Raw genomic sequence first — 55118 nt, 5'->3', positions numbered from 1 at the left:
GCGAAGTTCTTCGACGACGTGACGGCGATGGGCGTGGACAACATCATGCTGTCCCCCGGCTATTCCTATGAGCGCGCGCCGGACCAGAAGCACTTCCTGAACCGCCAGGCGACCAAGGAGCTGTTCCGCGACGTGCTGTCGCGCAACACCGGTTCCAAGGGCGGCAAGCCCAAGTGGCGCATGGGCAACAGCCCGCTGTTCCTGGACTTCCTGGCCGGCAACCAGTCCTATCACTGCACGCCCTGGGGCAACCCCACGCGCAACATCTTCGGCTGGCAGCGCCCCTGCTATCTGCTGGGCGAGGGCTACGCCAAGTCCTTCCAGGAGCTGATGGACACCACCGAGTGGGACAAGTACGGCGTCGGCAACTATGAGAAGTGCGCCGATTGCATGGTGCATTCGGGCTTCGAGGCCACCGCCGCGATCGATGCCATCAAGCATCCGATCAAGGCCCTGACCGCGCAGTTCCGCGGCCCGCGCACCTCGGGCCCCATGGCGCCCGAGATCGACCTGACCAAGCAGCGCCCGTCCGAATACGTGTTCAGCAACCATGTCCAGAAGGTCATGGAGGACATCGCGCATGAGCCCGCGCGCGGTGCCAAGCATGGCGGCAGCGGCAAGGTCGCGGCCGAATAAGACCGGCCTGTCATCATCCGGGGCGTGAGATGCACGCCCCGGCTATGCTAGACCCGCCGCATGCCGCCGCTCACGCTTCTCGACTGGATCGCCTTCACGGTCTTCGTGCTGTGCTGGCTGGTCTATGCCTATGTCGTGGACCGTATCCCGAGCATCCGCGCCAACAGCGTGATCGCGGCGATGGACGAGCACCGCCGCCGCTGGATGGTGGCCTCCCTGGGCCGGGACAACCGCATCGCGGATATCGCGACCATCGGCAACCTGATGTCCTCCACCTCCTTCCTCGCCTCCACCTCCATCTTCATCCTGGGCGGGTTGATGGCGCTGCTGGCGGCGCCCGATGTGGGGCGGCGGGTGGTGGCGACGCTGCCCTGGGCCGAGGCGCCGAACGAGGCGATGTGGGAGGTGAAGATCGGCCTGCTGATCGTCATCTTCATCAACGCCTTCTTCGAACTGACCTGGGCGTTCCGGCAGTTCAACTACACCAGCACGCTGGTGGTGGGCCTGCCGGTGGATACCAGCGCCGTCGCGCGCGCCGAGGCCGCGGCCAAGGTGGTGAACCGCGGCGCCAAGCACTTCAACACCGGGCTGCGCAGCTACTATTTCGGGCTGGCGGCCCTGGCCTGGATCATCCATCCGGTGGCGCTGATGATCGTCAGCCTGGTGGTCCTGTACGAACTGCACCGGCGGGAGTTCCGCTCCGCCGTGCGGGAAGCGCTGCACCAGCCCTGAGGCGCAGGGGCTAGGCCTCCGTCAGGTGGGGCACCAGATCGTGCAGCGCCATCTTGGTCAGGTCCTTGTTCAGGCTGGCCTTGAGGCGCTTTTGCGTCTCCGCCCCCAGCGCGTCGCGCAGGTCCCCCAGGAAGGCGGGCGGGGCGACCAGCAGCAGGCTGGCATAGCGCCCGGCGCTGGCGGCCTCCTCCAGATCATCGGCCAGGCGTTGGGCGAAGGCCTGCTTGGCCATCCGGTGCGGGTCGCTGCGGGGCTCGATGGCGTGGCGGGTCGTGCCGGCACTCTCGTTCACGCGGCCCGGGCGCTCCGAACCCTGCTCATGCGAGAGTGGATTGTCGATCGTGATCGCCTCCTCCGTCAGTTCGGACCAGGGCGCGATCTCATTGGGGCGTCGCAGGATGCGGGCGTGCTGGGCGTCCGCGATCAGCGCCCATTGGGTATAGCTGTGCATGGAACCGTTCTCCCGGCCGTTCGGGCCGGGGGTGAACAGAGCACGGCGGGGGGGCGGCCGCCATGATCCTGATCAAGCCAGCGCCTTCGCCGCCGCCTGGCCGGAGCGCACTGCGGCGTCGATGGTGGCCGGCAGGGCCGGCCAGCACCAATCCCCGGCCAGGGCCAAATTGGGCAGCGGCAGGCGGGGCGGGCTGAGCGGGCGGCCCACCCGGTGGCGCGGCGTGGCGCGGCGTTCCTTCACCACCCGGCATTCGGGCGTCATGATCGGCCATTCGCCCGGGATGCCGAAGGCTGCGACGGCGCGCAGGATCTCTCCCCAGGCGCGCGGGGCCAGGCTGTCCACATCCTCCCGCGCCTCCGCGTCGCCGGCCGAGACGGTGACCGAGACGCCGGAGGGCCGCACCAGCACCCATTGGCACAGCGCGCCCAGGAAGCCGATGAAGCGCACCGGGCCCGCTCCGGTGCGGGCGAAATGCAGGTTCACGATGGGGGCATGGGCCTCTGGCACCCGCAGCCCGGGCAGCAGCCGGGCCGATTCCCAGGGCGGTGTGGCCAGCACGGCGGCTTCCACCGGCACGCGCTCACCCAGCTCCAGCGCCACCAGCCGGCCATCGGCCACCTCCAGCCCCCGCAGGCGGGAGTTGAAGCGGATCTCCCCGCCTAGGCGCGCGATCTCGCTCAGCGCGGGCTGCACCAGGTCGGGGCCCAGGCCGCGCTCGGCCACATAGAGGCGCGTCGCGCCCGGCCCGCCCAGCCGCCGCAGCACCTGCGCCAACCGGGCGGAGGACGCCTCGGTGGAAGGCGTGTTCAGCGTGGCCACCACCAGCGGGTCGATGAAGCCGCGATGGAAATCGGGGTGGGCGGCCATCGCCTCGGCCACCGGGCGGTCCCGGCCGAATGTCATGCTGGCGGTGGCCAGCAGCGCGCCCAGGGATAGCCCCGGCGGGCGCCTGTCCGCCCGCAGCCAGCCGCAGGGCGACAGCGCGATGCGCCGGGCCGCGCCATCGGCGCAATCCAGCACCGGCAGGCCATCGGGTTCGGGTTCCACCCAGCGGTCGCGGGTGCCGAGTTTCTCCAGCAGCCCGAGGGCCGCCGTGTTGGCGCCGACCAGGGCGTGGGTGCCGTTGTCCGTGCCATCGGCCAGCGCCCGGGCGCGGCCGCCGGCCCCCGCCGTCGCCTCATGCAGCACCACCGGGCGCCCGGCCTCCAGCAGGGCCAGGGCGGCGGAAAGCCCCGCCACCCCCGCGCCGATCACATGCACGGGCGCCGCCATCAGCCCCAGCCCAGCGCCATGCGCGCCATGGTCAGCTTCTCGGTCTTGGTCAGGCGCGGGCGGGGGCGCGGGCCTTCCCAGCCACGGGCCCGCAGGCGCTGGAACAGGCGGCCATAGCCCCACATCATGACGCGGGCGGGGCGCAGGGCCTCGGCGTCATAGCGGCCCATCTCGGCCTCAGCGCGGGCGAAGCCGGCGGCGGCTTCCTCCGCCAGCCGGGCGCAGATGGCGGCGAAGCGGGGGTGGCGCACGATGTCGCGCGCTGGGCCGTCCGGGATGCCCTCGGCCGCGAGCAGGGAGAGCGGGATATAGACGCGCTCGCGCTCCGCATCCTCATCCACGTCGCGCAGGATATTGGTCAGCTGGAAGGTGTGGCCGAGGTCGAGGCCCCAGCCCTCGGCGTTGGTGGCGCCGAAGATGCGCACGGCCATGGCGCCCACGCTGCCGGCCACGCGGCGGCAATAGAGGGCCAACTCACCCTCATCGGCGATGCGCACGCGGTCTCCGGCATCGGTTTCCATGCCCGCGATCATCGCCTCGCATTCCGCGCGCGGGATGGCGAATTCGCGGCAGGCGAAGGCCAGTTCGCGCGACAGCACGCAATCCGGCCGGTCCAGCTTGGCGCGCCAATCGGCCAGGAAGCGGCGCTTCTCGGCCTCGGGCATCTCGCCATCGGCGATGTCGTCCACCGCGCGGCAGAAGGCATAGACCCCCCACAGCGCCCGGCGGCGCCCGCCCCGCAGCGCCTTCATGCCGCGCGCGAAGGAGGAACCGGCGCGCGCCACCCGCCCCGCCACCAGCGTGGCGTCGGCGGCGGGCGCGAAGGGCGCGCCGATGGCCGCGGCCGCGAAATCCAGCTTGCCCAGCGCCACGCGTCCCAGCACCGGGTCCGCCGCGCGCAGCTTGGCCAGCAGGCGGCGGGCCAGGTCGATCGTCACCTTGGACTGCATCGCCAGGCGTTTGGCCGAGACCAGGCGCGGCAGGGCGTGGGCGCGGTCCAGCTCCTCCTCCACCCGGTCCAGCGCGGCATCCAGGATGGCGCGGCGCAGCGGGTTGGCGGGGTCGAAGAAGGCGGCCTCGCCGCCCGCGATCGCCATCCAGCTTTCGGGCATGTAGATGCGGGACAGGCGTTCCCGGTCTGGCACCAGGTCCTGCAGGTGGTTCAGGATCTGCAGGGCGGTGCACAGGCCGTCGGACGCCGCCAGGGCCTCGGGCGCCGTGGTGCCGTGCAGGCGCAGCAGCATGCGGCCCACCGGGTTGGCGCTGCGCGCGCAGTAATGTTCCAGCGCCGCCCAGTCGGCATAGCGGGCCTGGACGGAATCCTGGCGGAAGGCCTCTAGCATCAGCGCGGCTTCTTCGGTGCCGACGCCCGCGCGGTGCATGCCCGCGGCCTCCCGCACATGGGTGGCGGGGTCGGCCAGGGCGGCGCCCATCGCATCCAGCCGGCGCAGCTTTTCGGCGGAGGGCAGGTCGGGGCTGTCGGCGATGTCGTCGGCGACCCGCACGAAGCGGTAGAAGGCCATCACCTGGCCGCGCACCGCGGGTGCCAGCATCAAGGATGCGGTGGGGAAGTTTTCCGTGTCATGGTCCCGGGTGGGCGTTTCGGACACCGCGAGCGAGTCTGCCGTCATGGCCTTGTTGTGGCCGGATATGCGCGCCCTTTCCAGCCCGCCTTGAGGCCCAGCAGCGCACGAATCAGCGCATTCCACTGAATGGCGAGCGCCACCGCGACACCTGCCGGGTGTAGCGCCACGGTCCACAGCGGCTCCCGCACGCGCCAGGCGATGGCGGCGCGCAGACCGAAGCCCAGGGCCAGCGCGGCGAATGCCCGGGGATCGGGCAGCAGCGCCCAGGGCAGCAGGTGCCCGCCCGCTAGCAGCACCGTCCACACCGGCAGGCCGAGCGGGGTGGCCATCCCCTCATGCGCGTTCTTGGAGAATCCGGCCCAGGCCTCGCGGAAGCCGCGATACATGCGGCAGCTGGCCAGCCGTGCCCCGTCCACGATTTCCGTGTCATGGCCCCGGGCGCGCAGCAGCCGGGCCAGCGCCAGCCCGTCATGCAGCAGGGCGCGGATAGCCCCATGCCCGCCCACGGCGCGATAGGCGGCGGCCTCCACCAGCACCAGCTGGCCGCAGGCGGCGGCGAGGGCGGGGTGGCGCGTCGCGGCCCGCCCGCCGAAGGGCAGGTAGCCCTGCATCAGGAAGTTGATGCAGGGGACGGTCAGCCCCTCGCCCAGGCTGGCGATGCGCTGGCGCGGCACGGCGCTGACCAGGGCCAGGTGCCGTTCCTGCGCATGGACCGCCAGGGCGGCCGCCGCGTGCGGGGCCAGGCGCACATCGGCGTCGATGAACAGCAGATGGGTGCCGCGCGCGGCGGCGGCCAGTTCGGCGCAGGCATGCACCTTGCCGGTCCAGCCCGGGGGCAGGGGCGGCGCGCGCAGCAGCCGCACCCGGGCGTCGCGCGCCGCGAGATGGGCCACGATCTGCGGCGTGGCGTCGGTGCTGCCATCGTCCATCACCAGGATCTCGACCTCGGTGCCCAGGCTGGCGCGGGCGGCGGCCAGGCAATCGGCGATGTTCGCCGCCTCGTCCCGCGCCGGGATCAGGATGGAGACCAGCGTGCCCCGGCGGGGCGTGCCGCGCGCGCGGCACAGGCGGGGCAGGTTGCCGGCGGCGAGCAGCACCGGCAGCAGCGCCAGGGCAAGGGCGAGCCAATTCATGGGGTGCTTCCATGGCGCGGGTCGTGCCGCTGGCCGCGCAGCAGGGCGCGGGCGAATTGCCAGGCGCCATACACGCCGCCCATGCCGGCGCGCCCTTCCAGCAGCGTCTCGAACCGCGCCGGGTCGCGGCTGATGGCGTCGGCGGCCAACCGGTCCTGGGTGGCGGCCAGCGCGGCGCGCAGGGTCTCGGCGCGGGCCGCGCGCGGTTGCTCCAGCAGGGTTTCGGCCAGGATGGGCGGGCCGAAGGCGGCCAGCGCCTCCGGCCGGGGCTCGGTCCAGAACGGGTATTCCAGCGCCAACGGCAGGAAGGCGGCGCGCGGCGCGATTTCGGCCAGGCGCAGCACGCCGGGGGCCAGCGGCAGGGGGCGCTCGCGCACATCCGCGAAGCGGCCGGGGGCGTTGACCCACAGCATGCGGCGAGGTTCGGCCAGCACCTGTTCCGCTACCCGCAGGAAATGCACGGCGCCGCGCGGGCTGCCCTGTTCCACCCCGAACACGCCGATGCGCCGCATGAAGCCGTATTTCGCCAGCGCCGCCGCGTCCATCGGCGTGAACAGCGCGCGGCCGGGCATCAGGCGGCGGTGCAGCAGCATGAACAGCACGCCGTCCCACCAGCCAGGGTGGCTGGCCAGCACCACCAGCGGCCGGTCCGGCGGCAGTTGGGGCGCGCCCCAGCGGGCCAGCCGCAGCGCCGTCATGCCGCGCGCGAAGCGATGGGCGAAGGCGGCGTCGAAGAACCTCACCATCCGGGGCGAATACAGCGCGAGGGGCGAGGGCGCCGGCATGGCCCTAGGCGGCGGTTCGGCTGCCGGCCAGCCGCGCCGCCTCGTCCATCCCGCGCCCGCCGAGGTCCTTGTCCAGCGTGTCGGCCGCGATCCAGCCGCTCATCATCACCATGGGCATGCCGGGGCCGGGATGGGCCGCGCCGCCGCACAGGTACAGGCCCTTGATATCGCGCGACCGGTTGCCCGGCTTGAAGGCGCCGGTGAAGGTGCCGTGGCTGGCCAGCCCGTAGATGGCGCCGTTCAGCACCTTGTAGCGGTCATGGATGTCCTGCGGCGTCAGATGCGCCTCGGTCACGATGCGGTCCTCGATATCCGTCAGCCCCGCCGTGCGCTTCAGCTTGTCCAGGATCACCTGGCGATAGGCGGGGAACATCCGCTTCCAGTCATGGTGCGGGCGCAGATAGGGCGTGTGGCACAGCACATACAGCGCCTCCCCGCCCGGGGGCGCGGCCGTGGGGTCGCTGAAGGAGGTGGCGGCCAGATAGGCGGTGGGGTCGGGCGCCGGTTCGCCGCGCTTGTAGATGGCGTCGAACTCCTCCTCCGGATCGCGGGAGAAGACGAAATCATGGTGCGCCAGATGCTCGTAGCGCTTGTTCAGCCCCAGATAGAGCACCACCCCGCTGCACGCGGCCTCGAAGCCCTTCGCGGCATAGGCATCGCCCACGGCACCGCCCACCAGCTCGGTATACGTGCGGATGGCGTCCATGTTGGAGATGACGGCATCGCAGGCGAGGCGCTCGCCATCGGCCAGCACCACGCCGCGCACCGCGCCGTCGCGGATATCCAGCCCCGTGACCTCGGCGTTGGTGCGCAGCTCGGCGCCGAGGTCGCCCGCCAGCTTCGCCAGCCCCTCCGCCACCGCGCGGGTGCCGCCCACCGGGTACCACACGCCCTCGGAGGCCTGCATGTCCCCGATCGCGCACAGCACCGCCGGCGCGGCATAGGGGTTGCTGCCCACATACTGCATGTAGTGGTCCAGCATCTGCGCCAGGTTCGCGTCCGGCACATGCTTGCGGATGACGCCCGCCGCCGACTGGCCCATGCGCAGGGCCATCACGTCGCGCAGCACCTCGGGGCGGAAATTGTCGGCGACGTTCATGGTGTCGCCGATGCCCTCCACCGGGCGCCAGAAGAAGAACTTCTCCGACACGTCGTGCAGGTGGCGGGCGACCTTCTGGAAGCGGCGGTAGCCCTCACCCATGCCGCGGCCGGGGGCCACGCGCTCGATCTCGGCCAGCATCGCGTCCATGTCGCCCAGCAGGTCGGCCCGCGCGCCGTCCTCGAAGAAGCAGCGCCATTGCGGCTCCAGCTTCAGCAGCGGCACGTGTTCGGCCAGGGCGCGCCCGGCCTCGGCGAAGATGCGGCGCAGCACGCGCGGCACGGTCAGGATGGTGGGGCCCATGTCGAAGCGGAAGTCGCCCATCGGGCTCGGCAGGGTCAGCACCGCCGCCTTGCCACCCAGCCAGGGGTTGCGTTCCAGCAGCGTCACCCGGTGCCCGCGCGCCCGGGCCACCGCCGCCGCCGCCAGCCCGCCGAGGCCGGAGCCGATCACCACCACATGCGATGCCATGACGTTCCCCTTATTCCGCCGCGACCGTCAGGCCGGGCATGTGTTCCGGCAGCCCCATATCACGCAGCAGCAGCCGGGTGGTGATGCGCGCGCCCTCATAGATCACCGGCAGGCCGCTGCCGGGATGAGTGCCGCCGCCGACCAGGTACAGCCCCTCCGTATCCTGGAAGCGGTTGCCGGGGCGGCGGTGCAGCATCTGGCCGAAATCATGCGCCAGGTTGAAGGTCGCGCCATGGCCCACGGCGTAGTCGTCGCGCCAATCCTCGGGCGTCACCACGCGCTCATACCGGATGCGGGCGCGCAGGTCGGGGATGCCGAGCGCCTCCAGCCGGTCCAGCACCAGTTCGCGGAAGGCAGGCAGATCCTTGTGCCAATCCGCCCCGCCCAGCAGGTTGGGCACGGGGGCCAGCGCATACAGCGCCGTGTGGCCTGGCGGGGCCATGGTGTCATCCGTGGCGCCGGGGTGGTGCAGGTACAGGCTGGGCGCGTCCGGGATCTCGCCGCGCTCGATCTGCGCCAGGTTGCGCATGTAGTCCCGCGCCAGCAGCACGGTGTGATGCGCGAGGTCCGGGCAGGCGCCCTCGATCCCCAGATACAGCATGAAGGTGGAGCAGGAGTAGCGCGCCCCCCCGATGCGCGTGTCGGACCAGCGGCGGCGCAGCGCGTCGGGCACCATCCGCGGCATGGCATGGGCGAAATCGGCGTTCATCACCACCGCGTCGGCCGCCACATGCCGCCCGCCCACCATCAGGCCGTCGGCGCGGCGGCCGCTGAAGCGGACGCGCTCCACCGGGCTGTTCAGATGGATGCGCACGCCCAGCCGCTCCGCCACCCGCGCCATGGCGGTGGAGATGCCGCCCACGCCCCCGCGCACATGGAACACCCCGTGCTCGTATTCCAGGAAGGACAGGATGGTGAACAGCGAGGGGCAGCGGAACGGGCTCATCCCCAGGTATTTGGACTGGAAGGAGAAGGCGAGGCGGATGCGCGGGTCGCTGAAATACCGCTTCAGGTCGCTTTCCACGCTCAGATGCGGGCGCAGCAGCGGCAGCGCCTTCAGCATGGGCAGGTTGAACAGGTCGGAGGGCGAGAGGATCGCGTTTTCCAGGATGGGCCGGAAGGCCGCCAGCTTGGCGCGGTTCTCCGTCATGAAGCGGGCGAAGCCCTGGGCATCCCCGGGCGCGATGCGGGCGATGGCCGCCTGCATCGCCGCCTGGTCGGGCGTCGCGTCCAGCACCAGGGGCGGGCCGTCCTGCTCGAAGACCAGCCGGTACTGCGGGTCCAGCCGGATGAGGTCCAGCTCCTCCTCCAGCTCCGCGCCGCATTGGGCGAAGATCTCGCGGATGATGCGCGGATAGAGGAAGAAGGTGGGGCCGAGATCGAAGCGGAACCCCTCCGGCGTGGACAGGGTGCGGGTGCGCCCGCCCACCACCGCGTCCTTCTCGAACACCGAGACCTTCAGGCCCCGCGCCGCCAGCAGCATCGCCGCCGCCAGCCCGCCGGGCCCCGCGCCGATGATCGCCACATGCGCGGGCGGGCGCGACACAGCGGGGGCGGCGAGCGGGGCGTTCATCGGATCCTTGTGCCCCCCGGAAGGGGAGCTGATTCGAGAAGAATTCGGCGTGACGTCCATGGCACGTTACATGACATGGTCGTTAGAATATACCAGAGGTCTCCACTCGGATTTTATCAGGCCGCCAGCAGGGCCAGCAGCGCCTCCGCTTCCCCCAGCTGGGCCAGGGCGGCGCCCGCGCGCGGCAGCAGCCGGCGCAGGTAGAACTCCGTGAGCGGCCTGTACCCGGGCTCCAGCGCGGCGGCGCGGGCCAGCATCCAGCCACCCAGCACCCAGCCGGCGGCTTCCTGATAGGCGGTGGCGCCGGCGGCGGCCTCATCGGGGGTGGCGGCCAGCATCGCGTGCGTGGCGGCGGTGAAGCCCGCCAGCGCCGCATCCAGCACGGGGTGCAGGCCGGCGGCCTCCGCCAGCAGGGCCAGCATGGCGGCACCCTGGTCGGCGCGCAGCTTGCGGTGCACCAGGTCCAGCGCCTGGATGCCGTTCGTGCCCTCATAGATCGGCGCGATCCGGGCATCGCGCAGCACCTGGGCCGCGCCCGCATCCTCCACGAAGCCCATGCCGCCATGCACCTGCACGCCCAGGCTCGCGACCTCCAGGCCACGGTCGGTGGACCAGGCCTTCACGATGGGCGTCAGCAGCGCGAGGCGGGTGGCATCGCCCGAGGCCGCCTCCAGCGCCAGCAGCCGCATCGCGAGCGTGATGGAGCGCATCTCCGCCAGCATGCGCGCCACATCGGGGTGGCGTGCGATGGGCATGCCGCCCTGCTCGCGCATAGCGGCGTAAGCCTCGGCCAGCGCCAGCGCCTTGGCCCCTTGGCCCACGCCCTGGATGCCCACCGAGACGCGGGCGTTGTTCATCATGGCGAACATGGCCGGCAGGCCGCGATGCGGCTCGCCCACCAACTCGGCCTCCGCGCCCTCGAACAGCATCACGCAGGTGGGGCTGGCATGGATGCCCATCTTGCGCTCCAGGCCTCCGCAGCGGACGGCGTTCATGGTGCCATCCGCCTTCACCCGCCGCGCCGCGAACAGGGAGATGCCGCGCGAGCCCGCCGGCGCATCCGGCAGCCGGGCCAGCACTAGGTGCAGCGTGTTGTCCGTCAGGTCATGGTCGCCATAGGTGATGAAGATCTTCTGCCCATGCAGGGCATAGAGGCCATCGCCCAGCGGCTCCGCCCGGGTGCGCAGGGTGGATAGGTCGCTGCCCGATTGCGGCTCCGTCAGGCACATGCTGCCGGTCCATTCGCCGCTGGCCAGATGCGGCAGCCAGGCCGCCTTCTGCGCGGGGGAGGCATGGCGCTCGATCGCCTCCACGGCGCCGGCGGTCAGCACGGGGCACAGGCCGAAGGCCATGTCGGCGGCGCTCACCATCTCCACCACCGCGCACCACAGGGCGAAGGGCAGCCCCTGGCCGCCATGCTCCTCGGGCGCGGGCAGGGACTGCCAGCCGCCGTCGCGCCAGGCCCGGTAGGCGGCGTGATAGGGGGCGGCGCAGCGCACCACGCCGTTCTCCAGCCGCGCGCCCTCATGGTCCGCCTTCTGGGCGTTGGGGGCCAGCACCTCGGCGCACAGGGTTTCGCACTCGGTCAGAATGGCGGCGATGCTGTCGGCATCCAGCACGCCGCCGCTGCGGCCCGGCAGGTCCAGCAGGCGGGTGAGGGCGAAGGTCAGGTCCTGGGCCTGGGTGGTGGCCATGCGAGTCTCCCTGTGTGGTTTTATGCGGTGCGAAGCAGTCCGGGCGCGGGGTTCTCTCGCCCCGCGGCCCAGCCCGCCAGATACGGCAGAAGCGCCGGATCGCCCAGCGCATTCGCCACGGCCTCACCCAGCAGCGGGCCGAACTTGAAGCCATGGCCGGAAAAGCCCGAGAGCAGCAGCGTGCCCGGGGCCAGGGTTTCCGCGAGGAATTCCTCGGCCGGTTCCACATCGTAATAACAGGCCCGGGCGCCGAGCGGCGTGAAACGGTCCAGCCCCGGGATGCGGCGGCGGGCGAGGGCGAGGATGGTCTCGGCCTCGGCCGGGGTGGCGTCGCGGTCGTCCTCGGCGTCGCCGGCCAGCGAGAAGCTGTGGTCGCCCACCTTGATGGGCGTGCCGCGCACCGGGGGCACCATGTAGAAGCCGCCTTCCTCCGCGAGGTCGAGCAGCATGGGCGCGCGGGACCAGGCGGTGGCGAGGTCCGGCGGGGCCGCGAGGCGCACGATGATCTGGCGGGAGGCGGTGACGCGCCCCTTCAGCCCCGGCAGCAGGCGCGGCGCCCAGGGGCCGGCGGCCACCACCACGGCGTCGGCGGTCAGCACCGTGCCGTCCGTCAGGGTCAGGCGGCGTTCGGCCACATCGCGCGCGGTGCCGCGCAGGAATTCCACCCCCTGCCGGGCCAGCCAGCCCGCGAGGCCCGCCACGATGGGCTCGGCCAGCAGCACGCCGCCGCGCGGGGTGAAGAAGGCGTCGGCCACGCCATCCCCGCTGAAGATCGGGAAGCGGGCGGCGACGGTGGCGGCGGTCAGGTCCTCCATCGCCAGGCCGTGGTCGCGCATGGCGGCGCGGCTGGCGGGCAGCCAGGCACCGGTGCCCTCATCCAGGGCCAGCACGCCGGTTTCCTCGTAGAGCACCTCGCCCAGATCGGCCCAGATTCGCGCCCAGGCGGCATAGGCATCATCGACCATCCGCATATAGCCGTGCTGGGCGCCATAGGCGTGGCGGATCAGCCGGTGATGGTCCACCGAGGCACCCACCGGGTTGGGCGGCGTCGCCTGGTCCAGCACGCGCACCTTCCAGCCGCGCCGGTGCAGGGCCCAGGCCGCGCTAAGCCCCATGATGCCGGCGCCGAGCACCAGCGCGTGTCCATGTCGTTCCATTTCTCCATTCTGCACCCGCGAAAGGCGTCGGCGAAAGGCCTTGGCGGAAGGGCGCCCGCCCCTGCACCATGCGGGGATGCTGATGCACGAGAACCCGGTGGGCATCGCCACCATCACCCCCTCCGGCAACACGGTGGTGGAGCGCACGACCATCGCCATGTTGCGGGAATTGCCCGGCGTGGCGCCGCTGTTCAGCCGCCTGCCGGTGCATGGCACCAGCGACCCCTTCCCGGACAGCTATGACGAGGCGGGGATGGGGGAGGCGGCGCGCCTGCTCTCCCACGCCAAACCCGCCGCGATCGTCTGGAACGGCAGCAAGGGCGGCGCGATCGGGCTGCGGCATGATGAGGCGCTGGCGATCGGCCTGCGGGCGGGCACGGGCATTCCCGCCGATACCTCGGGGCTGATGCTGCGGCGGCTGATGGCGCGGCGCGGCTTCCGGCGGATCGGGCTCGTCACGCCCTATACGGCGGCCTATCAGGCCCGGCTGCACCGGGGCTTCGCCGCCGAGGGGTGGGAGGTGGTGGCCGAGAGCTTCCTGGGGATGAGCGACAACCTGTCCTATGCCTCCGTGCCCTTCGCGCGGATCGCGGAGCAGGCAAGGGAGGTGGCGGCGCGCAAACCCGATGTGCTGCTGGCCTGGTGCACCAACTACGCCGCCGCCCCGGTGGCGGCGGAGGTGGAGGCTGCCACCGGCATCCGGTTCTGGGATGCGACGGCGCTGGGCGTGCTGGCCGGGCTGGCGGCCGCCGGGGTGGCGGAGCGCCCGGGGCCCGCATGGGGCAGCCTGATGGGGGAAGGCTAACCCACCGCCCAGGCCGCCAGGAAAAACACGCCGAGCCAAAACAGCCAGCCCGGCGTGCCGAGCAGCAGCATGAGCGCCAGCGTCATCACGCCCGCCCGAACAGCCGGGCGAACAGGTCCGCCGCGCGGTCCCGCACCTCGGGCGAGATGGCCTGGTGCGCCATCGCCAGGGCGGCGGCGATCACCGCCACGTCATCCCCGAAGCCCACCAGCGGCACGGCATCGGGCACCGCGTCCATCGGCATGACGAAATAGGCCAGCGCTGCCCATAGCGCCGCCTTCATGGTGCGCGGCGTGCCGTTGGCGCGCGCGGCCACCCACAATTGCAGCAGTCGCAGCACGGCGGGCCCGCCGATGCGGCGCATGCCGCCGCGCAGCCGAGCCATGAAATCGGCCTCCGGCGGGGGCGCGGCGGGGCCTTCCAGGGCGGGGCGGGGGTCGAAGGGCTGGTCCATGCGATTCCTTTGCGGCCGGCTTGCGGGCGGGCCTGATTGCTAGCTAGATTGATAGCTATCAGATCGTCTGATTGCAAGATATCTTGCTAGCAATTCGCCGGAGCCCGCATGGCCAAGACCCCGCCCCCCGAAACCCCCACCGAGGAAGCCGTCTTCCAGCGCGTGCTCGACCGCCTGCTGGCCGCCGGTTATGTGGTGGGCGACGCCGCCCTGCGCGGCGGCCGCCAGGTGGCCGGCGCCGTCGCCAACTCCGCGGGCTATGTGCAGGAAACGGTGGAGCAGGCGCTGTCCGGCGCCAAGGACGCGCAGCTGTTCTTCCGCGTGCCCTCGGGCCTGCGCAACAACCTCAAGCAACTGGCGGCCCAGCGCGGCCAGAAGATGGAGGAACTGCTGACCGAGGCGCTGGTCGAACTGCTGATCAAGCACGGCCGCCTGCTGCCCCCCGCCGACAAGCGGGAGCCGTGACCACCACCCGCTTCGCCCCCAGCCCCACCGGCGCGCTGCATCTGGGCCATGCCTTCTCGGCCCTGTTCGCCGCCGCGCGCGGCGACCGCTTCCTGCTGCGGCTGGAGGATATCGACACCACCCGCTGCCGCCCCGAATACGCGGCCTGGATCCTGGAGGACCTGGCCTGGCTCGGCCTGCGCTGGGAGGAACCGGTCCGGGTGCAATCCGCCCACGCCGTCGAACACCGGGCGGCGCTGGCCCGGCTGCGCCCCTTTCTCTACCCGTGCTTCTGCACCCGGGCGGATATCGCGGCGGCGGGCGGCGCGCCCCAAGGCCCCTCCGGCCCCGTCTATCCCGGCACCTGCCGCGACCTTTCCCCGGCCGAGCGCGAGCGCCGCATCGCCGCCGGCACCCCGCATGCCTGGCGGCTGGACATGGCCCGCGCCCTGTCCCACCTGCCGCCCCTGCATTTCACCGACCGCGCCCGCGGCTGCCTGCGCTGCGACCCGCTGGCCCATGGCGATGTCGTGCTGGCCCGCAAGGATGCCGGCCTGTCCTATCACCTGTGCGTCGTCTGCGATGACGCGGCCCAGGGTGTGACCCTGGTCACGCGCGGCGAGGACCTGCTGCCCGCCACCGACATCCACCGCCTGCTGCAAACCTTGCTGGAGCTGCCCGAACCCGCCTACGAACACCACCCCCTGCTGCAGGGCCCGGACGGCAAGCGCCTGGCCAAGCGCGACGGCGCCCCCGCCCTGCGGGACCTGCGCGCGGCGGGGATGAGCGCGGCTGAGGTGAAGGCACGGTTGCCCGGCTGGGGGTAGGGCGGACACGAGAGGGGCCTTGCCCCCCTCGTGCTCCCCCCACCAAAGGCCGAGGGGCCTTTGAAAACCGGGAGTTATTGAAAAGCCAGGGAGGGGACGATGTCCCCTCCCTGGCTTTTCAACTTCTGGGGTCCAGGGGCCTTTCGGCTCCTGGCGGGAGAGCGCGAGAGGGCAGAGCCCTCTCGCATCGCGCCCCCTCAGGCAGCGCGCCCGTGCCCCCACAGCGTGTTCACCAGCCGCGACGGTGCGCCCAGGCGGCTGCGGGCGGCCTGGTATTCGCCGGCCAGGCGGTCCACCAGTTGGGCCGCGGGCAGGATGCGGTCCACCACGCCGATGCCTTGGCCCGCGCCCCAGATGTCTTTCCAGCGTTTCTTGCGGTCCGAGGCGAAGGTCATCTGGGACGGGTCGGAGGTTTCGAGGTTGTCCGGGTCCATGCCCGCGTTGCGGATGCTGGGTTTCAGGTAGTTGCCGTGCACCCCGGTGATGAGGTTGGTGTAGACGATGTCCGAGGCGCCGGCCTGGGTGATCATGTCCTTGTAGGGATCGGCGGCGCGGGCTTCCTCGGTGGCGATGAAGGCGCTGCCGATATAGGCGAAATCGGCGCCCATCGCCTCGGCGGCCAGGATGGAGGCGCCGTGCGCGATGGAGCCCGACAGCGCGAGCGGCCCGTCGAACCAGGCCCGGGTTTCCTGCACCAGCGCGAAGGGGCTGAGGGCGCCGGCATGCCCGCCCGCCCCGGCCGCGACCAGCACCAGCCCGTCGGCGCCCTTCTCGATCGCCTTGTGGGCGAAGGTCTGGTTGATGACATCGTGCATCACATGGCCGCCATAGGCGTGGATGGCGTCGTTCACCTCGGCCCGCGCGCCCAGGCTGCTGATGATCAGCGGCACCTTGTGCCGGGCGATCAGCGCCAGATCCTGGTCCAGCCGGTCGTTGGATTTGTGCACGATCAGGTTGATGGCGAAGGGCGCGCTGGGGCGCTCGGGGTGCTTCGCGTCATGGGCGGCCAGGCGCTCGCGGATCTCGTGCAGCCATTCGTCCAGCTGCTCGATGGGCCGGGCGTTGAGCGAGGGCATGGAGCCGATGACCCCCGAGGTGCATTGCGCCACCACCAGGTCGGGTACCGAGATGATGAACAGCGGCGAGCAGATGACAGGCAGGCGCAGCCGCCCCTCGAGGCTTTGCAGCAGAGACATTGATTGTTCTTTCCTGGACGTTCGAAAAAATCAGAGGTTGAAGGCGGAGATCCCCGGCATGGCGCCGCCGCGCACCACCCCGGCCTCCGTGCGGCCCCATTGGATGGCGTGGCCGGGCGGCAAGGCGCGGGAGAAGCCGGTGGCGAGCCAGATGCGCATCAGGTTGCGCCGGGAGCCCGCCGCCGCGTCGTCCGCATAGGCGGTGCGGCCGTGATAGGTGGTGTGCTGGTTCAGGATCTGGATGTCGCCGGGGGTGAAGGGCTCCTCCACGCAGATCTCGTCGGCGACCTCCGCCAGCAGGTCCATCGCCTCGATCTGTTGCGGCGTCAGGGGCGGCACGCCGGGGGTGGCGGCGGCCATCTCCACATAGGTGCGGGAATACTGGCTGGTGAAGGCGCCGGTCGGCCCGCGGGAGAAGACGGGCATGGGGAACACCGCGTCCTCCGGCCGGGATTGCGGGCCTTCCTCATCCTGCGGGCGGCGGCGCCAGAAATCCTCGTAGAGCACCTTCAGCAGGTCGGGGCGGCGGCGGGCGATCTCATCATGGATGGCGATGGTCGAGACGACGCGTGACACGCCGCCCGAAATGCCGTTCGAGGCACAGAGCAGCACCAGAAGGTCGCATTTGTCGGTGTGGAAGCGCAGCGGCCCGGTGGAGCGGCTACGGGCGCGGGCGGAGAGCACGCCATCCTCCACGCTGCGGGCGGCCGTGCCCTCGTCCTTCACCTCGCCGATGATCTCGCCCTGGGTGTTCTGCGGCAGCGGCGCGCCGATGTTCACGCAGATGCCCCAGAACAGGCGGCGCAGCTCGGCGTGGGTGTAGCGCTCCACCGGAATGCCTGAGAGGCGGACGACGCCGGCGCCCGTCTCCAGCTCCCGCTTCAGCACGTCGAACAGGGGGGCGAGGGCCGGGATGCGGAAATCCGCGGCGCGGATGAAGGGCGGGTCCTTGGGGCAGGCATGCAGGGCGGCATCGAGCGCATCCAGCTCCAGGTCCAGGAAACGCCTGGGCCAGAAGCCACGCAGGGCGAGCTGGCGGCCGCGCCAGGCGGCGGGGCCTCCGATCGGGGTGAGCATGCCGTCCATGGGGCGCAGGGTTCACCCGACCGGTGGGTTGGGTCAAGGGGGATGGCGCGGGCCGAGAGGGGCTTTGCCCCCCTCGGGCTCCCCCCACCAGGAGCCGAAAGGCCCCTGGACCCCAGGAGTTTGGTGCCGGTCCTGGAAAGGTGTTTCTGTTTGATTTTAATAATGAAAATGGCGCCCCACCTGCCAAGGTAAGGTGCCAAACGGATGGGGTGCAGGGGCCTTTCGGCTCCTGCCGGGGGTCCAGGGGGCGGCGCCCCCTGGCCTCACCCTTCCAACCTGATCCCCAGCTCCCGGATCAGCGGCCGCCACACCGCGGATTCCTGCCGCACCAGTTCCGCGCATTCCGCCACCGACAGCGGCAGCGCCTCGGCGCCCGTGGTCTGAATCTGGGTGCGGGTCTCGGGCCCGGACATGGCGTCCCGTACGGCCTGGTTCAGTTTCGCCTGGGTGTCGGCGCTGGCGCCGCGCGGCAGGCACACGCCCATCCAGCCATAGGCCACGCAGTCGGGCACGCCCGCCTCGGCGGCGGTGCGCACATCGGCCACGGCGGGTGAGCGGCGGTCGCCCAGTTGCACCAGCGCGCGGGCGCGGCCGGAGGAGATATAGGGCAGGGCGTTGGTGATGTCCGCGATCGCGCAATCGACGCGCCCGGCCACCATGTCCTGCAGCACGGCGGGCATGCCGCGATAGGGCACATGGGCGGCCTCGAACCCCGCGCGGCGGCGCAGCAGCTCCATGGCCATGTGGTGGGGGCTGGCGACGGCGGGGGTGGCGTAGGTCACGGCCTCCCGCCTTCCGGCGGCGCGCAGGTCCTCGAAGGTGGCGAGCGGGCTGTCGGGGCGCACCAGCACGAAGAAGGGGAAGCGCGCGATGAAGGCCGCCATGATCAGGTCCCGGTCCGGGTCGAAGGGCAGCCGGGCATAGAGCGCCGGGTTGTAGATCATCATGCCGTTGTCGACATGCAGCACATTGGTGCCGTCGGCGGGGGAGGCCAGGAAGGCCTCGGTGGCGACGATGCCGCCGCCGGAGGGCCGGTTCTCCACCACCACCGCCGGCCCGCCGCCGATGGTCAGCGCGCGGGCGATCATGCGGGCGAAGATGTCGGAGGCACCGCCCGCGCCATAGCCGACCAGCCAGCGGGAGGGGCGCTCGGGCCAGCCGGCCGCCTGGGCCGGCAGCGCCAGCAGGGCGGGGGTGGCCAGGGCAAAGGTCAGGGCGCGGCGGGTCAGCGTCATCGGGGCCTCCTGTCGGGTCTCAGCTTGGGGGTGGCGCGGGGGGCTTCGCCAGCCCTTCCTCACGCAATCTGCGGGCCAGGGCCGCCAGGCGTGCCCGTTTATGCGCCACCACATCCATCTCCGCCCAAGGCAGGAAGCCGGCGCCGGCGCCCATGCCGCGGCGGCCTTCCTCCATGAAGCGCCCGACCACGGCGGGGGCGCGGTAACGGTCGTCGCCCAACGCGCCTTCAAGGTAGCGGCTGGCGTGGTGCAGGATGTCCACCCCGCCCCAGTCGATGAATTCCAGCAGCCCGATCACGCCGAAGCGGAAGGAGAAGCCGTAGCGCAGGGCGCGGTCCACATCCTCGGCGCTCGCCACCCCTTCCTCGACCAGGCGTGCGGCCTCGTTCATCGCCAGCGCCTGCACGCGCGGCACGATGAAACCCGGGGAGGCCGCGCAGCGCACCGGCACCTTGCCCACGCGGGTCAGCAGCTCCATCAGCCGCTCAGTTACGGCCGGTTCGGTGGCGGCGCCGGGTGAGACCTCGACCAGCGGCACCAGATAGGCGGGGTTCAGCCAATGCGCGTTCAGGAAGCGCCCCGGATGCACGACCGCCGAAGACAGGTCATCGACCATGATGGTGGAGGTGGTGGAGGCCAGGATGGCATCGGGGCGCATGGCGGCCGAAGCCTCGGCCAGCGCCGCGCGCTTGAGGTCCAGGATCTCCGGCACGCCCTCGAACACGATGTCGGCGCGGGCCAGCGCGGCGGGGGCCTCGGCGGCGGGCAGGATCGAGACACGGGCGAGGATGCCCGGCACCAGCGCGGCCTCCCCCAGGCCGAATTCGGCCAGCATGGACAGCGTCTCGCCGATCTCGGCCAGGGCGGCCGCGCGCAGGGTTTCGAAATCGGCCGGTGGGCGGGGCTTCAGGTCCAGCAGCGCCACCTCATGCCCCGCATAGGCGAATTGCACGGCGATGCCGCGCCCCATCCGCCCCGCGCCCAGGCAGGCGATGGTTTCAGAAGCCATGGCACAGCACCCGCTCGCGCCCCGCGCGGTCCTCCGGGAGGCCGCAGCTGGTCAGGGTGCGGGCGGCGGAGAAATCCTCGCCGCAGATGGCCCCACCGATGGCCAGGAAGGCCGAGGCCAACGGCGTGGGCACCCCCGCCGCGCGCCCCGCGTCGCACAGCAGGGACAGGCCGAGGCGCACATCCTCCCGCATGTAGCGGTGGTCGCTGAGGATGATGCGCTCCCGCCAGTCGCCGCTGTCGGTCAGGCGGTCGTGGCTGCCGCGGCCGTACATCCATTCGGGGCCGGATTTCGCGTAATGGTCGGCCAGCGGAAAATGCGGGCCGCGATAGCCCAGCGCCTCCCGCACCGCGATGCGTTCCGCGTCCAGCGCGTCGGTCACGCGGCGGATGGCGGGCTGGGTGCCCTCGTTGTGGATGTCCCAGCGCTCGAAATGCTCCAGCGGGCCGGCGTTCATGGTGATCAGCGGCGGGTGGATGATGGGCCCGGCATTCATCAGCGCGCCCGAGAGCGCGTCGCCGCAATCCTCGATCACGCCGGGGAAGGCGGCCTCCAGCACCGGCCGGGCCATGGCGGCCAGGCTGAGGGGGAAGACGCCGGTGGGCAGGCGCTTGGCGCGGATGGTGATGGCCACCCGGTGCTGGCCATGCTTGCGCGCCAGCCAGGGCAGGGTGCCGGTTTCGGCGAAGGCGACCCGCGCGCCGGGCCGGGCCGCATGCAGCGCCTGGGCCAGCATGACCGAACCCAGCGTGCCGGGCGGCAGGAACACGACCTGCCCGTCCTCCAGCACCGGGGCCAGCAGGGGGGCCAGGGCCGCATGGCTGGTGGCCGGGGCCGGGCAGAGGATGAGTTGCGCGCCCCGCACCGCCCGGGCCAGGTCGGCGGTGATGGCGGCGATGCGGACCTCGCGCTGGCCGCGGGAATCCTTCACGCCGATGATGTCGCCCTGGGCGTTCTGTGCCGCGGCCGCCGCCGGGTCGGTGCGCCAGAGCCGGACCTCATGCCCGGCTTCCGTGAAATCGACTGCCGCCGCGAAACAGCCATTGCCGCCGCCCAGCACCGCGATGCGCAACACCATGATACCCCTTCCCCACGCCCCCCACGGCATGGCCGCGGAAAGCATAACTTTTCATGGGGGCGGGATTACATCACTGATTTCAGCGCCACCCCGCCCCCGCGACCAGCTTGCCGCGAGTGCAGGCGGGCCGGAAGCCAGGGTGGCGCGAATAGAAGCGGCAATTACATGCCCAGCGCGCGGCGATACAGGTCCAGCAGGGTTTCCTGTTCTTCCACCTCGGCCGGCTCCTTCTTGCGGATGGAGACGATCTGGCGGATCACCTTGGGCTCGAAGCCGGCCGATTTGGCCTCGGCGTAGATGTCCTTGATGTCGCTGGCGAGCGCCTTGCGCTCCTCCTCCAGGCGTTCGATGCGCTCGATGATGCTGCGCAGGCGGTCGGCGGCGATGCCGCCCACTTCGGAATTGCTGGGAGTGTCAGAAGGCATGGGCCATCCTCAAAAGATGCGGGCTCAAAAAGTGCTGGCGATGCGCGAGGCGGGCCGCGCGAGGCGGCGGGTTTAGCCGGAAAACCCCGCCAGGGGGAGGCCCCCTCAGCGCCCGATCAGGCCCGAGGTGGGGCTGGAGGGGTTGGCCTCGTAGTTCCGGGGCATCCGCCCGGCCAGGAAGGCCGCGCGCCCGGCGATGACGGCGTGCTTCATGGCGGTGGCCATCAGCACCGGGTCCTGCGCATGGGCGAGCGCGCTGTTCAGCAGCACGGCGTCGCAGCCGAGCTCCATGGCGAAGGCGGCGTCCGACGCCGTGCCGATGCCCGCATCCACCAGCACCGGCACCTTGGCCTGCTGCTTGATGGCGCGGATCATATAGGGGTTGGCGACGCCGAGGCCCGAGCCGATCGGCCCGCCCAGCGGCATGATGGCGACGCAGCCCATCTCCTCCAGCCGCTTCGCGGCCACGGGGTCATCGGCGCAATAGACCATCACCTCGAAATTATCGGCCAGCAGGGCGGCCGCGGCCTCGAAAGTGCCGGCCATGTCGGGGTACAGGAAGGGCGGCGGGCCCAGCACTTCCAGCTTCACCAGGTTCCAGCCCCCGGCCTCCCGCGCCAGGCGCAGGGTGCGCACGGCATCCTTGGCGGTGTGGCAGCCGGCGGTGTTGGGCAGATAGGTGTATTTCGTGGGGGGCACGAAATCCTGCAGCATCGGCGCGTTGGGGTCGGCGATGTTCACGCGGCGGACCGCGACCGTCACGATCTCCGCACCGCTCGCCTCGATCGAGGCCGCGGTTTCCTCCAGCGACTTGTACCGGCCCGTGCCGACGATCAGGCGCGACGAGAACCGCCGCCCCGCGACTTCCCAGGAATCTTCCACGATTCAGCCTCCGCCGATGAAATGCACGATTTCCAGCTGGTCGCCGCTGGTGAGGCCCTGGGCGGCATAGGTGCTGCGAGGCACGATTTCCTCGTTCAGCTCGACAGCCACCTTGCGCGTGTCCAGGCCGATCTCGGCCAGAAGCTCGGCCACGCTGGCCGCGCGAACCTCCCGGCGTTCGCCGTTGAGGGTGATGGCAATGGGCATCCTCATGAGGCGGAATGTGGCGGCGACCCGGGCGGTGCGCAAGCCAGGGCGGGGAGCTATAATGGCAAGGGTGTCATGTGCGGGCGGGGGCAAAGCCCCCGATGACGTTACAGCCCCGCCTTCACCGCCGCCGCCACCCGCAGCACGTCGTCCTGCGTCAGGTACGGGTGCATCGGCAGGCTCATCACCTCATGGCACAGCGTTTCCGCCACCGGCAGGGCGGGGGCCGCCGCCAGCCCGGCGGCGTGCGCGCCACGATAGGCCGGCTGATGGTGCAGCGGCTTGGGGTAGTACACGCCGAAGGGAATGCCGGCGGATTTCAGGCTGTCCTGCACGCGGGTGCGGGTCGCAGCATCCGGCAGGCGGATGGTGTACAGGCCCCAGGCATGGCCGGGGACCAGCTGCGGCACCTGCACGCTGTTGCCGGCCAGGGCCTCGGCATACCAGGCGGCTGCCTTGGCCCGGTCCTTCAGCTCCTGGTCGAACAGCTCCAGCTTGCACAGCAGGATGGCGGCCTGCAGGGTATCGAGGCGCCCGTTCATGCCGGTGCGCAGCACTTCGTAGCGGCCGCCGCCCTCGCCATGGGTGCGCAGGGATTTGTACAGCGCCGCGCGCTCCGCGCTGTCCGTCAGCAGCGCGCCGCCGTCGCCGTAGCAGCCCAGCGTCTTGGTCGGGTAGAAGGAGAGCGCCGCGGCATGGCCCCAGCGGCCCAGCCGCTTGCCCTTGATGTCGCCGCCGAAGGCCTGGGCCGCGTCATCCAGCAGGAACAGGCCGTGTTTTTCCGCGATGGCATGCAGGGCGGGCCAGTCGGCCGGCAGGCCGAACAGGTCCACGCCCACGATGGCGCGCGGCTTCAGCTTGCCCTCGGCCTGCACCAGCGCGATGCGCTTCTCTAGGTCCGCCAGGTCGATGTTGAAGGTGATGGGGTCCACATCCACGAACACCGGCGTCGCACCCAGCACCAGCGGCACCTCGGCGGTGGCGGTGTAGGTGAAGGCGGGCAGGAACACGGCATCGCCGCGCCCGATCCCCTCGGCCATCATCGCGATCTGCAGGGCGTCGGTGCCCGAGGACACGCCCACCGCAAAGCCGGCGCCGGAGAAAGCGGCCAGCTTCTCCTCCAGCTCCGTCACCTCCGGCCCGTTGATGAAGCGGCCGGAGGCCAGCACGGCGTCGATGCGCGTGCGCAGCTTCTCTCGGATCAGCGCCTGCTGGGCGTGCATGTCGAAAAGGGCGATCGGGGTCGAGGTCATGCCCTGTGGCGTCCCATGTTGCGGTGCGGGTGTCCAGCCGGGAGGGATTCAAGCCTGGTTTCACAATGAAACGCGGCGCGATCCCTCATCCAGCGTGAATTCGGGCACGAGGCGGCCCAGCTGCGCCAGCGCCGCCGCCACCTGCCCGGTGCTGGCCAGCGTGGCGAGCTCGTCCATCGCGCGGCCCACCACGGCGGCGTCGCCGGTGCGGGGCGTGGCCATCAGCAACCCCTGATAGGGGGTGGCGCGCGGCGGTTCCTGGCCGTGGAACAGTTCCTCGTACAGCTTCTCGCCGGGGCGCAGGCCGGTGAAGCGGATCTCCACATCCGTGTCCGGGCGCAGGCCCGCCAGGCGGATCATCCGGCGCGCCATGTCCACGATCTTCACCGGATTGCCCATGTCGAGCACGAAAATCCCGCCCTCCCGCAGGGCCGGCAGGTCGTGCATCGCGGCGGTGCCGACCACGGCGGCCTGCAGCACCAGGCCCACCGCCTCCCGCACCGTCATGAAATAGCGGCGCATGTCGGGGTGGGTGACGGTCAGCGGGCCGCCGCGTTCCAGCTGGCGGCGGAACAGGGGAACAACGCTGCCGGTGCTGCCCAGCACATTGCCGAAGCGCACGGTGATGCAGCGCATGCCGCCTTCCCGCTGGCCCGCCAGGTCCAGCGCCTGGCAATACATTTCCGCCAGGCGCTTGCTGGCGCCCATCACGCTGGTGGGGTTCACCGCCTTGTCGGTGGAGATGAACACCATCGCCATGCAGCCAGCCGCGCGGGCGGCATCGGCCACCACGCGGGTGCCCTGGGCGTTGGTCAGCATGCCCTCCAGCGGGTCGGCCTCCACCATCGGCACATGCTTCAGGGCGGCGGCGTGGAAGACCAGCTCGGGCTTCAGCTCCTCCATCAGGCGGCGGATGCGCGCCGCGTCGCGCACATCGGCCAGCACCGAACGCCGGGGCAGTTCCGGGTGGCGCTCCCGCAATTCCAGGTCGATCTCGTACAGGGCGAATTCGCCGTGATCGAGCAAGGTGAGGCTGGCGGGGCCGAGGGCGGCCACCTGGCGCGACAGCTCCCCGCCGATGGTGCCGCCCGCGCCCGTGACCAGCACGCGCCGGCCCTGGATCAGGCGCGCCATGCCCTCGCGGTCCAGCGGCACCTGGGGGCGGTCCAGCAATTCCTCGATCGAGACGGGGCGCAGTTCCAGGCGCGGGGCCTCATCCGGGCGGGCGGCATTGCCCAGCAGGGTGGGCTGGGGGGCGCGCTTCACGGCCACGCCATGGTGGTCGGCCGCGTCCAGCAGGGCTTCCAGCTCACTGCCCTGCACATCGGAACCGGCCAGCACGATCAGGGCGGGCAGCTGCCCTTCCTGGCGCAGCCGTTCCAGCACCGCGTCGGTTTCCTCCACCGTGCCCAGGATGGGCAGGCCCTGGATGCGCCGCCCCGCCTGGCGGGAGCGCCGGGTGAGGATGCCCGTGATGCGGTAGCGCCCGGTGGGGTCGGCGGCGGTGGCGCGGATGAACAGGTCCGCCGCGTCGGCGCCGCCGGCCAGCAGCACCTCGGTATCCGGGGCGCCGGCGGCGCGGCGCTGGGCGGCCAGCCGTGTCGCCACCCGCCCGGCCGAGAGCACGAACATCAGCACCATGGCATGCAGCACGGAAAAGCGCGGCGCGCCCGGGTGCCAGGCGCCGGTCAGCGTGACCAGCGCCCAGAAGGCGGGGGCGGCGAGGGCGGAGGCCGCGGCCACCGCCAGCGCATCCGTCAGCCCCGCGAAGCGCCAGTATTGCCGCGCGAGGCCGAGCGGCCAGCCCATCGCCGGCAGCAGCAGGGCGGAGGCGAGCAGCGCCCCCGGCCACCAGGCGCCGGGCGGGGCCACGCCCGGCGCGCCCAGCCACAGGGCCATGGGCAGCGCCAGCATGGCCAGCGCCGCATCCACCAGACAGTTGACGATGATCCTGCGCGGGGCGCTCTGAGCCATCTCGGCGCTATAGGCCCCTGGCCGGGGGCTTGCCAAGCAGCGAGGCGTGTTGCGGAACATCTCGGCCCGTCCCGAGCAGCCGGCCATAGAGCCCCCGCAGCGCCTGGGCCTGCGCCGTCCAGCCGAAGCCCCCCAGCGCCGCCGCCCGCCCATTGGCGCCCAGCCGGGCCCGCAGCCCGGCATCGCCCAGCAGCCGGATGGCATGGGCGATGGCATAGGGATCGGCCACATCCACCAGCAGGCCGCAATCGGCCTCCCGCACCATGGCCGCCACCTCGGTGGCGAAATCGGGCGCGATCACCGGCAGCCCGGCCAGCATGCCGTCGGACAGCTTGTGCGGCAGGGCGAGGCGGTGGTTCTCCTGCCCCGGCTGGAACAGCACCAGGTTGATGTCGCAGCGCGCGGCCAGCGCCGCCATCTCCGCCGGGGGCAGCCAGCCATGCAGGCTGATGCGGGAGGCGACGGCGAGCCGCCCGGCTTCCTCGAGGAACTCGGCCTCGCTGCCATCGGTGAAGCGGCCGGCGATGGCCAACCGGGTATCGGCCGGCCCAAGAGCCAGCGCCGCCAGCAGCTGCGGCCAGCCGCGCGCGCGGGAAATGGCGCCCAGATGCAGCAGTGTGAGGGGCCCCGGCACATGGCGGCGCGGGGCCACACCGGGGTCGGCGGCATAGTTGCGCACAGGCACGCTGCGGGCGCCGTAATCCTGGGCCAGCCCATCCTTGGCGACCACCACGGCATCCGCCACCCAGCCCATGGCGCGGCAGAACCGGCGCAGCGCCCAGCGCGCGGCCGGGCGCGCCCAGCCGGGCAGGCGGTCGTCCAGCCGGCTGGGGTAATGCTCATGCACGTCGATCACCAGCTTTTCCGGCCGGGCCAGCCAGGCGGCCAGCCAGCTATCGGGCTCATGCGCATGGATCACCCGCGCGCCGCGTGCGCGCGCCAGGCGCGACAGCCGCCAGATGTTGCGAAGCCGCCCCCAGCGCCCCCGGGGCTTCGGAAATCCCAGCAGCCGCACGCCCGCCACCTGCGGGGGCATCTGCGGCGCGGCGGGGGCCAAGTGCTCCACGGCCAGCCCGGCGGCGGCCAGGGCGGCGCCCTCCTTCAGCACGATGCGCACATCGGCGGGGGGGTGCGCGGCGGAGAGCATCAGCACGTCAGGCAAGGGCGGCCTCCAGGGCATCGCAGAAGGAGCGGGTTTGCAGGCGGCGGTCCCACCGCCGTACCGCCTGGGCGCGGGCCGCGGCCCCCAAAGCCTGGCGGCGGTTAGGGGAGAGCGCGAGTTCGCGCAAGGCCACGGCCAGCGCCGCGGCATCGCCTGGCGGCACCGCGATGCCGCAGGGGACGCGGCTGGGGATGGTATCGCCCTGGGCGCAGCGCGCGGCATGGCCCGGCGCATTGGTCACCAGCGGCAGGCCGGCGGCCAGGATGTCCATGATCTTGTTGGGAGAGGTCAGTTCCGCGAAGGCGGGCACATCGGCCAGCAGGTGCAGCCCGATCTGGCTGCCGGCGAACAGCCCCGCCAGCCGCTTCTTGGGCAGGGGCGGCAGCAGGGTGACATTCGCGAGCCCCTCCGCCGCGATGCGGGCCGCCAGATGCGCGGCCTGCCCGCCCTCACCCACCAGCAGCAGGCGCAGGGGCGCGCCGCGCAGCAGCGCCATGGCGTCCAGCGCCATATCCAACCCGTTCGCCCGGCCGAGCGCCCCGGCATAAAGCGCCAGAACCTCGTTCGATCCGGCCTCGGGCGGGCGCCAGGGGGCGATGTGCGGGCCGAACAGATCCAGGTCCGCGCCATTGGGGATGGTGTGCACCACCCGGGCGCCGCGCGCGGCGGCGATGGCGGCCATCCCCTCGCTCAACGCCACCACGGCGGCGGCGCGGCGGCAGGCCAGGTTGGCCAGCTTCTCCATCGCCCACAGCAGCGGGCGCGGCACGCCGCCCATGGCGCGCGGCAGTTCGGGCCAGGGGTCGCGCATCTCGAACACGAAGGGGCAGGGGGCGGCCAGCGCCGGCAGCACCACCGTCAGCGGTGTGGAGGAAGCGAGCACCAGGTCCCACTTCTCCCGCCGGGCGAGCCAGGCGGCGCGGGCGGCATAGCGCAGGAAGGCGGGCAGCCGTGCCGCCAGCCCCTGGGCATTGCCGCAGGGAATGGCGAATTCCACCACCCGGAAGCCCTGCACCTGCCCCTCTCGGTGGCCGAAGCGGAAAGGGCCGTTCAGCCCCGTGGCCGCCCCGGCATATTGCCCGCAGGCCACCGTCACGCGATGCCCGCGCTGGGCCATGGCGCGCGCCATGGCGAAGGCCCGGGTGGCGGTGCTGCCCTCCGGGGTCGAGAAATGCTGGTGCAGGTAGAGCAGCCTCAAGCGCCGCAGGCGCGCCGGATCAGCGCGATCGCCCGGGCCTGGTCGCCCTGGCTCATCTGGCTGCCGGAGGGCAGGCAGAGGCCGGTTTCGAACAGCCGCGCCGCCACCTCGCCGCCCGCGCGCGGGGCATCGCGGAAGGCGGGCTGCAGGTGCAGGGGCTTGAAGACGGGGCGGCTCTCGATGCCCTCGGCCTCCAGCGCGCGGCGCACCGCCTCCCGCGTCGTGCCGGTGCGGGCGGGGTCCAGGCCGATCACGGTCAGCCAGCGGTTGCTGCGCGCCCAGCCCGGCTCCGCGATGAAGGACAGGCCCGGGATATGCGACAGCCCGTCGCGATAGCGTTCATGCACGGCGCGGCGGGCGGCCACGCGCTCCGGCAGGCGGCGCAGCTGCGCCAGCCCCACCGCCGCCAGCACCGAGGACATGCCATAGGAAAAGCCCGTGGTCTCGTGCTGGTACAGCACCGCATCCTCGCGCGCCTGGCTGGCCAGGCGGCGGGCGCGCTGGATGAGCCCCCCATCGTCACTGGCCAGCGCCCCGCCGCCACCGCAGGTGATGATCTTGTTGCCGTTGAAACTGAGCGCCGCGAGCCGCGCGCCCACCCCGGCATGCACGCCATGATGCAGGGAGCCCAGGCTCTCCGCGCTGTCGGACAGCACGGGCACGCCCCATTCGGCGCAGGCCTCGGCGATGGTGGGCATGTCGGCGGGCTGGCCGTACAGGTCCACCGGCACCACCGCGCGCGGCAGGCGCCCGCGCCGGGCGGCGGCGGAAAGTTCGGCCCGCAGCAGGGCGGGGTCCAGCGTCCAGCTGATGGGGTCCACATCCAGGAATCGGGGGGTGGCGCCCATCTGCACGGCCGGGCCCACGCTGGCGATGAAGGTCAGGCTGGGGGCCCACACCTCATCCCCCGGTTGCAGGTCCAGCAGGCGGAAGCCCAGATGCAGGGCGGCGGTGCCGGAGACCGTGGCGAGCACATGGCCCATGCCCGTGGCCTCGGCCAGGCGCGACTCGAAGGCGGCGAGGGTGGGGCCGGCCGGGGCCAGCCAGCCGCTCTCGATCGTGGCCTTCAGCTCCTCCATCTCATCCCCGGCCAGATGCGGGGGCGAGAGCAGCAATGTCCTGGGAGCCGGGGCCTGCCGGTCCTCCGCCGGGCGGGCGCCCGGGAAGGGGATCACGGCAGCCTGGCTGAGGGTGCTGACGGGGGCGACGCTCATATCCACATCTCTGATGACGGGATGAGTCTCACATGTCCCGGATTGCAACCGCAAGAACTAATGCGCGTTAAACGTGCATTGGTTTACAACCTCACTACCTTTCCATGTTCCAGCCACGTCCATTCCGGAGAAAAGGTTGCGTACGGGTCAGGAATACCCGTGACTGGTCAGCTGCCCTCGCGCGGCCAGCTCAGCCGGGGTTCCTGGCGGCCCATGGGGGCATGGGCGGGGGCTGGGGCGGGCGGCGGCGAGGCCGACATGGGTGCGCGGGTGGCGCTGAAACCGTGCTCGGCCGCGCCGCGGGCCACAGGGCTGGCCATCGGGGCGGCGGCCAGCCGGGCGGCGATGGCGCGCAGCTCGGCCTGCATCTCGTCCAGCTGGGCCTCCAGCCCTTCCAGCCGGGAGCGCAGGCCGAAGATCGAGAAGGGCATCAACAGGAAGCACAGAGCCAGCAGGGCGATGGCGGCCAGGGCCACGCCTCCGGTCCAGGCGGGCAGGCCCGGCAGGGTCAGCGCCGCGGCGAGGGTTTCTAGGTTCATCCGCCGGTCACGCTCATATGGCGCGCCACAGCCGCCGGGCGCGCGCGTTCGATGACAAAATCATGCCCGCGCGGCTTGCGGGTGATGGCTTCCTGGATGGCGGCCTTCAGCTGAGCGTCATCGGCGCCGGCGCGCAGGGGCGCGCGCAGATCGGCCGCGTCGTCCTGGCCCAGGCACATATAGAGCGTGCCGGTGCAGGTCAGCCGCACGCGGTTGCAGCTCTCGCAGAAATTATGGGACATCGGCGTGATGAAGCCGACCCGGGTGCCGGTCTCGGCCACGTCGAAATAGCGCGCCGGGCCGCCGGTCTGGTAGCCGGTGGGGTTCAGCGTCCAGTTCAGCCGCAGCCGGGCGCGCACCACATCGAGCGACAGGAAGCGGTCCGTCCGGTCCTCCTCGATCTCGCCCATCGGCATGGTCTCGATCAGGCACAGGTCGAAGCCGTGCCGGCCGCACCATTCCAGCAGCCGGTCCATCTCGTGCTCGTTCACGCCGCGCATGGCCACCGCGTTGATCTTGATGGCGAGGCCCGCCGCCTTCGCGGCCATGATGCCTTCCACCACCTGGTCCAGCTTTCCCCAGCGGGTGGCGGCGCGGAAGGCGTCGGCGTCCAGCGTGTCCAGGCTGACATTGATGCGGCGCACGCCGGCCGCCACCAGCCCATCGGCATGCTTGGCCAGCTGGGTGCCGTTGGTGGTCAGCGTCAGCTCCTCAAGTCCTTCGGGGCCGATGCGCGTGCCCAGCCCCTCGATCAGGCTCATGACATTGCGGCGCACCAGGGGTTCGCCGCCGGTCAGGCGGATCTTGCGCACGCCCAGGCCGATGAAGGCGCCGCACAGGCGCTCCAGCTCCTCCAGGCTCAGCACCTCCCGCTTCGGCAGGAAGGTCATGTCCTCGGCCATGCAATAGACACAGCGCAGATCGCAGCGATCCGTCACGGAAACGCGGAGGTAGGAGACGGTGCGGCCGAAGGGGTCGATCATCGCGTTGATTTGGGGCGCGGGGGCGGCATAGCGCAAGCCCCCATTCCGTCACGGCCGGGCCGCGTGGCGCACATTCAGCCCAGCAGGGCGATGCCGCCCGCCGCCACCAGCACCCCCATGGCGAAGGGGCGGTACAACCGTTCCGGCACCACCCGGAACAGCCGGGCGCCGATGGGCACGCAGACCAGCATCACCGGCAGCACCACCGCCAGCTTGGCCAGCACCGCCGCCGTGACCAGCCCGCCCGCGATCGGCCCGATGACGGAGATCACGGCGATCAGCGCGAAGAACAGGATCAGGTTGGCGCGGTGGTGGCGCGCCTCCTCCTTGCCGGCCAGCAGATAGAGGATGACCGGCGGCCCGGACATGCCGGTGGCGCCCTTCAGCAGCCCGGCCACGCCCCCCACCGTCATGTTCAGCCACAAGGGCCGAGAACCATGGTAGCGCCAGCCGCTCATCAGCAGGAAGCCGAACACCAGCACCAGCGCGCCGATGGCCCGGCGCAGATCCTCGGGGTCGGCCGCGAACAGTACCCAGCTGCCGATCGGCATGGTCAGGAAGGCGGTGCCGCCGATGGGCAGCACCACCCGCCGGTCGGCATCCTTGAAGGCGCGCGGCAACAGCTGGATGGAGATCAGCAACTCCATCAGCAGCATCACCGGCACCCCTTCCCAGGTGCCCCACAGGGTGGAGTAGATCGGCGCGAGCACCACCGCCGTGCCGAAGCCGGCATAGCCGCGCATCAGCCCCGCCACCATGGTGGCCAGCACCGCGCCCAGCATGGCCCAGGTGAACAGCTCCTGCTGGACCAGCTGCCAAAGGCCGCTCAATCCAAAATCTCCAGGTCGACCAGCGTGGCGTTGATCAGCACCTTGCCCAGATTCTCGAAATTCACCGTCACGCGCGAACCGATCACGGACTGCACCTGGCCCACGCCCCATTCGGGATGCGCGGGGTTCATCACCCGCATGCCCGGCTCGATCAAAGACACCACAATTTCCCCCCGATGGGCCGCCAGCATCGCCGCCCGCAACGCTTCGTCAATCTGTGGGATGCTACTGCGGAACCGGCATGTCTTGCTGTGTCATGGAGTTTGCCTCCCATGTCGTTGATCTTCCAGACCGAGATCAACTGAACATGACAAGCATTTTTCCTTCCATGCTGACAGATTGAGATACCTGGACGATGCGGCGTGGTTTCTGGCCCCACGCTTCGTTCCGGCACCCGAACCTAGGAGTTTCCGGATGTCCGAGCCGGAGGTGGAGAGTCCTTTGCAGCTGGCGAGCCTGGTGGCCGCGCGGCTGACACATGACCTGGCTGGGCCGCTGGGCACCATCATGGCGGCCTCGGGCGCGGGCGGTGGCCTGCGTTCCGACGAGCTGCTGCAGGAGACGGTGACGGAGCTGCGGCTGCGCATGCGCCTGTACGGCGCGGCCTTCGGCCGGCCGGATGCGCTGAGCTGGCAGGAAATGGCCGAGCTGCTGCAGGGCGCGCCGGGCTCGCACCGGCTGCAATTCCGCTTCCAGGTGCCCGATCCGGCCGCCCCGCAGCCGGAGGGCCTGTCCCAGCTGCTGCTGGCCGCGGCCATGCTGGCGGCCGAGGCCCTACCGCGCGGCGGCCAGGTGACGGTGATGGCCGCCCCGGGTGAGCCCGTGATCATCCTGCCCGAGGGGCGGACCGCGATGTGGCCCCATGGCTTCGTCACGCTACTGGCCGGTGAGCGCGCGGCGGAGGCCGAGACCCCGCGCGGCCTGCTGGCGGGCTGGGTGGCGGCGCTGGCGCGGGCGCAGAAGTGCCGCCTGTCCATCGGCTTCGGCGGCGGGCCGGTGGCGGCGCCCCTGATGCTGACGCCCGCGCGCGGCTAAGGGCGGGGCTCCGCACAAATTCGTCATCGGATTTACGCTTTCTTCGCTCCGCGCGGCGCAAAACACCCCTCGATAAGGGGACCCGCGCATGGACGACCTGCTGGCAGACTTCCTGACCGAGACCAATGAGGGTTTGCAGAACCTCGATGGCGCGCTGCTGTCGCTGGAGCGCAACCCGGACAACGCCGCCGTGCTGGCGGAGGTGTTCCGCACCATCCACACCATCAAGGGCACTTGCGGCTTCCTGGGCCTGCCGCGCCTGGAGAAGGTGGCCCACGCCGCCGAGAACGTGCTGGGCCGCTGGCGGGAGGGCTCATTGCCCGTCACCGCGCCGGGGATCAGCCTGATCCTGAGCGCGGTGGACCGGGTGAAGGCCATCGTGGCCGGGCTGGAAGCCGCGGGCACGGAGCCCGCCGGCGACGATGCCGGCATCATCGCCCTGCTGGACGCCGCCTTCCGTGGCGAGGATGTCGTGCCGGACCAGGCCCCGCCCGCCGTGGCGCCGGAGCCGGAGGCCGAACCCGCCGAAGCCGTGGTGGCCGCCGCCCCGGAGCCCGCGCCCGTTACCGCCCAGGCCCCGCCGCCCGCGCCCGCCGCCCAGCAGGCGGCCCCGCCCGCCCAGGAGGCCACCGGCGGCAACGCCCCCCAGACCATCCGCGTGGCCGTGGATGTGCTGGAGGACTTGATGGTGCTGGTCAGCGAGCTGGTGCTGACTCGCAACCAGCTGATGCAGCTGGCCCGCACCGAGACCAATTCCGCCTTCTCGGTGCCGTTGCAGCGCCTGTCCCAGATCACGTCTGACCTGCAGGACGGGGTGATGAAGACCCGTATGCAGCCCATCGGCAGCGCCTGGCAGAAGCTGCCGCGCCTGGTGCGCGACCTGTCGCATGACCTGGGCAAGAAGATCATCCTGGAACAGTACGGCGCCGAGACCGAGCTGGACCGCCAGGTCATGGAGCTGATCAAGGACCCGCTGACGCACATGGTGCGCAACAGCGCGGACCATGGCCTGGAAACCCCCGAGGAACGCCGCGCCGCCGGCAAGCCCGAGACCGGGCGCATCACGCTGAACGCCTTCCATGAGGGCGGGCACATCGTGATGGAGATCGGCGACGATGGCCGGGGCCTGAGCACGGCGCGCATCCGCGAGAAGGTGGTGCGCCAGGGCCTGGTCACCGAGGCCGAGATCGCCACGATGAGCGAGCAGGAAATCCATCGCTTCATCTTCCGCCCGGGCTTCTCCACCGCCGCCGCCATCACCTCCGTCTCCGGCCGGGGCGTGGGGATGGATGTGGTGAAGACCAATCTGGAGCGCATCGGCGGCATCGTCGAACTGCGCTCACGCGAAGGGCGGGGCACCACCTTCACCATCAAGATCCCGCTGACGCTGGCCATCGCGGCCGCCCTGATCGTGGAAAGCGCCGGCGAGCGCTTCGCCATCCCGCAGAACTCGGTCCTCGAACTGGTGCGCGTGGGCGACGGCGACGGCCCGAAGATCGAGATGATCAAGACCACCCCGGTGATGCGCCTGCGCGACCGGCTGCTGCCGCTGGTCAACCTCTCGCGCCTGCTCGCCATCGAGGACACGGAGAAATCCAACCACGGCGGCAATTCCTTCGTCGTCGTCTCCCAGGTCGGCAGCCAGGTGTTCGGCATCATGGTGGACCGGGTGTTCGACACCGAGGAAATCGTGGTGAAGCCCGTCGCCCCCATCCTGCGCGACGTCACCATGTTCTCGGGCAACACCATCCTGGGTGATGGCTCGGTCATCATGATCCTGGACCCGAACGGCATCGCGCGCGGCACCGGCCTCGGCGTCGAGAGCGGCAACAGCGAGACCGCGGCCAGCCAGGCCGCCGCCGCCCGCGGCACGGAGCGCGGCGAGAAGACCGCCCTGCTGCTGTTCCGCGCCGGTGAGGGCGCGCCGAAGGCGGTGCCGCTCGGCCTGATCGCCCGGCTGGAGGATTTGCCGGCCGAGCGCATCGAGCGCGCCGGCGACAGCCTGGTGGTGCAGTACCGGGGCAGCCTGATGCCGCTGATCCCGCTCTCCGGCTACGGCATGGTGCCGGAGCAGGGGGGCAAGCAGGCGGTGCTCGTCTTCGGCGACGGCAACCACTCCATGGGCCTGATGGTCGATGAGATCCTGGACGTGCTGGAAACCCCGCTGGTCATCGACAATGCCGGCGCGCGCCAGGGCTTCCTGGGCAGCGCGGTCATCGGCGGCAAGGTGACGGAGGTGCTGGACTGCGCCTACTGGCTGAACCTCGGCGGGGCCGACTGGTTCTCCGCCGCCGCCCAGGCGCGGGAGGTGAAGCGCACCCCGCGCGTGCTGCTGGTCGAGGACAGCTCCTTCTTCCGCAACCTGGTGGTGCCGGCGCTGTCGGCCGCGGGCTTCGACATCACGGGCTTGGCCAACCCGCGGGAGGCGCTGCGCCTGCGGGAGGCGGGGGAGATGTTCGACATCATCGTCTCCGACATCAACATGCCGGAGATGGACGGGCTGCAGTTCGTGCGCGCCATCCGCGACGGCGGGCCCTGGCAGGAACTGCCGGTGATCGCGCTGTCCGGCCGGGCGGAGCCCGAGGATGTGACGGCCGGCCGCGACGCGGGCTTCACGGATTACGTGGCGAAATATGACCGCGACGCGCTGATCGGCAGCCTGACCCAGGCGATCGAGCTGCAGGCGATGACGCGCTCCATCGACAGCCCGGTTTGAGGAGACGAGAGATGCAGACCGAAGCCGCGACGCTGAACCGCGCCCCCGCCGCCGCCAATGGCTCCAACGGCACGCTGAGCCTGGCGCTGGGCGCCGATGCCGACCACATGGTGCTGACCCTGACGGTGGCGGGCCAGCTGTGCGGGGTGCCCGCCCTGGCCGTGCGCGACGTGCTGGGCCCCCAGAGCATCACCCGCATCCCGCTGGCGCCCCCCGAGGTGGCCGGCAGCCTGAACCTGCGCGGGCGGATCGTGACCGCCATCGACCTGCGCCGCCGCCTGCATCTGGCCCCGTGGGAGGTGGGCACGAAGCCCATGTCCGTCGTCGTGGAGCATCAGGGGGAGCTCTACTCCCTGCTCGCGGACAATGTGGGGGAGGTGCTGTCCCTGAACCCGGCCGAGCGCGCGGCCAACCCGCCCACGCTGGATGCCTCCTGGAAGGAGGTGTCGCTGGGCGTGCACCGCCTGGGGGAAAGCCTGCTGGTGGTGCTGGATGTCGAACGCCTGATGCGGTTCGGCTGAGAAGGAAACGAGCCATGACCATTTCCGCCCTGGTCGTCGATGACAGCACGGTGGTGCGCAAGGTCGCCCGCCGGATCCTGGAAAAACACGGCTTCAGCATCCGCGAGGCCGCGGACGGCCAGCAGGCGCTGAATGCCGTGGCCGAGGACATGCCCCGGCTGGTGCTGCTGGACCGCAACATGCCGGTGATGGACGGCATCGAGTTCCTGAAGCGCCTGCGGGAAACCTATGGCAGCAGCGAACCCACGGTGGTGATGTGCACCACCGAGGCCGCGCAGGACCGCATCCTGGAAGGGCTGGAAGCGGGGGCGGACGAATACGTCATGAAGCCCTTCGACGAGGCCATCCTGATGGACAAGCTGGGCATGGTGGGACTGGGCCCCGAAGGCGGCGACGCCGGATGACCCCGCCAGGCAAGCTGCGCGTGATGCTGTGCGACGACAGCCTGGTCGTCCGCGGCGCCTTGTCGCGCATCCTCGAATCCGATCCCTCGATCAGCGTGGTGGCGCGGGTGGGGGATGGGCAGGCGGCGCTGAAGGTGATGGAGACATCGCCCCCCGCCGAGCGCCCGCAGGTGATCCTGCTGGACCTGGAAATGCCGGTGATGGACGGCATGACCGCCCTGCCGCTGCTGCTGAAGCGCGATCCGCGCCCGGTGGTGATCGTGGCCAGCGCCCTGACCCAGCGGGGCGCCGCCAGCACCATGGCCGCGATGCGGGCGGGGGCGGCCGACTATATCCCCAAGCCCACTTCCACCAGCGGGTCCGGCGGCGGCATGGCCGACCCCGCCTTCCGGGCCGAACTGCTGGCCAAGGTGAAGGGCTGGGCCCGCATGGCCGGGCGCGCGCCCGCCGCCCCCGCGCCCCCGCGCCGCCCGGCCGGGCCGGTGCTGAAGGCCACGCCCCGGCTGATCGCCATCGGCTCCTCCACCGGCGGGCCGCAGGCGCTGGCCGCCTTCGTGCGCCGCCTGCCGCGCCGCCTGCCGGTGCCGGTGGTGGTGGTGCAGCACATGCCCGCGGGCTTCACCGCCATGCTGGCGCAGCATCTGGACGCGCTGGGCGGCCCGCGCTGCAAGGAAGCGGCCGAGGGCGACGTGCTGCAGGCCGGGCAGCTGTATATCGCCCCCGGCGACCGGCACATGGTGATCCGCAAGACCCCTGCCGGCGCGCATGTCGTGGCCCTGAACACCGACGCGCCCGAGAATTTCTGCCGCCCCGCCGTGGACCCCATGCTGCGCTCCCTGGCGCCGCTCTATGGGCGGGAGATGGTGGCCGTGATCCTGACCGGCATGGGCCAGGACGGGCTGCTGGGCTGCCAGGCGGTGGCGCGCGCCGGCGGTTCCATCCTGGCGCAGGATGAAGCCAGCTCCGTCGTCTGGGGCATGCCCGGGGCCGTCAGCAAGGCCGGGCTGCCCAGCCTGCAGGCCCCGCCCGAGGCGCTCGCCGACCAGATCCTCTCCTCTCTCAAGGTGCCCGCATGAACCCCGCCACCTTTCAGTTCCTCGCCGGTATCGTGAAGGAACGCTCCGGCGGCGTGCTGACGGCCGATCAGAGCTACATGCTCGACACGCGCCTGGCCCCGCTGCTGAAGCGGGAGAACCTGCCCAGCCTCGACGCGCTGGCCATGAAGCTGCGCTCCCCCGCCGCCGGCATGCTGGCGCAGGAGATGACGGAGCTGCTGACCACCAACGAGAGCCATTTCTTCCGCGACGGCAAACCCTTCGAATACCTGCGCACCATCCTGCCGGAGCTGCACAAGGCCCGCGCGGCCGGCCTGCCGATCCGCATCTGGTCCGCCGCCTGTTCCACCGGGCAGGAGGCCTATTCCATCGCCATCATCCTGAGCGAGTTGCAGGATGCGGGCGACGCCACCTGGAAGGCCCGGCGGTTCGAGATCTTCGGTACCGACCTGACCAAGGTGGTGGTGGACCGCGCGCGGGAAGGCGTGTTCACCCAGTTCGAGGTGCAGCGCGGCCTGCCGGTGCGCCAGCTGATGAAGAACTTCCAGCAGATCGAGGGGCGTTGGCGCGCGCATGACCGGCTGCGCGCCTATATGAAGTTCCAGCAGGCCAACCTGCTGCATGACCTGCGCGGCTTCGGCAAGTTCGACCTGATCTTCTGCCGCAACGTGCTGATCTACTTCGATCTGCCCACCAAGGCCCGGGTGCTGAACGCGCTGACCGCGCAGCTGGCCCCGGATGGCGCCCTGTTCCTGGGGGCCGCCGAAACCGCCATGGGCATCACCGACCGGCTGGAGCCGATCGGCGGCCAGCGCGGCATCTATCGCCCCGCCGCCCAGGCCGCGCCGGTCCGGGCCAGGGCCTGATGGCATGCGGGAGGGGGGGGCTGCCCCCCCCCTTCCGCCTCAGTGCCCGGGGTTCTTGGCCGCGAAGGCCGCCTTCTGCTCGGCGCTGGCTTCCTTCTGGTGCAGGGCCTGCCATTCCTTGTACGGCATGCCGTAGATCACCTCGCGCGCCGCCGGGGTTTCCAGCGCCACGCCGGTGTCGCCCGCCGCTTCCTGATACCAGCGGCTGATGCAGTTCCGGCAGAAGCCGGCCAGATTCATCATGTCGATGTTCTGCACCTCCGCGTTGTCGCGCAGGTGCTGCACCAGCTTGCGGAAGGCCGCGGCCTCGATGCGGTCGCGGGCCTCGGGGCTCAGATCGGCGGCGGCGCCGAGGGCCAGGTCGGCCTGGGGCTGGGGTGCGGGCATGGGGTTCGCTCCGTTCGGTCAGCCCTGGGTATGGGGTGCGGCCGCCTTCCTATCAAGCATTCGCGCCCTGGATGGCGGCCACCACGGCGGCCGTGACCGCGGCCGTGTCGGCCGTGCCGCCCACATCGGCGGTCATGATGCCGGCGGCGCAGACCTGCTCCACCGCCACCATCAGGCTGGCGGCGGCGGCGGGCTCGCCCAGATGTTCCAGCATCATCGCCGCCGTCCAGAAGGTGGCGACGGGGTTGGCCACGCCCTTGCCCGCGATGTCGAAGGCGCTTCCATGGATGGGCTCGAACATGGAGGGGAAGCGGCGGTCGGGTTCCAGGTTGGCGGTGGGGGCGACGCCCAGGGAACCGGCCACGGCGCCCGCCAGGTCGGACAGGATATCGGCGTGCAGGTTGGTGGCGACCACCGTGTCGATGCTCTGCGGGCGGCGGACCATGCGGGCGGCCATGGCGTCCACCAGCTCCTTCTCCCAGCTCACGTCGGGGAATTCGCGGGCGACCTCGGCCGCGATCTCGTCCCAGAACACCATGCCGTGCTTCTGCGCGTTGGATTTGGTGACGACCGTCAGCAGCTTGCGCGGGCGCGACTGCGCGATGCGGAAGGCCGTGCGCATGATGCGCGTCACGCCAGCGCGGGTGAAGATGGCGGTCTCGGTCGCCACTTCCTCCGGATGGCCGCGATGGGCGCGGCCGCCATGGCCCGCGTATTCGCCCTCGGAGTTCTCGCGCACGATCACCCAGTCGATATCGCCGGGCTCCACCTGCCGCAGCGGGCTGGTCAGGCCGGGCAGCACGCGGGTGGGACGGATATTGGCGTATTGGTCGAAGCCCTGGCAGATCTTCAGGCGCAGGCCCCACAGGGTGATGTCGTCCGGCAGATGGGCGTCGCCCACCGCGCCGAAGAAGATGGAATCAAAGGGCTTCAGGGTCTCCAGCCCGTCCTCGGGCATCATCTTGCCGGTGGCGCGGTAGTAGTCGCTGCCCCAGGGGAATTCCTCGACATCCAGGGCGAAACCCTGGCGCGCTGCCACGGCCTGGAGCACCTCCAGCCCCGCGGGGATGACTTCCTGGCCGATTCCGTCGCCCGGAATGGCGGCAATGCGATAGCGGCGCATGGGCTGCTCCTGTTACATGGAAGGATGGATGGAACGATGCACACGGCTGCCGGCCCCGATGGGGACAAGCCGCGAGAGAGTCTGGGCGCTGCGGCCTATGCCGCGCTGAAGCGCGAGATCCTGGATGGCAGCCTGCCGCCCGGGACGACGCTGAGCGAACCCGAACTGGCCACGCGCCTGGCCATGAGCCGCACCCCGGTGCATGAGGCCGTGCTGCGCCTGCAGGCGGAGGGGCTGCTGCGCGTGCTGTCCAAGCGCGGCGTGCTGGTGGTGCCGCTGGCGCGCGCCGATGTTTCCGACGTGTATGAGGTGCTGGTGGCGCTGGAAGCCGCAGCTGCCGCCCGCCTGTCCCGCCGCCGGGCGGAGGGCGTGCTGGCCGAGCTGCGGGCCCTGACCGCCGAGATGGAGCAGGCCATCGCCGATAGCCGCCGGCAGGACTGGGCGGTGGCGGACGATGCCTTCCACCGGCTGCTGCTGGAAGCCTGCGGCAATGCGCGGCTGGCCGCGAGTGCCGCCAATGCGCTCGACCATGCCTCCCGCGCGCGGATGCTGACGATCGGGGCGCGGGGCAATCTGGCCGCTTCCACGGCGGAGCACTGGGCCATCATCGGCGCGCTGGAAGCGGCGGATGCGGAGGCCGCGCGCACGGCTGTCAGCGCGCATCGCGCCCGGGCGATGCGGGAGATGCTGCCCCTGCTGCCCTGAGGGCGGCGCGTCCTCCATCCATTCTTGCATGCATGGTTCCATACATGTCCTGATTTTTTCCGGCAAGGGCAGGGGGCAGGGATGTGCAGCGGGTCCGCGATCGCTACATTGCCCATCAGGAGGACGCATGAACGGCTGGAACGACGACCGCGCGAAACAGGCGCTCGCCACCCTGTGGCAGGCCGCACTCGCGGCCGCCGACCCGCTGTCCTGCCTGCCTGGATTCCTGCCCGAGCCGCCGTCCCATGGCCGTATCGTCGTGGTGGGCGCGGGCAAGGCGGCGGCCAAGATGGCGCTGGCCGTGGAACGCGCCTGGGCGCATCTGCCGCTCTCGGGCGTGGTCGTCACCACCCATGGCGCGGATGTGCCGGACCCGCCGGCCCACCGGCGCATCGCTGTGCGCCAGGCCAACCACCCCACCCCCGACGCCCCGGGTGCGGCCGCCGCCGCCGAGATGCTGGAACTGGTCCGTGGCCTCACCGTCGACGACCTGGTGCTGGCGCTGATCTCCGGTGGCGGGTCCTCGCTGTCCACCCTGCCGGCGGCGGGGCTGGGCCTCGATGACCTGATCGCGGTGAACCGGGAGCTGCTGCGCAGCGGCGCCCCCATCCATGAGATGAACTGCATCCGCAAGCATCTGTCAGCGTTTTCCGGCGGGCGGCTGGCGGCGGCGGCGTATCCGGCGCGCGTGGTCACGCTGGCGATCTCGGACGTGCCGGGGGATGACCCGGGCGTCATCGCCTCCGGCCCCACCGTGCCCGACCCCACCACCTTCGCCGAGGCCCGCGCGCTGGTGGCGCATTACGGCATGGCGCTGCCGCTCGCCGCCGCCGCGCATCTGGCGGCGGGGGCGGAGGAGAGCATCAAGCCCCACGACCCGCGCCTGGCGCGCGCCGAATACCGCATGATCGCCACCCCCATGATGGCGCTGCGCGCCATGGCGGCGGCGGCCCCGGCGCTCGGCCTCACGCCCCTGATCCTGGGCGATGCGCTGGAGGGCGAGGCCCGCCAGCTGGGCACGGCGCTGGCGGGCATCGCCCTGTCCTGCGCCACGCATGGGCTGCCGGTGGCGGGCCCGGCCGTGATCCTTTCGGGCGGCGAGACCACCGTCACCATCGCCCCCGGCACCCAGGGGCGCGGCGGGCGCGGCACGGAATGCCTGCTGGGCCTGGCGCTGGCGCTGAACGGGCGCCCGGGCATCTGGGCCATGTGCGCCGATACCGATGGCATCGACGGCCGCAGCGACGCGGCTGGCGCCCTGTGCGGCCCGGGCACGCTGGCCGCCAGCGGGCTGGATGCTCGGGCCGCGCTCGCCGCCCACCGCAGCTACGACGTCTTCGCCGCCGCTGACACTTTGATGAAAACCGGCCCGACGCTGACGAATGTGAACGATGTCAGGGCCATCATTGTCGCTGGCTAAGTGCAGAAGAACTGGAGTTCCCCATGCCCCGCATCCCGCTCCGCCGTCATCGCCGCACCAAGATCATCGCGACCCTCGGCCCCGCCAGCTCCACGCCCGAGATGATCGAGAAGCTGTTCCGCGCGGGTGCCGACGTGTTCCGGCTGAACTTCAGCCATGGCAGCCATGAGGACCACGCCGCGCGCCTGGCCACGATCCGGGAGGTGGAGAAGAAGCTCGGCCGGCCCATCGGCGTGCTGGCGGATGTGCAGGGGCCGAAGCTGCGCGTGGGCAAATTCGCCGCCGGCCGCGTGACGCTGACGCCGGGGGCGCGCTTCCGGCTCGACCTGAACCCCACGCCCGGCGACAGCGTGCGCGTGCAGCTGCCCCACCCCGAGATCATCAATGCCGCCCGCATCGGCATGAACCTGCTGCTGGATGACGGCAAGCTGCGCCTGCGCGTGGTCCGCGTGCGGGAAAACGACCATATCGAGACCGAGGTCATCACCGGCGGCCCGCTGTCCGACCGCAAGGGTGTGAACGTGCCCGATGTGGCGCTGCCCATCCCGGCGCTGACCGCCAAGGACCGGGCGGACCTGGATTTCATCCTGCCGCTGGGCATCGAATATATCGGCCTGTCCTTCGTGCAGCGGCCCGAGGATGTGGCCGAGACCAAGGCCATCGCCGCCGGCCGTGCCCAGGTGATGGTGAAGATGGAAAAGCCCCAGGCCATCGAGAATCTGGAAGGCATCCTGGCGCTGACCGATTGCGTGATGGTCGCGCGTGGGGACCTGGGCGTGGAGCTGCCGCCCGAGGAAGTGCCGCTGGTGCAGAAGCGCATCGTCCGCGCCGCGCGGCAGTTGGGCAAGCCGGTGGTGGTCGCCACCCAGATGCTGGAAAGCATGATCACCGCCCCGGCCCCCACCCGTGCCGAGGCGTCGGATGTCGCCACCGCCGTGTTCGACGGCGCGGATTGCGTGATGCTGTCGGCCGAGACCGCCGCGGGCCAATACCCGCAGGAGGCGGTGGACATCATGAACCGCATCATCACCCGGGTGGAGCAGGACAGCGGCTGGCGGCAGCTGACCGACAATTCCCGCCCGGACACCGAGCGCAGCGGGGCAGGGGCCATCGCCGCCGCCGCCCGCCAGGTGGCCCACACCATCGAGGCCAAGGCCATCGTCACCTTCAGCAACAGCGGCAACACCACCCTGCGCGTGGCGCGGGAGCGCCCGGATTGCCCCATCCTGGGCCTGTCCACCTCCGTCAACACGGCTCGGCGCATGGCCTGCGTCTGGGGCGTGCACCCGGCGGTGATCGACGAAATCCATTCCATGACCGAGATGGTCCGCCGCGCCAGCAGCGTGGCCCGGCAGGAAGGCTTCGCGAGATTCGAGGATGAGATCGTGGTGACGGCGGGCGTGCCGTTCGGAACCCCGGGCAGCACCAACGCTCTGAGGGTGGCGACAGTCAAATGATGCGGTAAAAGAGGGGCATGAACCGCCTCCGTGTCCTGCTCGTCGCCGCCCTTCTCGTCCTGCCGATGCTGGCGGGCCTGGGCATCTCCCCGGCCGCCGCCCAGCGCAGCGGCATCTATGACGTGCGGGGCACCAACCCCGACGGCAGCGAATACACGGGCAGCCTGGTGCTGCAGCAGGTGGGGGCCACCACCTTCCGCCTGACCTGGAGCGTGGCGCAGAACACCATCGAGGGCATGGGCATGATCAGCGGCCTGACCTTCGCCGTGGTGTTCCAGCTGGGCGAGCAGACGGCGATGGGCATGTATGAGCTGAAGGCCGATGGCGAGATGACCGGCACCTGGACGGTGGTCGGCAGCCAGGCGATCGGCACCGAGACGATCCGCCCGCGCTGAGCGGCCGATACCGCAGAACGGCGAAAGGCGGCCCTGGGGCCGCCTTTTTTGTGCGCGTGCCCCGCGCAAAAGGGCCACAGTGGGCGCCCCGGGCGCCCGCTGCGATCAGGCGGCGCTTTCGCCCCGCTTCTCCTTGATCTCGGCGGCGAGTTCCGCCTCCAGATCGCCGGAGAGGTTCTCGTTCTCCACCGGGCGCGGCGGCGGGATCGTCTCGGCCTCGCCGGTGGGTTCCGGTTCCTGCTGCTCGGGCTGTTCCGGCTCACCGGACTGGTGGCGGCGCTGCTGCTGCTGGGCCTGCTGCGCGGCCTGGGCGGCGTTCATCGCGCCCAGGATGCGGAAGTAATGCTCGGCATGCTGGAAATAGGCCTCGGCCGTCACGCGGTCCCCGCCGCCGGTCGCGTCGCGGCCCAGCTGCAGATACTTCTCGAACAGCTGCTGGGCGGTGCCGCGCAGGCGCACATCGGGGCCGCTGCTGTCGAACACGTGGTTCCGGTTCATCGGCGGCTGGCCGTTGGCGTTGATCCCGCCGCCGCTGCCGCCCTGGTGGCGGAACTGGCCGCCACCACCGCCGCCGCCGCCACCGCCTCCGCCCTGGCGGAACCCGCCGCGACCACGCATGCGTTTCATGTTCATAGCTTCGCGCTGTGCTTCCGTATCAGGAGCGACCCTCGCAACGTGCTCCCCGGAACCAAGTCCCAGGGGTACTGCGTCAGAGCCGGGGAATCGCGCCGCACCCTCGGGGCATGCGCTTCGGTGTCATGTTTGGCGTGCCCCGCGGCGGATGGCAAGCGCTGTTCAGCGCGAAACCACCATGGCCCGGGGGATTTCCCCCAGATCGGGACGTATTTCCCGGGTTTCAAGCCCGGCCCGCGCCATCAGGGCCGAAACATCCGGCCCTTGGCCCTGTCCCAGCTCCAGCACGGCCACGCCCCCGGGGGCCAGCAGGCGCGCGATCTGCGGTGCCAGGGCGCGATAGGCATCCAGCCCGTCCGCCCCGCCATCCAGGGCGCTGGGGGGTTCATGGCCCGCGACCTCGGGCATCAGGGCGGGGATGGCGGCGGCCTCGATATAGGGCGGGTTGGACAGGATCAGGTCGAAGCAACCGCTAAGCGCCGCCGCCCATTCCCCGGCCAGGAAGGCGCTGCGCCCGGCCAGCCCCAGCCGGGCGGCGTTATGGGCGGCCAGCGCCGCCGCGCCGGGCCGCAGGTCCACGCCCACGCCCCAGGCGGCGGGGATCTCGGACAGCACGGCCAGCAGCAGGCAGCCGGTGCCGGTACCCAGGTCCAGCACCCGCGCGGCGCCGGGCGCATGGGCCAGCGCGGCCTCGACCAGGGTTTCCGAATCGGCGCGCGGGATCAGCGTGGCGGGGGAGACGGCGAAATCCAGCCCCCAGAACCCGGCATGGCCCAGGATATAGGCCAGCGGCTCCCGCCTCGCGCGGCGGGCCAGCATGGCGGTGAAGCGGGCACCGGCCTCGGGCGGCACGGGGGCGCGGGGTTCGCGCAGCAGGGCTTCGCTGGTGGTGCCCATCGCCTCGGCCAGCATCCAGCGGGCCTCCATGCGGGGGGTGTCGATCGCGGCCGCGCGCAGCACCTGGCCGGCCTGGCACAGCCAGGCGCCGACGGTCTCGCCAGGCTCGCAAGAGGTCATTATTCCTCCGCCGCCAGCCGGGCCGCCTCGTCCTCGGCGATCAGCGCCTCGATGATGTCGTCCATCTCGCCCAGCATGATGCGGTCGATCTTGTGCAGGGTCAGGCCGATGCGGTGGTCCGTCACGCGCCCCTGCGGGAAGTTGTAGGTGCGGATGCGCTCGCTGCGGTCGCCGGTGCCCACCTGGCCCTTGCGGTCGGCAGCGCGGGCGCCGTGCAGGGCCTGGCGCTGCGCCTCATAGATGCGGGCGCGCAGCACCTTCATCGCCTTGGCGCGGTTCTTGTGCTGGGATTTCTCCTCCTGCATCGCCACCACGGTCCCGGTCGGGATGTGGGTGATGCGCACGGCGCTGTCGGTCTTGTTCACGTGCTGGCCGCCCGCGCCGCTGGCGCGATAGGTGTCGATGCGCAGGTCGCTGTCGTTGATCTGCACATCCACCTCCTCGGCCTCCGGCAGCACGGCCACCGTGACGGTCGAGGTATGGATGCGGCCCTGGGTCTCGGTGCTGGGCACGCGCTGCACCCGATGCACGCCCGATTCGAATTTCAGCCGGGCGAACACGCCCGCGCCCTCGATCTCGGCGGTGGCGCCCTTCACGCCGCCCACCTCGTTCTCGTCATAGTCCAGCACGGTGAAGCGCCAGCCATGGGCCTCGGCATAGCGCTGATAGGCGCGGAACAGCTCGCCCGCGAAGATGCCCGCCTCATCGCCGCCGGCGGCGGGGCGGATTTCCAGGATGGCGCTGCGTTCATCGGCGCTGTCGCGCGGCAGCAGGGCCAGGCGCATCTCGCGCTCCAGGCCCGGCAGGGCGGCGTCCAGCTCCGCGATCTCGGCCTCGGCCAGCTCCTTCATCTCGGGGTCGGCCAGCAGGGCCGCGGCGTCGTCGCGCGCGCGGCTGGCCTCGCGCCAGGCCTGGATGCGCCGCACCACCGGCTCCAGCGCGCTGAGTTCCTTGGAGATGGCCGCGATCCCACCCCCCGGCGCGGTTTCCAGCTGGGCGCGAAGCTCCTCGGAACGGCGGGTGATCTGGTCGAGACGGGCGAGAAGGCCGGCACTGGTCATGATGCTGTCGCGGATGCCAGCGCCCCATGGGCAGGTCAATGGGCAGCCCGAAGGGTGGAGAATGTAGTATTCATTGCGAGATAAAATTTATGGTAGTAAACGCCTCATTCATGCCGACCGACCTCCTCGCCGAGCGCCTGCGCGACACCGCCGCCCATCTCTCTCCCACCGCCCGCCGGGTCGCGCGCTTCATCCAGGACAACCGCGCCCTGACCCTGGCCAGCAGCGCCATGGAACTGGCCGCGCGCATCGGCACCTCCGACGCCACGGTGGTGCGCAGCGTGCAGGCGCTGGGCTTCTCCGGCCTGCCGGAGCTGAAGCGCGCGCTGGCCGCCGGGCTGGAGCCCGGCACCCCCGCCGAGGCCCTGCGCCAGACCCTGGCCGATGCCGGAGAGGAAGCCGGCCGCGCCGTGGACCTGGCCATCGACACCCAGCGCGAGGCGGTGGAGGCGCTGGCCGCCCCCGAGGCCCGCGCCGCCATCCGCGATGCCGTGGCCGTGCTGCACCCGGCCCGGCGCATCCTGGTCTTCGGCATGGGGCCTTCCGGGCCGCTCGCGCGCTATGCCGCGCTGCTGCTGGGCCGGGCGGGGCGGTCTGCGCGCGTGCTGGATGCCTCCGGCATCGCGCTGGCCGACCAGCTGCTGGACCTGGGGCCGGGCGACGCGCTGGTGGTGCTCGCCTATGGCCAGCCCTACCGCGAGGTGACGGCCCTGTTCGCCGAGGCCCGGCGCCTCGCCCTGCCGGTGGTGCTGGTGACGGACAGCCTGGACCGTTCCCTGGCCCGCCAGGCGGAGGTGGTGCTGCCCGTCCGGCGCGGCCGCGCCCGCCGCGTGGCCCTGCACGGCGCCACGCTGGTGGCGCTGGAGGCATTGCTGCTGGGCCTGGCCGCGCTGGACGGCACGCGCGCCCTGGACACGCTCGATCATCTCAACGCGCTGCGCGCTGGCCTTGCCGGCACCCGCCGCGATGTCGGCTGAACAGGAGAACCCCGATGAACTGGTTCGAACTCGCCCCCACCGTCTCGGCGGCCTTCCTCGCCTCCCTGGTGGAATGCGTGGAGGCCGCGACCATCCTGCTGGCCGTGGGGGTCGTGCGCGGCTGGCGCCCGGCCCTGGCGGGGCTGGCCGTGGGGCTGCTGGCGCTGGCGGCGCTGGTGCTGGCGCTCGGCCCCGCCCTGGCGCGGCTGCCGGAACAGGCGCTGCAATTGTTCGTCGGCCTGCTGCTGCTGCTGTTCGGCATGCGCTGGCTGCGCAAGGCCATGCTGCGCGGCGCCGGCATCATCCCCCTGCATGACGAGGACGCGATCTTCCGCAGCGAAACCGCGAACCTGCGCCTGGCCCGAGCCGGCGAGCGCTGGGGCATGGACCCCGCCGCCTTCGTCGCCGCCTTCAAGGCCGTGCTGCTGGAGGGGGTGGAGGTCGCCTTCCTGGTGCTGGCGGTGGCCGCCGGCAGCCCGGCGCTGATCATGCCCGCCGCGATCGGCGCGCTGGCCGCCGCTGTGCTGGTCGCCGTGGTGGCGCTGGCGGTGCACAAGCCCCTGGCCCAGGTGCCCGAGAACACCCTGAAATTCACCGTGGGCGTGCTGATCTCCGCCTTCGGCATCTTCTGGACCGGGGAGGGGCTGGGCATCGCCTGGCCGGGCCATGACCTGGCGCTGCTGGCCATCGTGGCCGCGGTGCTGCTGGTGGCGCTGCTGGGCACCCGCCTGGCGGCGGGGAAGGAGGCCCGGGCATGAACACCCTGCGCGCCATTCTGGAGGAGATCTGGGGCCTGTTCGTCGATGACGGCAACCTCGCCCTGGCCCTGCTGGTGTGTTGTGTGCTGGCGGGGGCGCTGGCCCGGGCCGCGCCGGCGCCCTGGGCCGCCCCCCTGGCGGGCGCTGTGCTGCTGCTGGGCTGCCTGGCCGTGTTGCTGGGCAATGTGGTGGTGACGGCCCGGCGCCGCCGCCGCTGAATTGGGCAGTTTCCGCCGCGTGCCCCGGCGATTCCGGCCGGGGCCGGATATGACAGGTCAGGTGAAGGGGCCTAGGCTGATCCAAGCCTTCAGGAGACGCCCATGCCCCAACTCGTCCTGGCCACGCTGGTGCAGCCCAACGGGTCCCACCTCGCCTCCTGGCTCGCCCCCGGCGCGCAGGACGATGCCGGCACCAATATCGACTGGTACCGCCGCATCGCCCGCATCGCGGAGGACGGGAAGCTCGACCTGTTCTTCATCGCCGACACCCCGGCCGCCCGCACCGACCACCTGAAGGCCTGGTCCCGCGCGCCCGTCTTCATGAATGTGCTGGAGCCGCTGACGCTGCTCTCGGCGCTGGCGGGATCCACCAGCCATATCGGGCTGGGGGGCACCGTCTCCACCAGCTTCTATGAGCCCTACAACCTCGCCCGGCAGTTCGGCGCGCTGGACCACATCACCGGCGGGCGGGCGGCGTGGAATGTCGTCACCTCCGCCAACGACTACGCCGCGAAGAATTTCGGCCAGGACAAGCTGCCGCCCCATGCCGAGCGCTATGCCCGCGCCCGCGAATTCGTCGATGTCACCTTCCAGCTGTGGGACACGTGGGAGGACGACGCCTTCATCACCGACCACGAGACCTGCCAGAACTTCCTGCCCGAAAAGCAGCACCCGGTGGCGCATGAGGGCACGCATTTCCGCGTGCACGGCGCGCTGAACCTGGCCCGCACACCGCAGGGGCGCCCGGTCATCCTGCAGGCCGGCGCCTCCGACACCGGCAAGGATTTCGCGGCCGAAACGGCCGAGGTGGTCTTCGGCACCTCGGCCACCATCGAGGGCGCGGTGGAGTTCTACAAGGACCTGAAGGGCCGGCTGGCGAAGTATGGCCGCACGCCGGACATGCTGAAGATCCTGGCCGGCGTCACTATCGTGGTGGGCGACAGCAAGGAGGAGGCCGAGGCCATGCTGGCCGGCTGGCAGGCCCTGCTGCACCCTGATGTGGGCGTCATGCGCCTGAGCCAGGATCTGGAGACCGACCTGTCGGACCTGCCGCTGGATGAGCCGGTGCCGGACCACCGGATCCCCACCCATTCCAACCACCACCAGGCCTATTTCGCCGAGATCGTGGGGCTGATCCGCCAGGGGCTGACCCTGCGGGAGATCGCCATGCGCTACAACCGCAGCAAGGCGGTGATCTGCGGCACGCCCACCAGCATCGCCGACGACATGCAGGCCTGGTTCGAGGCCGGGGCCTGCGACGGCTTCATGCTGACCTTCCCCGTGCTGCCCGCCTGCCTGGAAGCCTTCACGGCCAAGGTGGTGCCGGAACTGCGGCGGCGCGGACTGTTCCGCACGGAATACACCGGGACGACACTGCGGGAGAATCTGGGGATTCCGCGGCCGGGAAACCGGCATGTGGCGAAGTAAGGCGGGCGGGGAGTGTTCCGGGGCTTCGCCCCCGGGCCCCCAGTCAGGGGCTCCGCCCCCGACACCCCCGCCAGGACCGTGCTCGGTCCTGGACCTAGAGCAGTTTGGCGCCCTACCTTGGGAACAGCTTTCTTATTGATTTTTATAATGAAAATGGCGCCCTGCCTGGCAAGGTAAGGCGCCAAACTCCTGGGTTCCAAGGGCCTTTCGGCCTTTGGCGGGGAGCCGAGGGGCAGAGCCCCTCGGTGGGGGGTCGGGGGCGAAGCCCCTGATGTACGGGCATCAGCCCGCGGTGATGCCCGCCTCGCGGATCACGCCGGGCCACACCTGCAATTCATCGGCCAGGCGCTGGCGCAGGGCGGCGGCGTCGCCGTCCATCAGCACCACGCCCTGGCTTTCCACCCGTTGGCGCAGGTCGGCATCGGCCAGCACCTTGCGCAGGGCGCCGAACAGCCGGTCCTTGATGGGTTGCGGCGTGCCGGGCGGTGTGAACAGGCCCTGCCACAGCACCCCCGCGCAGCCCGGATAGAATTCGGCTACCGAGGGCAGTTCCGGCAGGCTGGGGATGCGGGTGGGGACGGAGATCGCCAGCAGCTTCGCCTTGCCCTCCGCGACCAGGGAACGGATGTCGAGCGGCGTGGCATAGAAGCCGTCGATCCGGCCGGCCTGAAGCTCCAGCAGGGCGGGCCCCGCGCCGCGATAGGGGATGTGCACCATCTTCGCGCCGGATTTCTGCAACAGCAGCTCCGTCAGTAGATGGTTGACGGAGCCGCTGCCCGAACTGCCGTAGTTGATGGTGTCGGGGGCGCGCTTCGCCTTGTCGATAAACTCCGGCAGGGTGTTCACGCCCAGGCCGGGGCGCACGGCCATGGCGAAGGGGCTGTAATAGACCTCGCCCACCGGATCGAGCGCGGTCAGCGGATTCGCGGGCGTGGCGCCGGGCGTCAGCGCCACGTTGATCGCCAGGCTGTTGGTGCCGATCAGCAGGGTGTGGCCATCCGGCCGAGCCTGGGCCACGGCGGTGTTGGCCAGGGCGGTGGCGGCGCCCGAACGGTTTTCCACCACCACCGACTGCCCCAGCTCCCGCGACAGGTGCTGGGCGACGAGGCGCACCATCACATCCGTCAGCCCACCGGGGGCATAGCCGATCAGCAGGGTGATGGCGCGGTCGGGATAGGCGGCGAGCGCCAGGGAGGGGGCTGCGAGAACGGCGGCGCAGGCCGGCAGCAGGCGGCGGCGAAGCATGGATATTTCCTCGGTGCAACGTTTGCGCATTGTGTAAACCAGGGCGCGCCCGGCGCGAAGGGGCTTCGCATGATCCCGCATTCGTGTTGCGGCCAGGCGTGACAGGGCCGCCCCGGGGCCGGCATGCTCCGGCGCATGTCCGCCAGCTTCACGCCCGACTGGTTCGCCGACCTGCCGCTGTTCCGGCCCGGCGCCGCAGCCCGCGTGGTGATCATCGACAACCAAGTGCTGAGTTACCGCCTGTTGGATGGGCGGTCGGACGCGCTGTTCAACTTCCTGTTCCAGGACCCGCGGCTGGTGCTGCAGATCGGCGGGCAGACCATCGACGAGTCCCTGCATTCCGTGGCGGTGGACGACAAGGGCACGGAGCCCGACCGGCGCGGCCGGCCGGTGCGGGTGGGGCCGGAAATCTATCGCCCCGGCCTGCCGGTGGCGCTGCACCGGCGCATGTGGGAACAGCAGGGCGCGCTGCTGGCCCAGGGCAAGCTGTTCCTGGCGCGGGCCATGTCGCCGGCCCAGCGCCTGGTCTTCGACGTGCTGGCGCCGATGATCGAGGCCTGCTGCGGCCGCCGCGTGGGCCCGAAGGACGCGCGGGTGGTGGCCGATGCGCTGGCCCGGCGCATTCCGTTGTTTTCGCTGGATAACCGATTGCGGGAAGGGCTGGCGGTGGGCCTGCTGAACCCGGCCCTGGCGCAGGAGTTGCGCCGGATGGGCCTGGATGGCTTCGCCGCCCGGTTGTTTGTGGGCTGATTCCAACGCGCTTGCGTGTGACAGCGTGCAGGACTACATAGCGGTCATTCCATCCATCGCGGTCCGCATGGGGGTGGCTCCACGGAGCCGCCCGTTTCGGGCTTGGATGGTTGTTCACGAACCGGATCAGTCACTTGCCTGCCGAACGCCCACAACATGACGGCCTTGAAGGCCGTATCGCCGACAGCATCGCCCCGGGTATCGAGGCGCTGGGATACGAGCTTGTGCGCGTGCAGGTCAGCGGCAAGGAACGCCCGGTCGTGCAGATCATGGCCGACCGCGCCGACGGCAAGACCATGACCGTGGATGATTGCGAGACGATCAGCCACCAGGTCTCCGCCGTGCTGGATGTCGATGACCCGATTCGCGGCGAATGGATGCTGGAGGTCTCGACCCCCGGCATCGACCGCCCGTTGACCCGCACCAAGGATTGGGTGCGCTTCGTGGGCCATATCGCCACCGCCGACCTGGCCGTGCCGCAGGACGGCCGCCGCCGCTTCCGCGGCATCATCCTGAGCGCCAATGAAGACTCCGCCACCCTGCGCCTGGATGAGGGCGGGGATGTGGAACTGCCGCGCGGCAATATCCGCCGCGCCAAGCTGGTGCTGACCGATGCGCTGATCGCGGCCACCGCGAGCCCCGCCGCGGCCGCCGAAATCGCCGAGCTGGCCGCCGAAGAGGCAGCCGGCCTTCCTGTTTCACCCGCGCCCAAGCGCGGAAAGAAGCCCGCGCGCCCTGGCGCGGACCATGCGAAGGAACACTGACTATGGCCCTTGAGGTGAGCGTCGCCCGCCCTGAGCTGCTGCTGGTGGCCGATGCCGTCGCGCGCGAGAAGATGATCGAGCGCGAGGAAGTGCTCGAGGCGATGGAACAGGCCATGGGCAAGGCCGGTCGCGCCAAGTACGGCCTGGAAAAGGACATCCGCGCCACCATCGACCGCCGCAACGGTGAGGTGAAGCTCTCCCGCTGGACCGAGGTCGTGGCCGAGGAGCCGGTGGAGAACGAAGCCACCCAGATGCCCGTGCGCATCGCCGAGAAGATCAAGCCCGGCATCACGGTGGGCGAGTTCATCGTCGACCCGCTGCCGCCGATCGACTTCGGCCGCATCGCCGCCCAGACCGCCAAGCAGGTGATCGTGCAGCGCGTGCGTGAGGTGGAGCGCAAGAAGCAGTTCGACGAATACAAGGACCGCGTGGGCGAGGTCATCAACGGCGTCGTCAAGCGCACCGAGTACGGCAACCTGATGGTCGATCTTGGTCGCGCCGAGGCGCTGCTGCGCCGCGACGAGACCATCATGCGCGAGAGCTTCAAGAACGGCGACCGCGTGCGGGCGTATATCTATGACGTGCGCGAGGAAACGCGCGGCCCGCAGATCTTCCTGTCCCGCACGCATCCTGGCTTCCTGGCCAAGCTGTTCGCGCAGGAAGTGCCGGAAATCTACGATGGCATCATCGAGATCAAGGCCGTGGCCCGCGACCCCGGCAGCCGCGCCAAGATGGCGGTGATCAGCCGCGACAGCAGCATCGACCCGGTCGGCGCCTGCGTGGGTATGCGCGGCAGCCGCGTGCAGGCGGTGGTGGCCGAGCTGCAGGGCGAGAAGATCGACATCATCCCCTGGAGCCAGGACCCCGCGACCTTCATCGTGAACGCGCTGGCCCCGGCCGAGGTCAGCAAGGTGGTGCTGGACGACGAGAACCGCCGCGTGGAAGTGGTGGTGCCCGACGACCAGCTGAGCCTGGCCATCGGCCGCCGCGGCCAGAATGTCCGTCTTGCATCGCAGCTGACGCGCTACGATATCGACATCCTGACCGAGGCCGAGGAATCGGAGCGCCGCCAGGAAGACTTCCGCAAGCGCACCGGCCTGTTCGTCGAGGGGCTGGACGTGGATGACGTGATCGCCGGCCTGCTGGTGCAGGAAGGCTTCACGACCATCGAGGAAATCCAGACGGTCGATGACGAGGAGCTGGCTTCGATCGAGGGTTTCGACGAGAACGTCGCCGCCGAGCTGAAGCGCCGCGCCAGCGAATGGCTGGAGCGCCGCGAGGCCGAGAACGATGCCAAGCGCCGCGAGCTGGGCGTGGAGGACGCGATCGCCGAGTTCGATGTCTTCACCTCCGCCATGCTGGTGTCGCTGGGCGAGAAGGGGATCAAGACCCTGGACGACCTGGCCGATCTGGCCGGGGACGAGCTGGTGGAGATCCTGGGCGAGGGCGCGATGGACGAGGACACGGCCAACGCCGTGATCATGGCCGCGCGCGAGCATTGGTTCGAGGGTGAAGGTGACAAGGGTGGGGAATCCGCCGCTGAAGGCTGACCCCCCGGACGATACGGAGCCGGATGAGCCCGAGCCGGAAGGCAAGGGCCCGCTCCGGCGGTGCCTCGCCACGCGGGAGACCCTGCCGAAGGAAGCGATGATCCGCTTCGTGGTGGGGCCCGACGGGGCGGTGGTGCCCGATATCGCGGGCCGGCTTCCGGGCCGTGGCATGTGGCTGAAAGCCGATGTCGCGGCGCTGGAACTGGCCCTGAAGAAAGGAAGTTTCGCCCGGGCCGCGAAGGCCTCGGTGAAGATACCGCCCGAACTGCCCGCCACCCTGCGGTGGCTGCTGACGGAGCGGGTGGCGGATCTGCTGGGAATGGCCCGTCGTGCGGGCGCCGCGGTGGCGGGTTTCCAGAAGGTTCAGGAATGGCTTCAGGCGGGGCGCGTGGGCGTGCTGCTGGAGGCCACCGATGGCAGCGTGGCGGAACGCGCGCGGCTTGTCGGAAGGGCGGAGCTCCCCGTGGTGGTGGCTCTGTCCAGGGAGCGCATGGGCCAGGCCTTCGGGCGCGAGGCGGCGGTACACGTCGCGGTCGCACCCGGCAGGCTGGCGGATGCGATCCGGCAGGAAGCGTCGCGGCTGATGGGCATCACGCCCGCGGATTGAGCGGCAGTCATGCAAGGCGCGCCATTGCGAAGGGCGTGCCAAAGGTTTAGGGCAATCCCCGACTGCGGTCGGGCAGTACGGATCGGGCGAATACCAACGGATGAGCAATCAAAACGACCAGGATGCGGCCAAGAGCCGCCTCAGCCTTCGCCCCGGTGGGCGGCTGGAGCTGGGCAAGACGGAGGCTGCTGGCAGCGTCCGGCAGAGCTTCAGCCATGGCCGCAGCAAGGTGGTGCAGGTCGAGGTTCTCAAGAAGCGCACGGTCGTGCCCTCCGCGGCACCCGCGAAGCCTGCCGCACCGGCGCCTTCGGCCGCTTCCACCCGCGTGGTGTCCGGCAATGCGCCGCCGCCGCGCGGCACCACGGCGCCCGCCCCGCAGCAGCCCGCCGGCCGCCCGCTGACCCAGGCCGAGCAGGCCATCCGGCAGCGCGTGCTGGATGAGCAGCGCAAGCTTGAGGCCCAGCGCCAGCGCGAGGAGCGTGAGCGCCAGGCCCTGATGGTGCGCAGCGCCGCCGAGGAAGCGGCCCGCCGCGCCGAGGACGACGCCCGCCGCGCCGAGGAAGAAACGCGCCGTGCCGCCGAGGAGGCGCGCCAGCGCGCCGCCGACGAGGCCGCCGCCCGCCGTGCCGCCGA

57 protein-coding genes (1 of these 57 running past the window's edge) are annotated in these 55118 nt (G+C 71.2%); 24 read left to right on the top strand and 33 right to left on the bottom strand.

Translation table 11 applies throughout. The features are described 5' to 3' along the window. Positions 1-636, top strand: partial view of an adenosyl-hopene transferase HpnH gene (gene hpnH, locus GT007_RS13220; RefSeq protein WP_160122090.1) — the 3' portion only. It extends 540 nt beyond the left edge of the window; the window shows 636 of its 1176 coding nt (coding positions 541-1176); its start codon lies off the left edge, out of view; it ends in the stop codon at positions 634-636. A gap of 60 nt (positions 637-696) precedes the next feature. Further along, positions 697-1368, top strand: coding sequence for a DUF599 domain-containing protein (locus GT007_RS13215; RefSeq protein ID WP_160122089.1), 672 nt, complete (start codon positions 697-699; stop codon positions 1366-1368). A 10-nt stretch (positions 1369-1378) separates the two neighbouring features. On the opposite strand, the gene GT007_RS13210 is transcribed toward GT007_RS13215, so the two are convergent. The 9 genes from GT007_RS13210 to GT007_RS13170 form a co-directional block, all read right to left on the bottom strand. Then, positions 1379-1819 carry a host attachment protein gene (locus GT007_RS13210; protein WP_160122088.1) on the bottom strand — a complete coding sequence of 147 codons (441 nt, stop codon included), beginning with the start codon at positions 1817-1819 and terminating at the stop codon, positions 1379-1381. A 72-nt stretch (positions 1820-1891) separates the two neighbouring features. Beyond that, positions 1892-3094: a hydroxysqualene dehydroxylase gene (locus GT007_RS13205; protein ID WP_160122087.1), complete on the bottom strand. Its 1203-nt coding sequence runs from the start codon at positions 3092-3094 to the stop codon at positions 1892-1894. After that, entirely contained in the window at positions 3094-4725 is a 1632-nt protein-coding gene (locus GT007_RS13200) for a squalene/phytoene synthase family protein (RefSeq protein WP_160122086.1), read from the bottom strand. Before GT007_RS13200 ends, GT007_RS13205 begins: the two co-directional genes overlap by 1 nt. Continuing rightward, positions 4722-5813 carry a glycosyltransferase family 2 protein gene (locus GT007_RS13195; RefSeq protein WP_160122085.1) on the bottom strand — a complete coding sequence of 364 codons (1092 nt, stop codon included), beginning with the start codon at positions 5811-5813 and terminating at the stop codon, positions 4722-4724. Before GT007_RS13195 ends, GT007_RS13200 begins: the two co-directional genes overlap by 4 nt. Further along, the gene (locus tag GT007_RS13190) at positions 5810-6598 is read right to left on the bottom strand and encodes a lysophospholipid acyltransferase family protein (protein WP_160122084.1); all 789 of its coding nucleotides are present in this window, start codon (positions 6596-6598) and stop codon (positions 5810-5812) included. Before GT007_RS13190 ends, GT007_RS13195 begins: the two co-directional genes overlap by 4 nt. 4 nt (positions 6599-6602) lie before the next feature. After that, positions 6603-8168 (bottom strand): phytoene desaturase family protein, encoded by a 1566-nt coding sequence (locus GT007_RS13185; RefSeq protein WP_160122083.1) that lies wholly within the window; start codon positions 8166-8168, stop codon positions 6603-6605. Between the two features lie 10 nt (positions 8169-8178). After that, positions 8179-9741, bottom strand: coding sequence for a phytoene desaturase family protein (gene crtI, locus GT007_RS13180; protein WP_160122082.1), 1563 nt, complete (start codon positions 9739-9741; stop codon positions 8179-8181). Positions 9742-9857: 116 nt separating this feature from the next. Next, the gene (locus GT007_RS13175) at positions 9858-11435 is read right to left on the bottom strand and encodes an acyl-CoA dehydrogenase (RefSeq protein ID WP_160122081.1); all 1578 of its coding nucleotides are present in this window, start codon (positions 11433-11435) and stop codon (positions 9858-9860) included. Between the two features lie 20 nt (positions 11436-11455). Further along, positions 11456-12592: an FAD-dependent oxidoreductase gene (locus GT007_RS13170; protein ID WP_160122080.1), complete on the bottom strand. Its 1137-nt coding sequence runs from the start codon at positions 12590-12592 to the stop codon at positions 11456-11458. Between the two features lie 82 nt (positions 12593-12674). Between GT007_RS13170 and GT007_RS13165 the strand changes: the two genes are divergently transcribed. Beyond that, positions 12675-13397 (top strand): maleate cis-trans isomerase family protein, encoded by a 723-nt coding sequence (locus GT007_RS13165; RefSeq protein WP_160122079.1) that lies wholly within the window; start codon positions 12675-12677, stop codon positions 13395-13397. Positions 13398-13482: 85 nt separating this feature from the next. Here GT007_RS13165 and GT007_RS13160 read toward each other — a convergent pair whose 3' ends face one another. Next, a complete protein-coding gene (locus tag GT007_RS13160) occupies positions 13483-13851 on the bottom strand; it encodes a YkvA family protein (protein WP_160122078.1) in 369 nt (122 codons plus the stop codon). Between the two features lie 108 nt (positions 13852-13959). Between GT007_RS13160 and GT007_RS13155 the strand changes: the two genes are divergently transcribed. Together GT007_RS13155 and gluQRS are read left to right on the top strand one after the other, a co-directional pair. Then, entirely contained in the window at positions 13960-14316 is a 357-nt protein-coding gene (locus GT007_RS13155) for a hypothetical protein (RefSeq protein WP_160122077.1), read from the top strand. Continuing rightward, positions 14313-15122 carry a tRNA glutamyl-Q(34) synthetase GluQRS gene (gene gluQRS, locus GT007_RS13150; RefSeq protein WP_160122076.1) on the top strand — a complete coding sequence of 270 codons (810 nt, stop codon included), beginning with the start codon at positions 14313-14315 and terminating at the stop codon, positions 15120-15122. The genes GT007_RS13155 and gluQRS overlap by 4 nt, the downstream gene beginning before the upstream one ends. Positions 15123-15319: 197 nt before the next feature. Here gluQRS and GT007_RS13145 read toward each other — a convergent pair whose 3' ends face one another. The 17 genes from GT007_RS13145 to GT007_RS13065 all read right to left on the bottom strand — a co-directional run bounded on the left by GT007_RS13145 (position 15320) and on the right by GT007_RS13065 (position 31584). After that, on the bottom strand, positions 15320-16318 hold the full coding sequence (locus tag GT007_RS13145) for an NAD(P)H-dependent flavin oxidoreductase (protein WP_160122075.1): 999 nt from the start codon (positions 16316-16318) through the stop codon (positions 15320-15322). Positions 16319-16348: 30 nt separating this feature from the next. Then, the gene (locus tag GT007_RS13140) at positions 16349-17404 is read right to left on the bottom strand and encodes a TauD/TfdA family dioxygenase (RefSeq protein ID WP_160122074.1); all 1056 of its coding nucleotides are present in this window, start codon (positions 17402-17404) and stop codon (positions 16349-16351) included. Between the two features lie 263 nt (positions 17405-17667). Next, a complete protein-coding gene (locus GT007_RS13135) occupies positions 17668-18639 on the bottom strand; it encodes a Bug family tripartite tricarboxylate transporter substrate binding protein (RefSeq protein WP_160122073.1) in 972 nt (323 codons plus the stop codon). A gap of 19 nt (positions 18640-18658) precedes the next feature. After that, positions 18659-19648: a 3-hydroxybutyryl-CoA dehydrogenase gene (locus tag GT007_RS13130; RefSeq protein WP_160122072.1), complete on the bottom strand. Its 990-nt coding sequence runs from the start codon at positions 19646-19648 to the stop codon at positions 18659-18661. After that, positions 19638-20726: an NAD/NADP-dependent octopine/nopaline dehydrogenase family protein gene (locus GT007_RS13125; protein WP_201451911.1), complete on the bottom strand. Its 1089-nt coding sequence runs from the start codon at positions 20724-20726 to the stop codon at positions 19638-19640. Before GT007_RS13125 ends, GT007_RS13130 begins: the two co-directional genes overlap by 11 nt. A 161-nt stretch (positions 20727-20887) precedes the next feature. Then, complete coding sequence (locus GT007_RS13120) at positions 20888-21151, bottom strand: DUF2312 domain-containing protein (RefSeq protein WP_160122071.1); 264 nt, start codon at positions 21149-21151, stop codon at positions 20888-20890. A 105-nt stretch (positions 21152-21256) separates the two neighbouring features. Further along, positions 21257-22033, bottom strand: coding sequence for a thiazole synthase (locus tag GT007_RS13115; RefSeq protein WP_236571655.1), 777 nt, complete (start codon positions 22031-22033; stop codon positions 21257-21259). Between the two features lie 3 nt (positions 22034-22036). After that, a complete protein-coding gene (gene thiS / locus GT007_RS23015; protein WP_160122070.1) occupies positions 22037-22246 on the bottom strand; it encodes a sulfur carrier protein ThiS in 210 nt (69 codons plus the stop codon). Between the two features lie 101 nt (positions 22247-22347). Continuing rightward, positions 22348-23493 carry a DegT/DnrJ/EryC1/StrS family aminotransferase gene (locus tag GT007_RS13105; RefSeq protein ID WP_160122069.1) on the bottom strand — a complete coding sequence of 382 codons (1146 nt, stop codon included), beginning with the start codon at positions 23491-23493 and terminating at the stop codon, positions 22348-22350. A 60-nt stretch (positions 23494-23553) separates the two neighbouring features. Then, on the bottom strand, positions 23554-25467 hold the full coding sequence (locus tag GT007_RS13100) for a polysaccharide biosynthesis protein (RefSeq protein WP_160122068.1): 1914 nt from the start codon (positions 25465-25467) through the stop codon (positions 23554-23556). Positions 25468-25474: 7 nt separating this feature from the next. After that, positions 25475-26620, bottom strand: a complete 1146-nt coding sequence (locus tag GT007_RS13095) for a glycosyltransferase (RefSeq protein WP_236571657.1) — start codon at positions 26618-26620, stop codon at positions 25475-25477. Between the two features lies 1 nt (position 26621). Beyond that, positions 26622-27827, bottom strand: coding sequence for a glycosyltransferase family 4 protein (locus GT007_RS13090; protein WP_160122066.1), 1206 nt, complete (start codon positions 27825-27827; stop codon positions 26622-26624). Beyond that, positions 27824-29041, bottom strand: coding sequence for a DegT/DnrJ/EryC1/StrS family aminotransferase (locus GT007_RS13085; RefSeq protein ID WP_160122065.1), 1218 nt, complete (start codon positions 29039-29041; stop codon positions 27824-27826). The genes GT007_RS13090 and GT007_RS13085 overlap by 4 nt, the downstream gene beginning before the upstream one ends. Before the next feature lie 167 nt (positions 29042-29208). Next, positions 29209-29580, bottom strand: a complete 372-nt coding sequence (locus GT007_RS13080) for a hypothetical protein (RefSeq protein ID WP_160122064.1) — start codon at positions 29578-29580, stop codon at positions 29209-29211. Then, positions 29577-30563 (bottom strand): GTP 3',8-cyclase MoaA, encoded by a 987-nt coding sequence (gene moaA, locus GT007_RS13075; RefSeq protein WP_160122063.1) that lies wholly within the window; start codon positions 30561-30563, stop codon positions 29577-29579. Before moaA ends, GT007_RS13080 begins: the two co-directional genes overlap by 4 nt. 74 nt (positions 30564-30637) lie before the next feature. Further along, a complete protein-coding gene (locus GT007_RS13070) occupies positions 30638-31393 on the bottom strand; it encodes a sulfite exporter TauE/SafE family protein (RefSeq protein ID WP_236571654.1) in 756 nt (251 codons plus the stop codon). After that, entirely contained in the window at positions 31390-31584 is a 195-nt protein-coding gene (locus GT007_RS13065; RefSeq protein WP_457852342.1) for a DUF3553 domain-containing protein, read from the bottom strand. The genes GT007_RS13070 and GT007_RS13065 overlap by 4 nt, the downstream gene beginning before the upstream one ends. 223 nt (positions 31585-31807) lie before the next feature. Here GT007_RS13065 and GT007_RS13060 point away from each other — a divergent pair, with 223 nt between their 5' ends. The 6 genes from GT007_RS13060 to GT007_RS13035 all read left to right on the top strand — a co-directional run bounded on the left by GT007_RS13060 (position 31808) and on the right by GT007_RS13035 (position 37990). Beyond that, positions 31808-32428, top strand: coding sequence for a histidine phosphotransferase family protein (locus GT007_RS13060; protein ID WP_160122062.1), 621 nt, complete (start codon positions 31808-31810; stop codon positions 32426-32428). A gap of 88 nt (positions 32429-32516) precedes the next feature. After that, the gene (locus GT007_RS13055; protein ID WP_160122061.1) at positions 32517-35144 is read left to right on the top strand and encodes a hybrid sensor histidine kinase/response regulator; all 2628 of its coding nucleotides are present in this window, start codon (positions 32517-32519) and stop codon (positions 35142-35144) included. 11 nt (positions 35145-35155) lie between these two features. Continuing rightward, positions 35156-35665 (top strand): chemotaxis protein CheW, encoded by a 510-nt coding sequence (locus GT007_RS13050; RefSeq protein WP_160122060.1) that lies wholly within the window; start codon positions 35156-35158, stop codon positions 35663-35665. Positions 35666-35679: 14 nt separating this feature from the next. Further along, positions 35680-36069, top strand: coding sequence for a response regulator (locus GT007_RS13045; RefSeq protein WP_160122059.1), 390 nt, complete (start codon positions 35680-35682; stop codon positions 36067-36069). Continuing rightward, positions 36066-37145, top strand: a complete 1080-nt coding sequence (cheB, locus tag GT007_RS13040; RefSeq protein ID WP_236571652.1) for a chemotaxis-specific protein-glutamate methyltransferase CheB — start codon at positions 36066-36068, stop codon at positions 37143-37145. The genes GT007_RS13045 and cheB overlap by 4 nt, the downstream gene beginning before the upstream one ends. Further along, a complete protein-coding gene (locus tag GT007_RS13035; RefSeq protein WP_160122058.1) occupies positions 37142-37990 on the top strand; it encodes a CheR family methyltransferase in 849 nt (282 codons plus the stop codon). Before cheB ends, GT007_RS13035 begins: the two co-directional genes overlap by 4 nt. 39 nt (positions 37991-38029) lie before the next feature. Here GT007_RS13035 and GT007_RS13030 read toward each other — a convergent pair whose 3' ends face one another. Next, positions 38030-38377, bottom strand: coding sequence for a DUF1244 domain-containing protein (locus tag GT007_RS13030; RefSeq protein ID WP_160122057.1), 348 nt, complete (start codon positions 38375-38377; stop codon positions 38030-38032). A 52-nt stretch (positions 38378-38429) separates the two neighbouring features. Further along, positions 38430-39500, bottom strand: coding sequence for a tartrate dehydrogenase (locus GT007_RS13025; protein ID WP_160122056.1), 1071 nt, complete (start codon positions 39498-39500; stop codon positions 38430-38432). Positions 39501-39536: 36 nt separating this feature from the next. Here GT007_RS13025 and GT007_RS13020 point away from each other — a divergent pair, with 36 nt between their 5' ends. From GT007_RS13020 to GT007_RS13005, 4 genes are all read left to right on the top strand, one after another. Then, entirely contained in the window at positions 39537-40205 is a 669-nt protein-coding gene (locus GT007_RS13020; protein ID WP_160122055.1) for a GntR family transcriptional regulator, read from the top strand. A 127-nt stretch (positions 40206-40332) separates the two neighbouring features. Further along, positions 40333-41625 (top strand): glycerate kinase type-2 family protein, encoded by a 1293-nt coding sequence (locus tag GT007_RS13015; RefSeq protein WP_160122054.1) that lies wholly within the window; start codon positions 40333-40335, stop codon positions 41623-41625. A 23-nt stretch (positions 41626-41648) separates the two neighbouring features. Then, positions 41649-43082, top strand: coding sequence for a pyruvate kinase (pyk, locus tag GT007_RS13010; RefSeq protein ID WP_160122053.1), 1434 nt, complete (start codon positions 41649-41651; stop codon positions 43080-43082). 17 nt (positions 43083-43099) lie between these two features. After that, on the top strand, positions 43100-43477 hold the full coding sequence (locus GT007_RS13005) for a hypothetical protein (RefSeq protein ID WP_160122052.1): 378 nt from the start codon (positions 43100-43102) through the stop codon (positions 43475-43477). A gap of 105 nt (positions 43478-43582) precedes the next feature. Here the strand turns inward: GT007_RS13005 and GT007_RS13000 are convergent, their stop codons facing one another. The 3 genes from GT007_RS13000 to prfA all read right to left on the bottom strand — a co-directional run bounded on the left by GT007_RS13000 (position 43583) and on the right by prfA (position 46188). Beyond that, positions 43583-44110 (bottom strand): DUF4167 domain-containing protein, encoded by a 528-nt coding sequence (locus GT007_RS13000; RefSeq protein WP_160122051.1) that lies wholly within the window; start codon positions 44108-44110, stop codon positions 43583-43585. Positions 44111-44272: 162 nt separating this feature from the next. Continuing rightward, positions 44273-45127 (bottom strand): peptide chain release factor N(5)-glutamine methyltransferase, encoded by an 855-nt coding sequence (gene prmC, locus GT007_RS12995; RefSeq protein ID WP_160122050.1) that lies wholly within the window; start codon positions 45125-45127, stop codon positions 44273-44275. Further along, positions 45127-46188 carry a peptide chain release factor 1 gene (gene prfA / locus GT007_RS12990; RefSeq protein WP_160122049.1) on the bottom strand — a complete coding sequence of 354 codons (1062 nt, stop codon included), beginning with the start codon at positions 46186-46188 and terminating at the stop codon, positions 45127-45129. Before prfA ends, prmC begins: the two co-directional genes overlap by 1 nt. A 110-nt stretch (positions 46189-46298) precedes the next feature. Here prfA and GT007_RS12985 point away from each other — a divergent pair, with 110 nt between their 5' ends. The 4 genes from GT007_RS12985 (at position 46299) to GT007_RS12970 (ending at position 49569) form a co-directional block, all read left to right on the top strand. Next, on the top strand, positions 46299-47165 hold the full coding sequence (locus GT007_RS12985; RefSeq protein WP_160122048.1) for a MurR/RpiR family transcriptional regulator: 867 nt from the start codon (positions 46299-46301) through the stop codon (positions 47163-47165). Between the two features lie 14 nt (positions 47166-47179). Then, positions 47180-47923 (top strand): TMEM165/GDT1 family protein, encoded by a 744-nt coding sequence (locus GT007_RS12980; protein ID WP_160122047.1) that lies wholly within the window; start codon positions 47180-47182, stop codon positions 47921-47923. After that, positions 47920-48141 carry a hypothetical protein gene (locus GT007_RS12975; RefSeq protein ID WP_160122046.1) on the top strand — a complete coding sequence of 74 codons (222 nt, stop codon included), beginning with the start codon at positions 47920-47922 and terminating at the stop codon, positions 48139-48141. Before GT007_RS12980 ends, GT007_RS12975 begins: the two co-directional genes overlap by 4 nt. A 102-nt stretch (positions 48142-48243) precedes the next feature. Then, positions 48244-49569 carry an LLM class flavin-dependent oxidoreductase gene (locus GT007_RS12970; RefSeq protein WP_160122045.1) on the top strand — a complete coding sequence of 442 codons (1326 nt, stop codon included), beginning with the start codon at positions 48244-48246 and terminating at the stop codon, positions 49567-49569. A gap of 282 nt (positions 49570-49851) precedes the next feature. On the opposite strand, the gene GT007_RS12965 is transcribed toward GT007_RS12970, so the two are convergent. Next, positions 49852-50814: a Bug family tripartite tricarboxylate transporter substrate binding protein gene (locus GT007_RS12965; protein ID WP_160122044.1), complete on the bottom strand. Its 963-nt coding sequence runs from the start codon at positions 50812-50814 to the stop codon at positions 49852-49854. A gap of 135 nt (positions 50815-50949) precedes the next feature. Between GT007_RS12965 and GT007_RS12960 the strand changes: the two genes are divergently transcribed. The 5 genes from GT007_RS12960 to GT007_RS12940 all read left to right on the top strand — a co-directional run. Continuing rightward, positions 50950-51564: a hypothetical protein gene (locus tag GT007_RS12960; RefSeq protein WP_160122043.1), complete on the top strand. Its 615-nt coding sequence runs from the start codon at positions 50950-50952 to the stop codon at positions 51562-51564. A 125-nt stretch (positions 51565-51689) separates the two neighbouring features. Beyond that, positions 51690-52328 carry a ribosome maturation factor RimP gene (rimP, locus tag GT007_RS12955; protein WP_408015549.1) on the top strand — a complete coding sequence of 213 codons (639 nt, stop codon included), beginning with the start codon at positions 51690-51692 and terminating at the stop codon, positions 52326-52328. Between the two features lie 2 nt (positions 52329-52330). Further along, positions 52331-53878 carry a transcription termination factor NusA gene (gene nusA / locus GT007_RS12950; RefSeq protein ID WP_160122041.1) on the top strand — a complete coding sequence of 516 codons (1548 nt, stop codon included), beginning with the start codon at positions 52331-52333 and terminating at the stop codon, positions 53876-53878. Further along, entirely contained in the window at positions 53853-54485 is a 633-nt protein-coding gene (locus tag GT007_RS12945; RefSeq protein WP_236571651.1) for an RNA-binding protein, read from the top strand. The genes nusA and GT007_RS12945 overlap by 26 nt, the downstream gene beginning before the upstream one ends. Positions 54486-54585: 100 nt before the next feature. Next, positions 54586-55118, top strand: a 533-nt coding sequence (locus GT007_RS12940; RefSeq protein WP_201451910.1) for a translation initiation factor IF-2 associated domain-containing protein, incomplete at its 3' end; no start/stop codon positions are given.

The sequence above is a fragment of the Rhodovarius lipocyclicus genome (genome assembly GCF_009900765.1).
Taxonomy (GTDB): domain Bacteria; phylum Pseudomonadota; class Alphaproteobacteria; order Acetobacterales; family Acetobacteraceae; genus Rhodovarius; species Rhodovarius lipocyclicus.
Note: the sequence above shows the minus strand (reverse complement) of the source record. Positions and strands in the feature narration are given on the sequence as shown.

What these genes read in the sequence shown, in the direction of transcription:
- GT007_RS13215 (WP_160122089.1), top strand. Translation starts at nt 697, where the DNA reads ATGCCGCCGCTCACGCTTCTCGACTGGATCGCCTTCACGGTCTTCGTG.
- GT007_RS13210 (WP_160122088.1), bottom strand. Translation starts at nt 1,819, where the DNA reads ATGCACAGCTATACCCAATGGGCGCTGATCGCGGACGCCCAGCACGCC.
- GT007_RS13205 (WP_160122087.1), bottom strand. Translation starts at nt 3,094, where the DNA reads ATGGCGGCGCCCGTGCATGTGATCGGCGCGGGGGTGGCGGGGCTTTCC.
- GT007_RS13200 (WP_160122086.1), bottom strand. Translation starts at nt 4,725, where the DNA reads ATGACGGCAGACTCGCTCGCGGTGTCCGAAACGCCCACCCGGGACCAT.
- GT007_RS13195 (WP_160122085.1), bottom strand. Translation starts at nt 5,813, where the DNA reads ATGAATTGGCTCGCCCTTGCCCTGGCGCTGCTGCCGGTGCTGCTCGCC.
- GT007_RS13190 (WP_160122084.1), bottom strand. Translation starts at nt 6,598, where the DNA reads ATGCCGGCGCCCTCGCCCCTCGCGCTGTATTCGCCCCGGATGGTGAGG.
- GT007_RS13185 (WP_160122083.1), bottom strand. Translation starts at nt 8,168, where the DNA reads ATGGCATCGCATGTGGTGGTGATCGGCTCCGGCCTCGGCGGGCTGGCG.
- crtI (WP_160122082.1), bottom strand. Translation starts at nt 9,741, where the DNA reads ATGAACGCCCCGCTCGCCGCCCCCGCTGTGTCGCGCCCGCCCGCGCAT.
- GT007_RS13175 (WP_160122081.1), bottom strand. Translation starts at nt 11,435, where the DNA reads ATGGCCACCACCCAGGCCCAGGACCTGACCTTCGCCCTCACCCGCCTG.
- GT007_RS13170 (WP_160122080.1), bottom strand. Translation starts at nt 12,592, where the DNA reads ATGGAACGACATGGACACGCGCTGGTGCTCGGCGCCGGCATCATGGGG.
- GT007_RS13165 (WP_160122079.1), top strand. Translation starts at nt 12,675, where the DNA reads ATGCACGAGAACCCGGTGGGCATCGCCACCATCACCCCCTCCGGCAAC.
- GT007_RS13160 (WP_160122078.1), bottom strand. Translation starts at nt 13,851, where the DNA reads ATGGACCAGCCCTTCGACCCCCGCCCCGCCCTGGAAGGCCCCGCCGCG.
- GT007_RS13155 (WP_160122077.1), top strand. Translation starts at nt 13,960, where the DNA reads ATGGCCAAGACCCCGCCCCCCGAAACCCCCACCGAGGAAGCCGTCTTC.
- GT007_RS13145 (WP_160122075.1), bottom strand. Translation starts at nt 16,318, where the DNA reads ATGTCTCTGCTGCAAAGCCTCGAGGGGCGGCTGCGCCTGCCTGTCATC.
- GT007_RS13140 (WP_160122074.1), bottom strand. Translation starts at nt 17,404, where the DNA reads ATGGACGGCATGCTCACCCCGATCGGAGGCCCCGCCGCCTGGCGCGGC.
- GT007_RS13135 (WP_160122073.1), bottom strand. Translation starts at nt 18,639, where the DNA reads ATGACGCTGACCCGCCGCGCCCTGACCTTTGCCCTGGCCACCCCCGCC.
- GT007_RS13130 (WP_160122072.1), bottom strand. Translation starts at nt 19,648, where the DNA reads ATGGCTTCTGAAACCATCGCCTGCCTGGGCGCGGGGCGGATGGGGCGC.
- GT007_RS13125 (WP_201451911.1), bottom strand. Translation starts at nt 20,726, where the DNA reads ATGGTGTTGCGCATCGCGGTGCTGGGCGGCGGCAATGGCTGTTTCGCG.
- GT007_RS13120 (WP_160122071.1), bottom strand. Translation starts at nt 21,151, where the DNA reads ATGCCTTCTGACACTCCCAGCAATTCCGAAGTGGGCGGCATCGCCGCC.
- thiS (WP_160122070.1), bottom strand. Translation starts at nt 22,246, where the DNA reads ATGAGGATGCCCATTGCCATCACCCTCAACGGCGAACGCCGGGAGGTT.
- GT007_RS13105 (WP_160122069.1), bottom strand. Translation starts at nt 23,493, where the DNA reads ATGACCTCGACCCCGATCGCCCTTTTCGACATGCACGCCCAGCAGGCG.
- GT007_RS13100 (WP_160122068.1), bottom strand. Translation starts at nt 25,467, where the DNA reads ATGGCTCAGAGCGCCCCGCGCAGGATCATCGTCAACTGTCTGGTGGAT.
- GT007_RS13085 (WP_160122065.1), bottom strand. Translation starts at nt 29,041, where the DNA reads ATGAGCGTCGCCCCCGTCAGCACCCTCAGCCAGGCTGCCGTGATCCCC.
- GT007_RS13080 (WP_160122064.1), bottom strand. Translation starts at nt 29,580, where the DNA reads ATGAACCTAGAAACCCTCGCCGCGGCGCTGACCCTGCCGGGCCTGCCC.
- moaA (WP_160122063.1), bottom strand. Translation starts at nt 30,563, where the DNA reads ATGATCGACCCCTTCGGCCGCACCGTCTCCTACCTCCGCGTTTCCGTG.
- GT007_RS13065 (WP_457852342.1), bottom strand. Translation starts at nt 31,584, where the DNA reads ATGCTGGCGGCCCATCGGGGGGAAATTGTGGTGTCTTTGATCGAGCCG.
- GT007_RS13060 (WP_160122062.1), top strand. Translation starts at nt 31,808, where the DNA reads ATGTCCGAGCCGGAGGTGGAGAGTCCTTTGCAGCTGGCGAGCCTGGTG.
- GT007_RS13055 (WP_160122061.1), top strand. Translation starts at nt 32,517, where the DNA reads ATGGACGACCTGCTGGCAGACTTCCTGACCGAGACCAATGAGGGTTTG.
- GT007_RS13050 (WP_160122060.1), top strand. Translation starts at nt 35,156, where the DNA reads ATGCAGACCGAAGCCGCGACGCTGAACCGCGCCCCCGCCGCCGCCAAT.
- GT007_RS13045 (WP_160122059.1), top strand. Translation starts at nt 35,680, where the DNA reads ATGACCATTTCCGCCCTGGTCGTCGATGACAGCACGGTGGTGCGCAAG.
- cheB (WP_236571652.1), top strand. Translation starts at nt 36,066, where the DNA reads ATGACCCCGCCAGGCAAGCTGCGCGTGATGCTGTGCGACGACAGCCTG.
- GT007_RS13035 (WP_160122058.1), top strand. Translation starts at nt 37,142, where the DNA reads ATGAACCCCGCCACCTTTCAGTTCCTCGCCGGTATCGTGAAGGAACGC.
- GT007_RS13030 (WP_160122057.1), bottom strand. Translation starts at nt 38,377, where the DNA reads ATGCCCGCACCCCAGCCCCAGGCCGACCTGGCCCTCGGCGCCGCCGCC.
- GT007_RS13025 (WP_160122056.1), bottom strand. Translation starts at nt 39,500, where the DNA reads ATGCGCCGCTATCGCATTGCCGCCATTCCGGGCGACGGAATCGGCCAG.
- GT007_RS13020 (WP_160122055.1), top strand. Translation starts at nt 39,537, where the DNA reads ATGCACACGGCTGCCGGCCCCGATGGGGACAAGCCGCGAGAGAGTCTG.
- GT007_RS13015 (WP_160122054.1), top strand. Translation starts at nt 40,333, where the DNA reads ATGAACGGCTGGAACGACGACCGCGCGAAACAGGCGCTCGCCACCCTG.
- pyk (WP_160122053.1), top strand. Translation starts at nt 41,649, where the DNA reads ATGCCCCGCATCCCGCTCCGCCGTCATCGCCGCACCAAGATCATCGCG.
- GT007_RS13005 (WP_160122052.1), top strand. Translation starts at nt 43,100, where the DNA reads ATGAACCGCCTCCGTGTCCTGCTCGTCGCCGCCCTTCTCGTCCTGCCG.
- GT007_RS13000 (WP_160122051.1), bottom strand. Translation starts at nt 44,110, where the DNA reads ATGAACATGAAACGCATGCGTGGTCGCGGCGGGTTCCGCCAGGGCGGA.
- prmC (WP_160122050.1), bottom strand. Translation starts at nt 45,127, where the DNA reads ATGACCTCTTGCGAGCCTGGCGAGACCGTCGGCGCCTGGCTGTGCCAG.
- prfA (WP_160122049.1), bottom strand. Translation starts at nt 46,188, where the DNA reads ATGACCAGTGCCGGCCTTCTCGCCCGTCTCGACCAGATCACCCGCCGT.
- GT007_RS12985 (WP_160122048.1), top strand. Translation starts at nt 46,299, where the DNA reads ATGCCGACCGACCTCCTCGCCGAGCGCCTGCGCGACACCGCCGCCCAT.
- GT007_RS12980 (WP_160122047.1), top strand. Translation starts at nt 47,180, where the DNA reads ATGAACTGGTTCGAACTCGCCCCCACCGTCTCGGCGGCCTTCCTCGCC.
- GT007_RS12975 (WP_160122046.1), top strand. Translation starts at nt 47,920, where the DNA reads ATGAACACCCTGCGCGCCATTCTGGAGGAGATCTGGGGCCTGTTCGTC.
- GT007_RS12970 (WP_160122045.1), top strand. Translation starts at nt 48,244, where the DNA reads ATGCCCCAACTCGTCCTGGCCACGCTGGTGCAGCCCAACGGGTCCCAC.
- GT007_RS12965 (WP_160122044.1), bottom strand. Translation starts at nt 50,814, where the DNA reads ATGCTTCGCCGCCGCCTGCTGCCGGCCTGCGCCGCCGTTCTCGCAGCC.
- GT007_RS12960 (WP_160122043.1), top strand. Translation starts at nt 50,950, where the DNA reads ATGTCCGCCAGCTTCACGCCCGACTGGTTCGCCGACCTGCCGCTGTTC.
- nusA (WP_160122041.1), top strand. Translation starts at nt 52,331, where the DNA reads ATGGCCCTTGAGGTGAGCGTCGCCCGCCCTGAGCTGCTGCTGGTGGCC.